Raw genomic sequence first — 52,953 nt, 5'->3', positions numbered from 1 at the left:
CCCCCCCCCCCCCCCGACCCACCCCCCGCCCCCCCCCCACCCCCCCCCCCCCCCCCCCCCCCCCCCCCCCCCCCCCCCCCCCCCCCCCCCCCCCCCCCCCGGCCCGGCTCGCCGTCGTCGCGCTCGTGCTGGCCGGACTGCTCACCGGGCTCGGCCTGCTGGTGACCGGCCTCCTGCCGACCACCTGGCTGGGCCGGGTCGACCGCGGTGTCGTCGCCTGGTTCGTGGAGATCCGCAGCAGCGGGCTGACCACCGCCATGGAGACGGTGAGCTCCCTGGCCGGCACCCGGATCGTGGTCGCCCTGGGCCTCGTCCTGGCCACGCTGGCCCTGGCCGTGGTCGCGTGCTGGCGACCGGTCGTGTTCGTCACCACCACACTGGCCGGCGAGGTCGTCCTGTACTGGATCACCGCGCAGGTCGTCGACCGGGTGCGCCCGGCCGTCGCCGACCTCACCTCGGGTCTCCCGACCGGCGCCAGCTGGCCCTCGGGTCACGCGGCCGCCGCCGCGGCCGCCTACGGCGCGGCCGCGGCACTCGTCCTCTCCTACGGGCGGGGACGCGGGGGCTGGGCGGTGCTCGCCCTACCCGTCGTCGTCGCGCTCACCGTCGGGACCAGCCGGGTGTACGTCGCCGCCCACCACCCGACGGACGTCGTCGCCGGTCTCCTGCTGGGGGGTCTGTGGGTGACCGCCTGCGCCCGCCTCCTGCTCCCCCCGCCGGGGCGCGGTACCCGGGCCGGGGCGGGCACGCGGACGGCAGCGGAGACCCGGCGATGAAGGGACGGGCGGCCCTCGCCGCGGCCTCGGCGGCGGTGACTCTCATCGTCCTCCGGCTCCGCGGAACCCGGCACCTCACGGGCCGGCGGCACGGCGACCCGCGCGGTGTGCGCACCGAGGACGGCGTGTCGCTGCACGTCGAGCGAACCGGCCGTGTCGACGCGCCGGTGACCGTCGTCCTGGTGCACGGCCTGGCCGCCGACTCGTCGGTGTTCGACCCGCTCCGCACCGCGCTGCGGAGCCCGGTCCGGCTGGTCTGCTACGACCAGCGCGGGCACGGCCGCAGCGGATGGGCCGGTCCCCGGTCGGCCACCGTGCGCCGGCTGGGACGGGACCTCGGCCGGATCCTCGACGCGTGCACGGACACCGCACCCGTCGTCCTGGCGGGGCACTCGCTGGGCGGGATGGCGGTGCTGGCGCTGCTGCGCGAGCGCCCGGAGCTCCTCGGCGGGCGGGTGGCCGGCGTGGCCCTGCTGTCCACACCGCGGATCCGATCGCCCGGGCCGGCGTGCTGCCCTCCGCGGTCCGCCTCGTCCTGCGAACCGGGCTCGGTCCGGTGGCCGCCCGGCTGCTGTGGCTGGGCGCTCCCGTGCTGCAGCGGGCCGGTCTGGTCCGCAGCCGGATCGGACGGCGGTGGCTGCGCAGGCGGCTGTTCGCCACCGGCCCGCCGGAACCCGCCGTCGCCGCGATGGTCGATCTCTGGGCGGCCACCCCGCTGGCGGTGGTGTCGGCGTTCCTGGCCGGCCTCGCGGCCTACGACGAGCACGCTGCCGTCCGCGTGCTGGGTCGGGTCCCCGTGCTGGTCCTCGCCGGTACCTCCGACGGCACCCTCGCGGCCAGGTCCGCCCGCCGGCTCGCCGACCGGGTCGGACCCGCGGCCCGGCTGGTGCTGGTTCCCGGCGCCGGCCACATGGTGCCCCTGACCCATCCCCGCGCGGTGGCCGCCGCGCTGCGCGCCCTGCTGGCCCGGGTCCGCGCCGGCACCGACGAACGGAGGGCATCGTGAGCCGCTGGCTCAAGCGGATCGGCGCCGCGCTCGGCATCCTGCTGACGCTGGTCCTCGCCTACGGGGTGTTCGTGGAGCCCCGCCTGGTCCTCGACGAGGTGCGCGCCGAGGTGCCGCTGCCCCGCGTCGGCGAGGAACTGGCGGGCACCGAGGTGGCGGTCGTCTCCGACCTCCAGCTGGGCATGTGGTTCGCCAACACCGGCATGGTCGAACGGGCGGTGGCCACCATCACCGCCGCCGAGCCCGACGTCGCCCTGCTCGGCGGGGACTTCGTCTACAGCACCGACCCCAGCATCGAGGCGCAGATCGACACCCTGCTCGAGCTGCTCGGCCCGCTGCTGGACTCCGGCATCCCGACCTTCGCCGTCCTCGGCAACCACGACCACGCCGTCGATGCGGCCGACGAGCTGACGACCGCGCTCGAGGGCGCCGGCGTGCCGGTCCTGCTCAACGAGGCCGCGCCGGTGCCCGGACCCGCGGGTGCGGACGGACCGGCGCTGCACGTCGTCGGTATCGGTCCCGACACCCCCGGCCTCGTCGACGTGGACCAGGCGCTGGCCGACGTGCCCGACGACGCCCCCCGCGTGGTGCTGGTGCACAACCCGACCGTCTTCCCGCAGCTGCCGCCGGGCAGCGCCCCGCTGACCCTCGCCGGACACACCCACTGCGGCCAGGTCGCCCTCCCCGGCACACCACGCTGGGCGTACCTGGCGCTGACCAGCGAGGAGCGGATCGTCGCCGACGGTTGGGCGCCGCAGGGCTACGGCGCGGCGGGCAACCGCATGTTCGTGACCTGCGGGATCGGCTTCAGCCTGGCCCCCATCCGGATCAACGCCCCGCCGCAGGTCGCCTTCTTCGAGCTGCGTCCCGGCGAGTGACCGGGCGCGCTCACCGTGGACCACCGCCCCCGAGAGATCCCTGCCCGCAGTCAGGTCCTCGGTCGGTCGTCGTGCCCCGGTGCCGCCGGACACCGGCAGGGAGCACCCGACACGAACGCCGAGACGCCCGTCGAGCTCTTCCTGCCTCCGCGGTTCTCCGCGTGATGCGCCCGCTGACCGCGGTGGCCCGTCCCGTGCTCTCCACGCCGGTCGGCGGCGCCGACCCCGCGATCGGCACGCGGTGAGAACGGCCGAGCCGGCGCTGCTCGCTCGTCGGGAGCGGGGTACGGGCTGCCTCCGCCACCGGGAGTCACCGCCGAGGACGATCGGACGGACGGCGGCACCGGCACGGCCGCGACCGAGGCCGCCCGTGGTCGGCCCGCAGCCCGGCTCTCCGGTTGACCCGATACCCGATCGGTGCCGCGGGCGGATCCGGCGACCAGGAGGACGCGGTCCCGGCGACCACGGAGGCACCCGACCGCACGCGGTCGGGTGCCTCCGTGCCGAGGAGGGATGAGGCCGCCTCAGCGCCTGCCCAGGTGACTCAACGACGACGCGAGACGTCCTCCGTGACGACCGTGGTGTCGTCGGATCGGTCGATCGGGTCCCGATCGACGACGTGGTTGTCTGTCACGGTCACCCCCGCGGCCGGGGCCGCTGCGGGCGCAACGGTCCGCGGCTCGGAGTTGCGGCTGTCGCGCTCGGCCTCCACGACCGGGCGCCGCAGCTTGCCGCCGAGGATGCCCCCCAGTGCGGCCAGCACCACGCCGGCCAGCAGGGACCAGAAGCTCACCCACAGCGCCGACTCGACGGTGAACCCGCCGCCGGCCGTCCCCAGTGGTCCACCCACCGTCGCCTGACCGTCCTGCACACCGGCGCCCAGTTGGTCGGTGAGGTCGAGCGCACCCGGGACGACGGCGGTCAGGGACAGGACGAACAGCAGGGCCCAGGCGGTGAGACCGTTGGTCACCCCGGCCGCGACACCTCGCGGCCCGGAGAGGAGACCGGCGAGGAAGCCCGCCAGCATCAGGGCCGCGGCCGCGGTCACGCCGATGAACCAGCCGAGGTTGCCGCTGATCCAGCCGTTCCCGTCACCGCCGTCGACGCTGTAGGCCAACGCCAGCCACAGGACGTTCATCAGGGCGAAGAAGCCCAGGGCGATGACCACCCCGGCGACCACCGGCCCCCACCGGACCAGGTCGGTGATCCGCCCGGGCGTCCGGACGTCCTGCTCGATGCTCGTGGCCATGCTGCTTCACTCCTCGGATCGTCGATCGGCGGAGCCGGCCGTCACGCCGGACCGGGCCCTCGGTGCGTGCGGGACATCCCGCCGGGCACCATCCATCGGCACCGACCCGTCCTCGTCGGGCGGCGCCGCGGCGGATTCGCCCGACGCCCCCCGTCGTCGACCGGCACTGCCTCACTGCAGGCGGCGAGGACAGCGGACACCGCCGCGGCGGCGACCCGGGCGGCACCCGGGCGCCTGCAGCTGCGAGGGGTGGGCGTCATGGCCTTCCTCCCGGGCTGCCGACCGTGGCAGGTGGACGGATCGGTGACACCGGTCCACCTGCCCGCCCTCGGAGCGGTCATCCGCTGTCCGGGAGGACCGTCACGCAGGCGTAACGCCAGTCAGCGCCGGCCCGACCAGCCGTCGCGCAATCGTCATCAACCCCGGCCCGGCACCCGGAGTCGTCGGGCCGATCACCTCGGCCAGGTGGGGCAGGTGCCGGACGGAGCCGACCACACCACCGCTCCGCTCAGGTCTCCGGGGTCAGCCGCAGCGGCGGTACCCCGACGACCTCGAAGGTCGCCGAGGCCAGGCCGATGCCGGCCTCCTCGAGCGCGGCGAGGACCTCCCGTGCCATCGTGTCCTTGACGTCGCGGACCCCGTACACCCCGGTCAGGAATCGGACGGTCAGTTCCAGCCAGTTGTCTGTCAACCGCCAGTACACCCGCGGTTCCAGGTCCGCCTCCCGGACGAAGTAGCGCTGCTGCATCGCGGCCAGCGCAGCCGCCGGCACGTCGTCGGCCGCGACGGTCTGCCGCCGGGCGGCGTCGAGCAGGACCTGCTCGGCGCGACCGCGGTCGTCGGTGTAGCGGATGGGGAGACTCAGCTCCTCCCACAGGTAGGGGAAGTCGCGGGTGTAGTTGTAGACCGCCTCGTCGAAGACCTTGTCGTTGGTGACCGTCACGACCCTGCCGGTGTACTGACGGCTCCGGACCCACTGCGCCGGGTCCGCGGGCTGCACGGCGGGGGGCTGCCCCATCTCCATGATGGTGGTGCGGATGAACCCCAGGGCGATCACGTCGCCCCGCACTCCGCCCATCGTGATCCGGTCACCGACGTTGAACGTCTCTCCCCGCAGGATCACCAGGTAGCCGGCGAGCGCGGTGATCACCTTCTGCAGCGCGAACGCCAGGCCGGCGGTGACCAGCCCGATCCCGGTGGCCAGGCGGGCCGGGTCGTCGAACCAGATCGACAGGCCCCCCAAGAGGAGGGCGAGCGCAACGGCCAGGTTGATCCCCTGCCGGGACCAGAACCGCGCCTGCTCGTTGTGCACGCCCCTGAGCAGCAGACGGGCCGCGGCGCGGGCGAGCCAGCGCAGCACCAGGAGGACGACCACCAGCCCGGCGGTCAGCAGGACCTTGGTGCCGTTCTCCTCCGTCAGGAACAGCAGCCGGATCTCCTGACCGAAGACCTCGATGGTCATGTCACCGGAGTCTGGACGCCCTCCGCCCCGGCTGCCGGTCCGGCGGCCGGGGCGGACGTGACGGTCGTGTGACATCCCGGCCGATCCCGCGTCCGGCAGGACGGCGCGGGCAGCAAGACGGTGTGACCGGCCCGCCGCCAGCGGGGCCCCGACCATGCGAGAGGGAACGGTCATGCCGGCGCCCGCAGCCACGACCGGCCAGCCGGACTGGCTCCGAGGTCGCCCGCGGGGGCGCCGGGGCCATCCCAGACGACGCCCGGAGGTATCGATGACCCATCGAGCGATGCGCGCGGCCCGCGCCCGCGCGTCCGTCCTGGCCGCCTGTGCGCTGCTGGCGGTGACCGCCTGCGGTGACCGCCTGGACGAGGACGCACCCCTCGAGGAGCCCGGCCAGGAGGTCGACGGCGGCGCGGTCGGGCCCGACGTCCGGGTCGGCGACGACCTCGCCCTGGCCCAGGTGCAGCTGGAGTACCCGCTCGATGGCGTGTACGAGGAGGGCGAGGACGCCCGCCTGTTCCTGGCGATCACCAACTCCGGCGGCGAGCCGGCCTCGCTCGTCGACGTCAGCGGACCGGACTTCGGCGGGGTCCGGGTCGAGACCGAGGACGGCACCGGCCTGCCGCTGCAGGTGGACGCCAACGACGACCTCTACATCGGCGTCGAGGGCCCACCCGACATGACCCTGCTCGACCTCGACCGGTCGCTGCGCTCCTCGCAGTCCATTCCCGTCACCTTCACCTTCGCCGAGGCCGGCGAGGTCACCGTCGACGTGATGGTCTCCGCGGAGGGACAGAACCCCCAGCCGCCCTACGACTTCCCCAACGACGACCCCGACCAGGACCCCACCGAGGACGACGCGCCGGCGGCCCGTGACCCATCAGGACCTGGGCCGTCGGCTCCGGCCTGACGAGCGCCACGGTCGAGCCGTCCGACCACCGGAGAGCGAGGAGCCACGTGACCTCGGTGCTGGGTGCCGTCGACCGATCCCGGCTACGGCTGCTCGACGGGCTGGTGCTCTGCTGGGTCGTCCTCTGGGTCGTCCTCGGCGCATGGACCGGCCACGAGGTCGGCCGGCTGACCTCGCTGAGCGACTCGGCCGAGGCCTCCGCCCGCGCCGCCGACCGGGCCGGTGAGGCACTGCAGTCCCTGCGGGGCCTTCCCTTCGTCGGCGCCGACACCGGAGCGCTGGGTGACGAGGTGCGGGCCGCGGCACAGGAGGTGTCGGCCGGCGCGGCGGACCTGGAGGTCACGGTGCAGCGGCTGGGCGTGCTGCTCGGCGTCGCGATCGCGCTGCTCCCGCTGACCCCGGTGCTGTGGTCCTACCTCCCGGCCCGCCTCGCCCATCGGGCCGACGTCGGTGCCCTGCGACTCAGGTTGGCCTCGTCACCCCCGGACGAGGGTCTGCGGGCGTATCTGGCCCACCGTGCCGTCGACCGGCTGCCCTACCGGCACCTGCGGACGCTGACCGACGACCCCGTCGGCGATCTGGAGGCCGGTCGTCACGACGTCCTCGCCCGCGCGGAACTCGACCGGCTCGGGCTGACGGCCCATCTGCGGGAGGCCCCGGCGGCCGCGCGGAGCTGACCCCGGCGTGAGGTCACCGCGGCAGCGGCCGGCGCGCTCGTCCCGCCGGCCAGTGGCACCGCTCACCTCCGCGGACCCGGCAGGTACACGCTCCGTGGCTGGTCCATCCGTGAACCCGTCAGGAGCCTGCGAAGGAGCGGTAGCCGTCGTCAGGGGCCAGCGGCGGGTCGTACCCGGCAGCGCCCCTACGACCGGGCGTGCTGGCACTGCGGCGCAGCCGCCGGTCAGCGGCGCAGCGGTTCGACGTAGCGGCCGTCGAGGTGCAAGGCGCTGCGAGCGCTGAGGCCGAGCTGCGCGTAGGCCACGGAGACGACCGCCACGTGGTCACCGACGGCGAAGTCGACCGCCTTGTCGCGGGCGACCATGCGGTCCTCACCGACTTCACTCCCGTCGAGGGTCACCACGATCTCGCCCGTCAGCGTGTCGTGGCGGACCTCGATGTCGCGCTGGCGCCCGTCCAGGGTCACTCGCCAGGCGTTGTCGGCCTCGCTCATCGCTCTCCGTCCTCTGCAGGGTGTCCTCGGGGGCTGTGGCGTACGGACCGCGCTCCGGCGGAGGTCGGCTGCGGCACGAGCCCCGACCTCGGTCTCCCCTGCGCGCCGCGGCGGCAGCCGGCGGGTCCCGACGTCGCGTCCTCGACGGCGCGCCGACCGGGGAACCGACGGGGACCGCGCGGTACCCGTCGGACTGGTTGTCCGCGTCCCCGCCTACCGGTGGGTCCACACCGGCGGCGTCGTCGCTGCCGGTGTGGACTGCTCGCGATGGTGTCCCGTCCGGTCCGCCGCGGTGGGGAACCGGTGGGGTTTGTCACGCACCTGACACGCGCGGACCACCGCGGAGGACCGCGGATGACGACCGGATGACGCAGCAGACCACTGTCCAGACCTGGCATTCCGTGTCCGGCCGGCGGATCGCCTCCGTTCGTGGAGCCGTGTGCCCGCGACGGTCGGCCCTTCGGGGAGCTGGAGCCGCCCTGCGGTGCGACGCCTCGCCGCCGGTCGCGCCGTGCTGCGGTCGTCGGACCGGTCGGCTCCTCCCCGACGGACGGCGGCGGCGTCCGGGGGCGCCACCTGAGGATCAGGACGGTGGGGACTCGCCCGGCGAGAGGAGCGGCGCGTAGTCCGCCGGAGTGAGCGCCTCGGTGGTCAGCGCACCGGAGGGCAGCGGCGCCTCGACGGGTTGGCCATCGATGGTCAACAGGACGTCGTCCACGCCGGGAACGCTCGTGGCGGTCAGCACGAGTTGTGCCACCGCGAGGCGGCTGGCCCACCCGGACGGTGCGTCGGTGGTGCCGCTGATGTCGACGGTGGCCGTCCCCCCGGCGACGTCGGCGACCGACAGCTCGACGTCCGGCGGCAGCGCCGTCGACAACTGCTGGTCCTGCTCGAGGGCCGTCGGCCCGTCCGCGAGGTCGTCGAGCAGGCGCTCGAGTCGGTTCTCCCGCGTGGACCCCGCGACCGCCCGGGCTCGGGGTACGAGGGCGTCGTCGGCGCCGAGCAGGTAGACCCGGGCGGGATCGGCCACCGGCGCCGGGGGCGGCGTCGGGGGCGGCACCGGAACCGAGGTGGCCGCTGGTGAGCTCAGCCCCGCAGGCACCTCCGAGCCCGGGATGGCCTCGGCCGGCGCGCCCATGGGAACCCCGCACCCGGCGAGCCCCGCCAGCAGGACCGCCCCGATGAACGGCCTGGCTCGCCTCACTGCTGCACCCGGGGCAGGGAGAGGACGAACCGGGCACCGCCGGACGGAGCAGTGGTGACCCACGCCGCTCCCCCGTGCCGAGCGGCGGTCTCGGCGACGATGGCGAGACCGAGTCCGACCCCGGGCAGGGAGCGGCGGGCGGCGCGGGACCCCCGGGAGAAGCGCTCGAAGATCCGCTCACGGTCTTCCGGTGGAACGCCGGGGCCGTCGTCGTCCACGCTCACGACGACCGCGCCGTCCCGTCGGTGCACCGACACGCGGCGGGCACCACCGGCGTGCCGGTCGGCGTTCTGCAGCAGGTTGCCGACGGCGCGCTCCAGCGCGGTCTTGTCCCCGAGCACGGCGGTCTCGCCGTCGGCATCGGCGGTCAGCAGGTCCGCGGCACGCCCGCTGGCAGCGAGTACCTCCCGCACCAGCGCGGTCAGCGACACCGGCCGATCGAACTGCGGTGCGGAGGCACCGTCGATGCGGGCCAGTTCCAGCAGGTCGTCGAGCATCCGCCGGAAGCGACCGAGTTCGCGTTCGACCAGGGCCAGCGCCTGCCCGGACCGAGGGGACAGTTCCCCCCGGCGGGTGGCCAGCACCTCCACGCTGGTGACGAGGCTGGTCAGCGGGCTGCGCAGTTCGTGGCTGACGTCCCCGACGAAGCGGGCATCACGGTCGATCCGCGCGGCCAGCGCGTCCACCATGCTGTTGAAGGCGGCCACGATCGCGACCAGGTCGGGGTCGTCAGTGGCCGGCAGCCGGGTGGTCAGCTCCCCGCCGGTGATCCGGATCGCCGCACCGGCCACCTGCTCCAGCGGCGAGATGGCGCGCCGGCTGGCCCACGCACCGAACGCACCACCCGCGACGGTGGCGGTCAGCGCCCCGGCGCCGAGGACGACGGCGAGCGTGCGCAGCACCATCTGCAGCTCGGTCAACGGGGACAGCTCGTAGAACTGCACGCCCGGGACGGGAAGCGGGACTCCGACCAGCAGCGCAGGGCCGGAGGGCGAGTCGACGCGGACGCGTCCGGGCTCGCCCGACTCGACGATCCGCCGCAGGTCCTCGGGCACGTCCCGCGCACCGACGTCCAGGCTGGAGGAGTACCAGGAGCCCCCGCTGCGGACGACGACCTGCGAGCCACCCGAGGGCACCATCTCCCCCAGCAGGTCACCCACCTCGGTCCCCGCCGTCTCCAGACGGCTGCCCAGCACGGTGGCATCGACGAACGCCTGCCGGACCAGGGAGCGTTCCCGCTGGTCGAGCAGGTAGCCGCGGGCCAGGAACCACGTGGTGGCCACCAGGACCGCGGACACGAGCAGCGTGCCCGCGGCGAAGCCGACGACGATCCGCGCCCGCAGCCCCCGTCCCCCGAGGGCACGCCTCACTGCGGGTCCAGCCGATAGCCCAGTCCCCGGACGGTGACCACGATCCGCGGTGCGCCCGGGTCCAGCTCGACCTTGGTGCGCAGCCGCCGGATGTGGACGTCGACGATGCGCTCGTCGCCGAAGAAGCCGTGCTCCCAGACCCGCTCGAGCAGGGTCTGCCGGCTGAAGACCCGGCCGGGCGCCGACGCCAGCTCGCACAGGAGCCGGAACTCGGTGAGGGTCAGCGGCAGTTGCTGCTCGCCGCGGTGGACGGTGCCCCGCATCGCCTTGAGCACCAGCGGCGCGTCGGGATCCTGGTCGAGGACCACCTCGGCCGGACCGGCGTCCGGTGTTCCCTGGCCGCCGGTGGATGCCGCGCGCCGCCGCAACGCCCGCAGCCGGGCGGTGATCTCCTTCACCTGGAAGGGCTTGGTGACGTAGTCGTCGGCGCCGGCCTCCAGCGCGGCCACGATGTCGTGGGTGTCGGCCCGGGCACTGACGACGGTGATCGGCAGGTCGTGGTCGCGGCGGACCTCCCGGATCACGGCGAACCCGTCCATCGAGCCGAGCATCAGGTCGACGAGCATCAGGTCCGGCGCCGCCGCCGACACCTGCCGCACGGCCTCCTCGCCGCTGGCCGCCTCGGCCACCTCGTAGCCCTCGTCCTCCAACGCCCACCGCAGGGCGGTGCGGATCGGGTCGTCGTCCTCGACGAGGAGAAGACGGAGGGCCGGCACGCTGGCGATGCTCCCACCCGGGCGGGTCGATGCCCCCACGCGCACCCGGTCGTCATGAGATCGCAAAGCGGTGAGCGGCCGGATCGCAAAGTCCGCGGACCAACCTGCTGCTGACGACCCGGCCATCCACCGATACGAGGAGACTCCATGACCCACGCCCTCGCGACGAGGACCCCGCACACGTCATCGCGGGGGGACGTGGTGACCGTCCGGCTCGATGACGCCCTGCTCGCCGACGGCCTCGCCGACGCCCGTTGGCTCCTGCACGACGCCCTGCTCGCCGGAGCCCGGCTGCTCGTCGTCGACCTGACGGCGGTGCACTCCCTGTCCAGCTCCGCCGTGGCCAGCCTCCTGTCGGCGCACCGCACCTGCCGGGCCCGGGGCGGCGCCGTCGTCCTGCGGGGAGCCAACCGTCGCGTCGAGGCCCTGCTGTTCCGGACCGGTCTCTGGCGCGTGATCCGCTTGGAGCCTCTCGATGACTGAGCGCCGCCCGTCGGTCTCCGCGACCAGACGACGAGCGCGGCCCCCGACAGTCGGCCCCAGGACCCGGTGGATGCCGTGGAGTGGGGCGCCGGTCACGACCACACCTTCTCGCAGGTCGTCGACCAGGAACGCCGGACGATCCACGCCGGTGGACACCTCACGGTCCAAGGCGCCGACCTGGTCCGGGGCACCGTCCTCCTCCTCCAGCGAGACCACCGTGGCCGGGTCACGCTCGACCTGGAGGACATCCGCACCGCCGACGACGCCGGCCTGCAGGACCTGGAGGGCCTCCGGAGGTCCGTGACCGAGGAGGGTGGCGAACTCGTCCTCCTGCACGTCCCGGTACCCGGGATGCAGCGGGTGCCCGCCGGACACGTCGCTCCACCGCCGGGTCGGCCCGGAACGTGACGATCCCGTGGCGGATGCCGATGACGGTGGCCCCGATGACGACGCGCGGTCAGGCTGGAAGAGGCACCCACGTCCCCTGCTGGACCGGCTCGCGGGACGACGACCTGTGGCGCTCCTCAGGCGATGTCGCCGGTGCCTCAGGCAGAGGATCGACAGGAGAGGTCGGAACAAGCCGTGTTGATCGACAGGTGGCACGTCATCCAGACCCTGCGTGCTGGCGGCAAGCCCGAGGAGGCCGGCCGGGCCGAGCGGATCCTGGACGTGGAGGTCGACACCGTCCGGGACGCCGACCTGCTCCGAGACCTCGGGATCGACCCCGACAGGCGCGCCATGGGCGGTGGCCTGGCCCTCAGCTGAGCCGTCGCGACTGCCACCGCCCGACGCCCAGGCGACGAGGATCGGACAGAGCCACCGCCATGCGTCGCAGGCCGCGGGAAGGTGTGATCCGCCGGCCGAGGCGCCGACGCCCCTCGGCGGAGCCGACACGTCCTCCGCCCTGCGCCACGGGTGCACGAGTCACGCTGCCGCCTCGTCGACCTGCACGGTGTAGCCCGACACCCCGAGTCGCCAGACAGCGGGCCCCTGCTCTCGGACCAGGCCCGAGTCCCCAGCTGGTCGCCGGACCCGATCCGCCGGCCTCGTGCCGTCCGCCTGCGCGAGCGCCTGTCCCCGGTGTCCGCGCCGCGCCCGCGACTCCCGGCAGGACGGATGCCTGCTCGGCAGCCCGAGGACCGTCATCGGACCGTCACGGCCTCGACATCGCTCCGTGCCGGTCCACTGGGCATCCAGAGAGCAGGGATCGCGGGCCGGTCGAGCAGCGGCCCCGGCCCCCCGATCCCGCCGAGAGGGCGCCGTCCCGCGGCGCCGACACCGACGTGGAGGAGACGACGTGGACCTGCGCAGGCACGGACGACGGAGTGCGATCGTGGGCGCCGGGGCGGCGACCCTGACAGCAGCGGCCCTGGTCCTCGGCCCGGGCTCGGCGGTCGGTGCACCACCCGACCCGGTCGACGAGGTGGCCGAGGCGGCCCAGGCAGCGATCGACGCGGCGCAACGGGCGGCCGAGGAGGCGGCCCGGGCGGCCCAGGAAGCGGCACAGGAGGCGCAGGAGGCGGCGGACCAGGCGACCCAGGCGGCTCAGGACGCAGCTGACGAGGCGAGCCAGGCCGCCCAGGACGCCGCGGAGGCGGCCGGCGGCGCAGCACAGGGGTCTGCCGACGCCGTGGACGACGAGGATGGCGACGCCGCGCCGGACGAGGTCGACTGGTTGCCCCAGGATCTCCAGGACGACCTGGCGGACCTGCAGGACCTGCCTGCCGACCAGCGTGCCGAAGAGGTCGAGCAGGTCCTCCGTGACGCGGTGGCCGGCGAGTACGGCGAACGTGTCGAGGACTGGGCCGAGCGGACGGTCGACCTCATGGACGACTTTCCCCCGGACCTGCGCAGCGACCTGCAGGACCTCTTGAGCATGCGGCCCGACGCCGCCCAGGAGCGGTTGCGGCAGGTCTGGCAGGGCGTGCAGGACGGCGACTACGGCCAGGACGTCGAGATGTGGGGTCGGTGGCTGCAGCAGACCTCCCAGCGGTGGGACCTCGGTCAGCTGTTGGAGAGCACGACTGACACCGGCGCGACGAACGCCAACTGACTCGAGGAGTGTCCGCGGGCCGGTCCCCGTGCGTGACTCCTGATCGGTGCGGTGCGGTCATGGCATCCCGCGGCGGGACGCCGGACCGGTCGCTGACGCACGAGCGCTTCCCGCGGCCCGTCGTCTCACTGTGAGCGCACGGCGGGGTGGCGCTGTGTCGCGCCGCGAGATCTCCACAGTCTTGAGAGGTGTCGCCGTCTGCACACCGGCGGGCCATCGACCTCTCTCCGCGAGCCCTCCCGCCCTCGTACGTCGTCGGCGACCACGGTCCTGACCGGCTGCCGGGACCGAACGGCACCTGGCTGCGTCCCGGTGTGGATGCCCGTGCGACCACCAGGAGCCGACTCCTCACTTCCGGCTCCCGGCAACCTCCGGGCCCGATGACGTGCCGGGAGCGTTCCTGAACGCCCTCCGGCCTCAGCCGTACGGTCGGTCACGGACCCGCCGCAGGTCCGTCAGGAGGTCGGATGCCGTCGCGTTCAGCGCTCGAGCGTCGGGCGGTGCACCGCTCGACGGAGGGCCCGGCGGGCGACCCGGACGACCTGCTCGGTACTCCCGACGGGGACAGCAGCCCGGAGGCCGGACGGGCCCTCTGCGGCGCCCGCCCGGGACCACGTCGGGGGAAGCCACGGCACTCCACGGGGCACCCGACGTGTCACAGGGCGAGGACTGCTCCGCACCACAGGACACGGCGTTGCCCGCAGCCGAGCGGAAGGGGCCACTCGCGTGGGGTCGGCGGCAGTGCCGGTGGGGGCCGCTAGCCGGGCGGACGGGCACCGTGGCCGGGGCTCCGGCAACCTGACCTCCTGCGCTGGGACCGCGCGCCCGGGAGTCCGTGCGTGTCCGTCCTGACCCAGTCCACGGTCCGTGGCGTCCCCGAGGCCGGCCGGAGCCGGCGACGGACGGAGCTCGACGGCCTGCGCGCCCTCGCGGTGACCCTGGTCGTGGCCTACCACGTCTCCAGCGGGAGGGTCTCCGGCGGCGTCGACGTCTTCCTGGTCCTCAGCGGCTTCTTCCTCGTCCAGGCGATGAGCGCACACGTGCACCGCGAGGGCCGTGTCCCGGTCCTGCGGGCGGTCACGCGGACCCTGTCCCGGTTGCTGCCCACCGCCGTGCTCGTCCTCCTGGCGACCGTGGTCGCGAGCGTGTGGGTGATGCCGCAGAGCCGGTGGCGCGAGCTGGCGCTGCACCTGCTGTCCTCGGTCACCTTCACCGAGAACGCACGGCTGGTGGACGACGCGGTCGACTACAGCGCGAGCAACGCCGCCGCCAGCCCCATGCAGCAGTTCTGGTCCCTGTCGATTCAGGTCCAGGTGCTGGTGCTGGCGCCGGTCGCCGTCGCCGCGGGAGCCGCCGTCCTCCGGTGGGCCGGCTGCACACGCCACGCCCGGCAGGCAGTCGTGGGCTCGGTGGCGCTGGTGACCGCGGCGTCGTTGGCCTGGTCGGTCGCGGCGACCGCCGCCGACCAGCAGCAGGCGTACTTCTCCTCCCTGCCCCGGCTGTGGGAGCTGGGTGCCGGTGCTCTGGTGGCCCTCCTGCTGCGCGACGTCCGCCCGGGACCGAACTCGGCAGCGGCGCTCGGCTGGGGCGGTGTGGTCGCGCTCGTCGCCTGCGGCGCCGTCCTCGACGGAGCTCACGAGTTCCCCGGCTGGCAGGCGAGCTGGCCGGTGCTGTGTGCCGTGGCCGTGCTCGTCGCCGCCGACCACGGGGGCCCGCGGGGAGTCCACCGGGTCCTCGGTGCCGCCCCGGTGCGCTGGCTGGGCGCCCGCTCCTACCCCCTCTACCTGTGGCATTGGCCCGTGCTGGTCCTCTACCTGGTCCACACGCAGCGGGAGACTCCCTCGCCGCGGGGCGCGGCCGCCGTCGTCGCCCTGTCCCTCGTCCTCGCCGCGGTGACCCATCGGCTGGTCGAGCGGCCGGCGGCAGACCGGCTCAAGGCACGTCGCCCCGTCGGGGCCCTGGCCCTCGTCGCGGTCGCGGCCCTGCCGCTGGCCGCGACGGGCGGGCTCGTGCTGACGTGGTTGGACCGGGGCGCATCCCGCGTCGCGACGGCAGCCGACGATCCCGCGTACCCGGGGGCGGCCGCGCTGGGCAGTCCCCTGATCCACACCGGCGGCGTCGAGGGCGTGGAGCCGCTCCCGTCGATGTCGGTGATCCGCGACGACTGGCCGAGGCTCCCCGGTGCGACGTGCCGGAGCGAGGACGAGTTCGGGTGGCAGTCCACAGAGGCCGAGGTCTGCGTCCTCGGCTCCGACGACCGCCCGCGCCGCGTGGTCGTCGTCGGCGACTCACACGTCGCCCAGTGGCTGCCTCCGCTGGCGGCGATGGCCGAGACGCACTCGTGGCAGGTCGTGGCGATGGTGCGCGGCGGCTGCAACCTGTCCACGGAGTCGGAGTTCATCCAGGAGGGCTGGCCCGGGTACGAGGAGTGCGCGACCTGGCGGGCCCACCTGGTCGACCGCATCGTGTCCCTGGAACCGGATCTCGTCGTCTCGCTCGGGACGCGGACCGGATCCGGGCCGGGCGAGGAGTTCGTCCCGCCGGGCTTCCTGGCGGCCTGGACCCAGCTGTCGGATGCGGGCCTGCGCGTGATCGCCCTGCGGGACAGCCCGCGGCACGTGGACGACGTTCCCGACTGCATGGCGCGGTGGGGTGACGCCTCAGCGGCCTGCGAGGTGCCGCGCTCCTCGGTCTACACCGGGTCTCTGCTCGCGGAGGCCGAGCCGTCGTTGCCCCCGGGGGTGAGCGTCCTGGACACCAGTCCCTACTTCTGCACGGACACCACGTGCCCCGCGCTGATCGGCAACGTGCGGGTCTACATGGACGACGGGCACGTCACCGCGACCTACATGAGCACCGTCCGGGCGGTGCTGGAGGACGACTTCCTCGCCCTCGCGGGCTGCGCGTTGGCGCCGTGCTGACCGGCGTCCGGGCGTCCGGGCGTCCGGGCGTCCGGGCGTCGATCGGGCACGGCCATCTGGCCGGACCGCCCGCCGGCTGCCGTCACTCGACCGGCCGGCCCCGCCGAGCCAGCCGGGTACTCCTGCAGCGGCACCTCACCGGCGCCCCACGCCGCGAGGACCGGTGCGACGGCGACCGCGCACAGCGCGACCGAGTAGGTGAACGGCCGCCCTGGGGTGCGGACCTCCCAGATGCCGTGGTCCGGAGTCGTCCAGTTCTCGATGGTGGCCTCGGTGAGGTCGCACAACGCTGCCCACAGGTGGTCGTCGACCGACCCACCGGAGCCGACCCACCCCCAGGCGACGTCGAGCAGCTCCCCGTAGACGTCGTGCTGCGTCTGCCCGCCCGCGGATGCTGATCGATGCCGCCCTCGTCGTGCTGGCCCTCGCTCTGGCGGTGGCGACGGCGCGGTTGACGGCCGGGCCGACCGATGCCGACCGGGCTCTCGCCGTGGACTTCGGCTTCGCGGTGGTGCTCGCCGCCATCGCGCTGCTGGCCGTGCGACTGGACGCACCGGCCCTGCTGGACCTGGTCCTCGTCGGCACCCTGGTCGGCTTCCTGTCCACGGTCGCGTTCGCCCGGCTGGTCGCCACGAGGTCGTCGTCGTGACCGCCCAGACGGTGCTCGGGGACGTGTTCGTCGGGCTCGGGGTCGTCCTGATCGGCGTCGCCGCGGTCGGTCTGGTGCGTCTGCCCGACGTCTACAACCGCGCCAACGCCGTGGCCAAGGCCGCCGGCCTCGGCCTGGTGTCGGTACTGCTCGGCGTCGCGGTGCTCACCCCCGGCGTGACGGCGGTGACGGTCCTCGTGATCGCCATCGTCCTGCAACTGTTCACCGTGCCCATCGCCGGCCACAAGATCGGCGAGGCCGCCTACCGCTCCGGGGCGCCGCTCGTTCCCGGCACCCAGGACGAGACGACGGCAGCCGACGGGGCGCCCTCGCCGTGAGTCGTCACCAGTTCCCCGAGGTCCCGCCGCGCTGCTGAAACAGCGCACGACGGGCCCGTCGGCCGGCTCCTGGATCAACGCCGTGCCAGCGGGTCCTCAGACGGTGCCGTCGGGTTCTCGGCCGATGCCGACGGGCCTCACACCGGCTGCGGGCACGGCTCCTGCAGGAGCTCGAGGATCCGCCGGACCTGCGGCGAGGCACCGACGACGGTCGTCCGCCCATCGAGCACGGGGGCCAGTCCGTGGCTGTCGGCGTAGTCCACGCCGGTGAGGTCCACCTCGGCAGGTCGACCCTGCACCTCCCCGACGTGCTCGAGCATGGCCGACAGGAGCGCGGCGCCGGAGGCGTCGAGGGCGCCGCTCACGGTGACGAGCGGCCGGCGGCCCCCGCGGGTGACCTGGACGGTCAGCTCCGCCGGTCGATCGAGGAGGGACCCGGCCGACCCTGGACGCGGTCCCCGCCTCGCGAGACCCGACCCGACCGATCGCTGCGTCTGGACTGGCATGTCCCGGACGCTAGGACCGGGTCCGCGAGAGGGCGACGGTCCGACTGGGACGACTCCCGGCCGGTGGACTGCCGTCTGCAGGCAAGGACGCCGGTCGTCACTCGCTCACCAGCTGGCGCCGTGGCCAGTCGAGCAGCCGGGCACCGGTCACGGCGACGAGCAGGGTCAGGTGCTGTGACGGCCTCCCGGCGCTGTACCCGGTCAGCTCCTGCACCCGCTGCAGCCGGTAGGTGACGGCGCGGACGCTCAGGTGCAGTCGACGAGCCGCCTCGGCGGCGTTGCTGCCGGCGGCGAAGTAGGCCTGCAGGGTCTCGACCAACGGCTCGGCTCCTCCGCGGGCGGCGGTCAGCGGTTCCAGGACCGTCCGGACGAGGTCGGCCAGGGCCGCCTCGTCCCGCCCGAGGACGCGGTACACCAAGAGGTCGGCGGCGTGGACGACCCGGTGGGGCAGGCGGAGACGGGTCGCCGTCTCCAGCGCCTCCATCGCCTCCTGGAACGAGCGCTGCACTCCCCGCGGCCCGGCGTAGGGACGGCCGATCCCCGCCCGCCAGCACCCCCGCCGCACCGAGGCGGACACGGCCCGGCCGGCGAGCTCGGCCACCTGGTCGCCGACGTCGCCGGCCCTGTCGCCCCCCGGAGGGGAGGACACGACGCACACCAGCCGACCGTCCTTGGCCTCGACGAGCAGGCCCCTGGTGGCGAAGCGGGCGCCCAGGGTCTCCTCGACAGATCCCCGGACAGCACTGCCCGAGTCGATGGGCTGCCCACCCTCCACCACCACCACGAGGTGACCGCCGCTCAGCTGCAGCCCGAACAGCTCCGCGCGCTCGATCAGCGGACCGATCGGGGACCGACCGGTCAACAGATCGTCGACGAACTCGCGCCGGAACTCCTCCTCGCGGCGGACCACGAGCCGTTGGGCCTCGACGTACCCAGCGGTCAGCGCGGCCAGCGCGGCATCCGCGGCCCGCCACACCGCCTCTCCCACACCCACCAGTTCCGTCGGACGCAGCGGGCGCTCCCGCACCGCGCCCAGCAGCTCAGGCAGCCGGGACCACAACCGGCGCGACGCGTGCATGTGGACCGCGACGAGCGCGGGCAGGCCGACACCCATCGCCACCGCCTGACCGCCCAGGCGGCGGCAACTGTCCTCCTCCTCGGCGCTGAGTCCGCGCCCGGTCCGCGCCACCGTCAGCAGGGCGTGGGGGTACCCGTCCAGGAGCGCGACCGGGACGCCGCTGCGCGCAGTGGCCGCCTCCGCCAGCTCGGACAGCACCCCGGCGACCTCCCCGCCGCTGCCGCGCGCCGTGCGCACGGCCTGCTCGTCGGCGACGGTCATGGCTCGATCAGCCCCGTTCTGATGGCATAGCGGGTGAGCTGCGTGCGGTCTCGCATGCCGAGCTTCTGCAGGATGTTGGCCCGGTGCCGCTCGACCGTCTTGACGCTGATGACCAGGAGCGCGGCGATCTCCCTCGACGAGCAGCCCTCGGCGATGAGCTTGACGACCTCGGCCTCCCGACCGGTCAGGACGCTGTCGGGGAGACGCTCCCCGCGACCTGCCCGTTGGACGTACTCCCGCATGAGCGAGGTGAACGCGTCGGGGTAGATGAACGGCTCGTCCCGCACCGCGGCCCGGCAGGCCGCGACGAGGTCACGGTCGGCGACGGACTTCAGGACGTACCCGGACGCCCCGGCCCTGAGCGCCTCGAAGAAGTACTGGTCGTTGTCGTACATCGACAACATGAGGATGCGCAGCCCCGGCGACCTCCTGGACATCTCGCGGGCCGCCTGCAGGCCGGTCAACCGCGGCATGGCGACGTCGAGGACGGCCAGGTCGACGTCCACGTCACGCGCGCGAGCGACGGCCTCGGTCCCGTCGGCGGCCTCCGCCACGACCCGGAAGTCGGGCTCCCGGTCGAGGATCAGGCGGACACCGCGACGGACGAGCGCGTGGTCGTCCGCGAGGAGGATCCGCGTCGGCTGGCCGTTCCTCACGTCCTGTCCTCTCGTGCTGGGCGCAGCGGGACGCAGAGGCGGACGTCCGTACCTCCGGACTCGTGGGGACCGACGGTCAGGGTCGCGCCGACGAGGAGAGCCCGTTCCCGCATCCCCCGCACGCCGGCGCCCTCCGCGCTGCCGTCCAGCCCCCGCCCGTCGTCGAGGACGCGCAGCAACACCGCATCCCCCGAAGCGGTCTCGGTGAGCTCGACCACGACCCGGCGGGCGCCCGCGTGCCTGGCCGCGTTGGTCAGTGCCTCCTGTGCGACCCGGTAGACGACGAGTTCGCTCTGCGGATCGAGAGGAGGAAGCGAGGAGCTGAAGCGACGCTGCACGTCCGCCCCGGTCAGCCAGGCGTGCTCGTTGACCAGGGAGGTCAGAGCGCTGCACAGTCCCAGGTCGTCCAGCACACCGGGGCGGAGCCGGCGGACCACCTGGCGCACCTCGTCCAGGCTGCTGCGGGCTGCCTCCTGCACCATGACGACCTCCTCGGCCAGGTCGGCGGGAGCCCGGTCAGCCACCCCACGCAACCCGAGGAGCACCGCGGTCAGGCTCTGCCCCACCTCGTCGTGCAACTCCCGGGCCACGCGACGCCGCTCTCCCTCCTGGGCCGCGAGCGCGCGACCACTGCTCAGGGCACGCTCGGCCTCCAGCCGGGCGAGCATCGCGTTGAAGGTGCGGATGACGTCGGCGACCGCGCCGTTGCCCTGCTCGGGGAGGCGCTGCCCGGGCTGGAGGAGGTCGACGTCCTCCATCAGGCTCCGCAGGCGGTCGAGTGGCCCCAGGACGGCGCGCAGCAGCACCGCGTTCGCGAGCAGGATCACCGCCAGACCCACGAGGAGCACGACGAACTCCCCTGGCGCGACCGGTGAGGACACCGTGGCCGGGGACGCCGCCAGGACGGCCACCCCCGCCGCGAAGACCGCGGCGTTGACCAGGCAGACCCGCCAGAACAGCGAGGCACCGATCCGCTGCAGCCCGCGACTGCGGTCTTCCATCACCCACTCCGCCCGGTCGGGATCGGCACGTCCCCGACGAACACGAGCGTGATCCACGGCCGACGGCCGGTCCAGCGATCCGCGTGAAGATGGGGCCGGGACCCCATCCGGCCGGCTCACCTGCGACCGCGAGGGGTGCAGTCCCGCTGCCGGGCGCCCTGCGATCCCCTCGCGCCCGTACCCGGTGGGGTGCCCGGCCACGGGCGCGACCCGGGTCCCCTGGAGAGCCCGGCTGCAGGGATCCGGCAACGAGGAGCCGCACCGCTCGTCCCGCCCCGGGCGTATCCCCGTGCCGGGGTCGTCCCTACCGTCCGGCTCGTGGACCGGTCAGGACGTCGGCCCCGCGCCAGGCGGGAGCCGGACACGCGGGGTGGTGATGCCGAGGTGACACGACACGCACGACGTTCGATGGCGGTGGCGGTGGCGGTGGCGGTGGCGCGACGCGAGCCCCGCTGCCCGGGTGGCCGGGACCACTCACCGCTCACGGAGGCACGGGCGCCCGGTCGTGTCCGGGCTCTGCGATCCGCGGCCGCCGTCCTCCTGGTCCTGTCGCCGCTGGTGCTCGCCGGCTGCAGCGCCGGTCAGGTCGCCCAGACCGCGACGCAGGTGCGGGACAGGACCGGTGGGACCGGCCAGGTGGGAGACCTCACCATCCGTGCCGTGCAACTCGCCCACCCGATCGGCGGTGCCCACGAGGCTGGTGACGAGGTGGAGCTGACGATGGCGATCGTGAACAGCGGGACCGTCGACGACCGGCTGGTCGAGGTCACCGGGCCCGACTTCGGCGTCGCCACGCTCGGCGATCCCCCCACGGTCGCGGAGCCGGGCTCCTCCCCCGACCCCGTCGACGCCCGGGCACACCGCACGCAGTCGGCGACGGACAGGGCCGCCGTGGACGTCCTCCTCCCGGCGCGCGAGGCCGTCCTCATCGGCACCGACGCACCGGTCGTCGTGCTGTCCGGGCTGGACCGCCGCATCGACGCGGCGCAGTCGGTGGCACTGACCCTGACCTTCGCCCGGGCCGGTGAGACGACCGTGCGGGCCGTCGTCGCACCGCCGTCCGACGTCCTGCCCCGCGGCCCCGTCCACGACTTCCACGGTCACGACTCCTGAGGCGACGAGCCGCTCCGGTGCCAGGGCCGGCCCGGGCGGTGAACCGCAGCACGAGCGCCATCCACAGCAGGCCCTGCCGACAAGCACCGGCCGGCAGGCCGAACACCTGGGCGCGGGCGACCGGCGACCGACCGCACGGCCCGGCCGGTGGGGACTGCCGGACCGCGCACCGAGCCCCTGCCGCGGCCGCGCAGCGCGGCGGCCCGACGACCGGACACCGGCCGCGGGGCACCACGGCACTGCGCACCGTCGGCAAGCTGGCCGGGGGTTGTTCGCCGACCGCTGTCCTGCCGGGGCGCCCGTGCCCGTCCCTAGCGTCCGGTCCACCGCCGTGGGAGGGCGGGACCGGCCGCGGCACGACGACGTCCGACCCCTCAGGAGGCCAGGATGACCACCTTCACGACGAGATCCCCGGACCACGCGACCCGACCGCCTGCTCCGTGGCAGCCGACGACCCAGGTGCACGAGCTGGCGTACCCAGGGCCGGTGGCATCCGTCTACCTCCGGGGGCGCACCGGCATCCGTGACGGCGCCGAGCACGTGCGGACGCGGTGGCCCGTCATCCGCCGTCGGCTTCGGGACGAGGGTGCACCGGAGCCGATACTGGCCGCGCTCGACGAGTGCACGCACCAGGCGCCGTTGCGCGGACAGGCGATGGCCGCGTTCGCCGACGCCGACGGCCGCAGCCACGTCGAGCACCTGCCGCGCTCGGTGGAGGAGGGGGCCACCCTCGGTCCGTTCCCACACCTGTCACCCCTGCTCGCCGCTCGGCACCGGGAGGTCCCGGTGGTCGTCGTGGTCACCGACCGACGGGGCGCGGACCTGCTCCTCGTCGAACCCGGAGCCCCGGACCTCGTCTGCCAGGTCGTCGGCGAGGACCTCCTGGTCGGAGGCTCAGCCCCCGTCAGCCCGCACCGGCGGCTGGCCCGCGCCGAGCAGCAGTGGACGGCCGACGCCCGGGCCGTCAGCGAGGCGCTGACCTGGCTGGTGGGCTGCAGCCGGGCCCGGCTCGTCGTCACCGGCGGCCAGGCCGGGACGCTGGACCTCCTCCGCACACGGCTCGAACCCCGCATCCGGGCCCTGCTCGTCGGCGTCCGGGGCCCCTCCGACCCCGGCTCGCTGGCCGCCCGGGCACGGCTCATGGCCGCGGACGTCGCCGCGCTGGAGGAGGCCGCCGTCGTCGAGGAGCTGCTCGCCGCGCTTCCCGGTGGCCGCGCCTGCGTCGGGGCGACGGCGACGCTACGGGCCGTCGTGCACGGACAGGCCGAGGAGGTGCTCGTCGCACCGGAGCAGGCGGACCGCCACGGGATCCAACGGCTGGTGCTCGACAGCGTCGGAGCGGCCGGGCGCCCCGTCCGCCTGTCCGACGTCCTCGTGCACGCCGCGTGCGCCACGTCCACGACCGTGCGGACCGTCCGTGACGGTCGGCGACTCCCGGCGGGCGTGGGCGCCCTGCTGCGCGACTCCCTCGACGTCCCCCGGACCCTGAGGAAGCGAGTCCTGTCATGAGCTCCCCCGACCCGGCCCGGCCGGCCCGCGCGGACGCCCGGATCACGTGCACCGAGCCGGCCACCGTCGCCGGCTCGCTGCGCCTCGCCGCCGGCCTCACCCAGCAGGAGCGCCACGTCCTCGTCCGCATGCTGGTGCGCCTGGACGCACAGTTGGCCCGCTATCCAGCGGAACGCGTCGAGCTGGAGGTCTCCCTCAAGGACCGCGGCACCCCGGGCCAGCGCCTCACCCTCGAGTGCTGGATCCGCGGGCGACCGCGCCTCGTGGCCAGCTCGGCGCAGCGCCACCTCGACGACGCGGTCAGGAGGGTGTGCGAGGGGCTGCGCCGGCAGCTGGACGACACCGCCACGCGCCGGGAGCCGCGCAACAACCGGCGGCTGCGGAGCAGGCTGCCCCGACCCACCGACGCCCCAGCCGCCACCGCCGGCGCGAGCGGATCCCCGGTCCCCACGGTGGACAGGAGCGTCCGGTGATCGCTGCGGTGGCCGGCGCCCAGGTCCGACGGGTGGCGCGGTGCCTCCTCCGCGTGGGCACGCTGGCGCTCGCGACGTCGTCGGTGGGCGTGGCGCTGGTCGGCGCGGTGTTCACCAGCCCACAGGGCCTCCTCGTCGCCCTCGTCTTCGGTGCCGTCGGCTGGGCCGTGGCCGTGTCGATCGGGCGCCTGGCCGACTCGCTGGACGATCGGGGTGGCCGGGCCGCTCGTCCTCTGTCCAGCGGGCTGCCGGTGGCGACCGGAGCCGCCCTGTTCGTCCCGTTCTGCACCGGCGTCCGCGAACTGGGCGCCGTGGGCGCCTACCTCGTGCTCGCGCTCGTGGGGCTGCTCTCGGTCCGGGGCACGCTGTGGATCCACCGGCTGGGCACGGGGGTGGGACCGGCCGCCCCGGGCGCTCGCGAGCCGCTCGAGGAGGACACGGCAACTGCCTGTCCGCCGCGCGAGCTGCTCCGGACGCTCTCCCTCGACGACCTGGTCGCCGAGTGGCGTGCCACGGGCGCGAACGTCGACCGGTCGTCGACCGGCCACCGTCACGCCGTCGTGCGGTGGCGGGAGGCCGTCCTCGAGGAGATCCGACGGCGCGATCCCGCGGGCTTCGACGCCTGGCTGTTCGCCGGAGCGGCGGACCCACCCGAAGACCACCTCCGTACCGTCGCGGACGACCCGGCACCGCGACCGGACGAGTCGACCCGCTGACCGTCCACGGCAGGCCCCACCACGCCGGAAGGGGTGGATGCCGGTCCTCGCGCCACCCGAGCCAGGGTCCCCGTGGCGCCGGGCGGCTTCCGGCGCCCGGCAACGTCCGCGGCCGGCGGAGTTCCGCACGCGTCCCTGACCGCGGCCCGGCCACGGACCTACGGTCGGCGCCTGCCCCGCCGCCGTCAGGAGGTCCGATGCCCTCGCGATCCCGGCACTCGCCGCAACGCCGTGCTCGCCATGCCGATCCCCTCGACCGGCCGCCGGAGTGAGCAGTCCGCAGGGACGGCACGGGCGTCGGACCGGTGGAGCGCACGGCTCCTCGGGACCCCTGCTGGCCCTGAACCGCGTGGCCATCCGGGTCCTGGCCACGGTCTTCGTGCTGGTCGCGCTGCTCGGCGTGCTGGTCTCCGCGACACCACTGGTGCTGGTCACGGTGCTCGTCGGCGGGGCGGTGGGCGCGTGGTTCGCCCAGTTCGCGCACTGGGCCGTCGAGCCGGGAGACAGGGCCCCGCTGCTGACCCGCCTGACCGTGGGAGCCGCCACCGGCCTGTTCTTCCCGTTCATCCGTGGGACGGAGGCCCTGGGTGAGCGCGGGAGCCACCTGTCAGTGGTCGTCATCCTGCTGACGACCCTGATCGGCATCAACTGGATCGCCCAGGTCTCTCGCCAGCCCGTTCCTGCGGTCGCGCCACGACGGGAGGCACTGGATCCCGGGCAGTCCTCGCTGCGAGCACTGCTCGAGCGGCTGCCGCTGCACGACCTGCTGGACGAGTGGCGGTGCACCGGCGCGGGGCCGGCCGTCGCCGGATCCCCCTCGGTCCCGGCGCGCGAGCTGGTGCTCGAGGAGATCCAGCGCCGGGATCCCGGGGGTTTCCGGCGCTGGCTGGACGCGGGTCTCGGCACGGACCCGAGGCACTTCATCCGGGGCGAGGACTCGCCGCTGCCGACGGCGGAGCCACCCGACGAGCCGACCCCTGGACGATGAGGACCACCCGTTCCCCGAGGACCGTTCCCCGAGGAAGTCGACCCCGAACGGTGTGAACTCGGCGGTCCGGCCGTCCGACGCCGTGCGGACTCCACCACGGCTCGCCGCGAGACCGCCCCACCCGTCGAGCGCGCCCGGGCAGCGCCAGGCGACCCGATCGACGTCCCCTCCGGCGGTCCGGAGTCCCGTTCCTGCCGTGGGGCCGCCCACGGTGTGCCGGGGGCTCCGGAGGGGCGCGCCACGGCACCAGGTGCCGAGGGAGGGGACGACGGCGACCGCGCTCTCGGCGCCGATCGCCGCTGACCGAGGAAGCAGGAGGACACGTCGGACGGCTCCTGACGCACGCCACGTCCGCCGAGCGGGCGGCCTCGCGGCCCGTGCCGGGGTAGACGGACACGCCATGGGCCGGCCGGTCGCGTGGTGGTCGGTCGACGCGTGGCCGCACATACCGTTGAGGCGTGCCCACCTGGCCTCCTAATCGTCACATGCCGTACGCGCGCATCCCGGAGCGGGCCTGGCGGGCGATCGCGGGGACCAGCCCGCCGACCGCGCCGATCGGCCTGCGGGCCCAGGCCAGCCGGATGGACGACCTCACCGCGCACGCCGCGCTGGGGCTCGCCCTGCGCATCGGGGCGTCGATGCTGGCCGTCGGGGCATCGGCGGCTGACGCGACCGCGACGGTGCTGCGGGTTGCTGCGGCCTACGGGCTCACCAGCTGCCAGGTCGACATCACCTTCGGGTCGATCACGGTCAGCTACGACCGGGAGAACGCGGTGCCGCTCACCGCGATGCGGATCGTGCACACCAGCCGGCTGGACTACACCCGCCTGCAGGGCATCACCGACCTGGCCCGTGCGGTCGGCGCCGGCGACCTCGACGTCGAGGAAGCGCACCGCCGGCTGGATCGGGTGGTCTCGGCGCCCGCCACCTACCGCCGGAGCGTGACCGCGCTGGGGTGGGCGGGCGTCGCCGGGTGCTTCGGGCTGGTCCTCGGCGGCGGCTGGCGGGAGGCCCTCCTCGCGGCGCTGACCACCGCCGTGGTCGAGCAGGTGATGCGCGCGCTCAACCGCCGGAGCCTGCCGCTGTTCTTCCAGCAGGTGGCCGGGGCTGCGCTGGCCACCGGGGTCGCCGTCCTCCTGCTCGCCTGGGACGTCGACGTACAGACCTCCCTGGTCGTCGCTGCCGGCATCGTCGTGCTGCTCGCCGGCTTGTCCCTGGTCGGTGCGGCCCAGGACGCCATCAGCGGGTTCCCGGTGACCGCCGGGGCGCGGGCCTTCGAGGTGGTGACCCTGACCGCCGGCATCGTCGTGGGCATCGCCGGCGTCCTCGACCTGGCCCAGCGCGCACAGCTCCCACTGACCGTCATCGACACCTCCCCCGCTCCCGTGCCGTTCGCCGTCGCGCTGGCCGCGTCGGCCGGGATCGCCGGGTTCTGGGCCCTGGCCACCCATGCCCGTCCGCGCGCCGTCGGCCTGGCCACGGTGGCCGGCGGGCTGGCCTGGACGACGTTCTGGACAGCCGGTGGACTGGGTGCCGGTCCCGCGCTGGCCGCCGGGGCCGCCGCCGTCGTCCTCGGGTCGTGCGGCGAGGTGCTGACCGAGCGGCTCCGGGTCCCACCGCAGCTGGTCGCCGTCTGCGGCATCGTCCCGCTGCTGCCCGGGCTGGCCGTCTACCACGGCCTGTTCACCATCGTCGTCGAGGCACGGATCGACGACGGGCTCGGCGCCCTCGTCGGGGCCGGCGCCGTCGGGCTCGCCCTCGCTGCCGGCGTCACGCTGGGCGAGTACCTCGGCAGGCCCCTCAGCGGCGAGCGCGACCGCTACGACGAGCGCGTCCGCCGGCGCGCGATGACCACCGACTGAGCTGGGTGCGCGACCACGCCAACGGCCGATGGTGGACGGCTCCCACGTCGCGGCGCCGGTGTTCCCGCAGGCCAGGAGGCCCGGGGCGCTTCCCCTCGAGGCCTCCGGGGCCCTGGTGACACCACGTCGACACCCTGCGGCCCGGGCCCACCACCCGGACGGCCGCGTCGAGGACGCGGGCGGCCGCGGGCACGATCTCCGGACCGACCCACCTGCCGGACGATCGAGGCGGGGTACCCATGCGGGCGCCGGGTCGGCGAAGACGCCGTGGCCGCCGTCGTCCCCGCACGGCGGGGCAGCACGGCCGTCCCGGGCGAGTTCAGATCGCGATGCCGACGAGCTTGGTGTCGAGGTACTCGTCGATGCCCTCGTACCCGCCCTCGCGTCCCAGCCCGCTGGCCTTGACCCCGCCGAAGGGTGCGGCGGCGGAGGTGGGGTTGATGTCGTTGACCCCGACCATCCCGAAACGCAGCTTCTCGGTCACCCGGATCGCCGTCGACAGGTCGTTGGTGTAGACGTAGGCGGCCAGGCCGTACTCGGTGTCGTTGGCCCGGGCGATGACCTCGTCCTCGTCGTCGAACGGGGTCACCGCGGCGATGGGCCCGAACGTCTCCTCCCGGGAGACGAGCATGTCCGGCGTCACGTCGGCCAGCAGGGTGGGCGAGAAGAAGGTCGTGCCGCCGAGTCCGTCGACCTGCACCCGCCCACCACCGGCCACGACCCGGGCGCCCCGGGTGCGTGCGTCGTCGACCTGCGCCTCCATCTTCGCCACGGCCCGGTCGTCGATCAGCGGGCCGATGGAGATCCCCTCCTGGTCGCCCCTGCCCACGCGCAGCGCGGCGATGCGCTGCTCGAGGGTGGCGACGAAGGTGTCGTAGAGGGAGCGGTGGACGTAGATGCGGTTCGGGCTGATGCACGCCTGACCGGTGTTGAGGAACTTGACCAGCGCGGCCCCCTTGGCCGCCCGCACCGGGTCCGCGTCACCGAAGACGATGAACGGCGCATGGCCGCCCAGCTCGACCGAGACGCGCTTGAGGGTGGCGGCGGCCTTCGCCACCAGCATCTTCCCGACGGCGGTGGAGCCGGTGAAGGTCAGCTTCCGGACCACCGGGGAGTCCAGCAGCGCGTCGCCGACCTCGGCAGCGCGGGTGGTGGTGACCATGTTGACCACGCCGGCGGGCAGCCCGGCGTCGGCGAGCACCTGCACCGTCGCCACCGCGCAGAGCGGGGTCTGGTCGGCGGGCTTGAGCACCGAGGTGCAGCCGGCGGCGATGGCCGGCGCGAGCTTGCGGGTCAGCATCGAGATCGGGTAGTTCCACGGCGTGATGGCCGCGACCACGCCGACCGGCTGACGCATCGTCACGAACCGCTGGTCGGCCCGCGCGGAGGGGATCGTGACCCCGCTGATGCGCTTGGCCTCCTCGGCGAACCACGCGAGGAAGTCCGCGGCGTAGGCCACCTCGTTCATCGCGGCCTTCAGCGGCTTGCCCTGCTCGCGGGTCATCAGCGCGGCCAGCTCCCTCCGGCGCTCGCGCATCAGCGTGTCGGCCTTCGCGAGAACGGCCGCGCGCTGGTACGCGGTCGTGCCCGACCAGGCCGGCAGGGCGCCTTCGGCGGCGGCGATCGCTGCCGCCGTGTCGACCCGGCCACCGTCCGCCGCCTCCCCGATGACCTCCCCCGTGGCCGGATCGGTGACGGCGAAGGTGGCCTGCGTGTCGGCTGCACGCCACTGCCCGCCGATGTAGATGGTGTGTCCGCGTTCGGCGGTCATGGCGTCGTCCTCCCTGCATCGGGGTCCGGTCCGGTCGGTCCGGCATGACGGGAGCGCCGCGGCCCCATGAGCGCTCCTCGTCGCCAGGAGTCTGACGCCAGGAGGGCGGCCTCGGTCCCCACCCCCGCAGCGACACCTCGATCGGCGCGCGACACGGTCGCAGGCGGGACGCAGTCGCCGGGCTCGGCGGGAACCCGACGAGCTGAGTCGACGCAACCGCCGGCCGGTACCCCCGCGCGCTCGAGAAGTGCACCGGCCGAGGCCACCTGCCCTGCGGGTCTGCGGTCCCCTCGTCGCCGGCCGGCCGGGCATCTGCGCAGGCAGCCGGCCTGCTCAGGCGTCCCGAGTCCCACCAGGACCTCGACGAGGACCTCGGCATCGCGTCCGGCCGGCTGCTCCGGGCACTCAGGCTCCGGACCCGGCAGCGAGCCGCGCGGCTTGTGCTCGGACGGCGGCCAGGACGGCACCGAGCGCGGGAGCCGTGGGCTGGTCCCGGGTGAGGATCACCAACCGGCGGCCGATGGCGGCTTCGGCGACGTCACGGACAGCCAGGGTCGGATCCGCCGGCGGGAGGGTGAGGGGCGGCATGAGCGCGACGGCTCCCGCGGCGCGCACGAGTTCGAGTTGGACGTCGGCGTCGTTGGACCGGTGCCGCAGGTCGGGGTCGTAGCCGCCCAGGGAACGGCACGTGCCCACGACCAGGGCGTGGTGGCCGGTGCCGGCGGCGGCAGCGACCCAGACCTCCTCGCGCAGAGCGGCCACCGCGACCGGCCCGCCGTGCCGGGCGGCCGGGTGCGCGGCCGGCAGCACCAGCTTCAGCGGCTCCTGGTGCAGCAGCTCGAACCGGAGTCCGGCCGGCCGCGGCCGGGGGTGGCCGTCGTACTCGTCACTGACCACCAGGTCGAGAGTGCCCAGCCGCAACTCCGGCATCGCCGGCTCGAGTTCGAGCTCGGAGATGTCGACCCGGACCGAGGGGTGCGCGACCTGCAGGTGCGTCACGGCCGGGATCAACAGGCGGCGGGTCGCCGACTGCAGGCCGCCGGCCCGCACCGTTCCCCGAACCTCCCCGGTGAGCGACGCCAGGTCCGCCCGGGCGGCCTCGGCCGCGGCGAGCAGGACCCCGGCGTGCTGGGCGAGCAGCCGACCCGCGTCGGTGAGCCGCACGCCGCGCCCGGCCTTCTCCAGGAGCCGCACCCCGGCCTGCTTCTCCAGGACGGCGAGTTGCTGCGACACCGCGGACGGCGTGTAGCCCAGCGCGGCCGCGACGGCAGCGAGGGTGCCGCGCTCCTCCAGCTCCCGCAACACCCGGAGCCGGCGCAGGTCCAGGTCGACCATGCAGACATGCTAACGAGTCGGCTCCACGAACGGTCACTGGACCTCACCGGAGCAGACGTCGACGCTGGTGGCGTGGGTCCTGCACTGTGCCTGTTGTCCGCGGCGTGCTTCGGGGCCATGGGCGTGTTCGGCAAACTCGCCTACGCCTCCGGGGTCGCACCCGATGCGCTGCTGCTGCTCCGTTTCACGATCGCCGCCCTCCTGCTGGGGCTGGTCCTGGGGCTGCGGCCGGAGCTGCGGTCCGGCCGTCCCGTCACCGCGCAGCGGCCGGAGCCGGGCGGGCTCGCCCGGCGCGTCGTGCTGACCGGACTCGGGCTGGGTGCGGTCGGGTACGCCACCCAGGCCACCCTGTACTTCTCCGCCCTCGAGCGGATCGACGCGTCGCTCGTGGCACTGGTGCTCTACACCTACCCGGCGCTGGTCACCCTCGCCGCCGCGGCCCTCGGGCGGGACCGGCTGACGCCGGTACGAGGAGTCGCCGTGCTCGTCGCGTCGGTGGGAACGCTGCTGGTCCTCCTGGGCGCCGGTGCGCTGCGGTTCGACCCGCTCGGAGTCGCCCTGGCCTTCGGCGCCGCGCTCACCTACACCGTCTACATCCTCGTCGCCGACACCGCGGTGCACCGGACGCCTCCGGTGGTGCTCTCGGCACTGGTGATGACCGGGGCCGCGGTCACGCTCGCCGTCCGCGCCGCAGTGGACGGCGGCATCAGCCTCGGCTTCGGACCGGCCGGATGGCTGTGGGTCGCCTGCATCGCCGTGGTGTCCACCGTCGTGGCGATGCTCGCGTTCTTCGCCGGCCTGCGCAGGACCGGCCCGTCCGTCGCGTCGATCCTCTCGACGTTCGAGCCCGTGGTCACCACGGTGCTGGCCGCGCTCGCGCTCGGCGAGCTCCTCACCCCGGTCCAGCTCGCCGGCGGCCTGCTGGTGCTGGCCTCCGTGGCTGCCGTCCAGCTGCGGAGCCGATCCGGTCAGGCGGCACCGGCCGACGACCGCACGCACCCCGCAACGACCCCGGCGATCAGCGGTGGGGCGGGCCGACGAGCCGGGGACTGACACTCGTTGCCCGCGCGATCGAGAACGGCGAGCTGCCAGCTGTCCGCCTGGGACGGTGGGTCCTCGTCCCCTGCCTGCCTCTGCTGGCCCTTCTCGGAGTGACCGCGGGCGACGCCGTGGCCGAAGGCCACGACGCCGGCGTCGCCGACCGGTGGTCAGCGCGACACGGCGGCACGAACCGTCCGGTCCGCGTCGCCCGTCCGTGCCCCGTGGGATGGCATCTCCCTCGGGCGAGGTGGTCCCGCCCAAGTCCCCCCTCCTGCCGTCACCCGACTCGTGATGCTCGACGTGATGCTGGTGGCGGCGTACCTCGGTGCATCTCGGTGCATCTCGGAGGTCGTCGACGGCCGGCCGTATCCCGAGAGCCCAGGTCAGGGCACCACGAGGCATCCAGATGCTCAGCCTGGGCCAGGAGTTCACGTCCCCCTCGGACACAGCACCACCCCGGTGTTCGGGCAGGTCAGGACCCCGGGGCACTCCACGTTCGGGCCTCCGGGGCCCTCGTGGTGCCTGTTCGATGCTCATCGCCTCGTCTCAGCCCGCCAGCAGGCGGCGAAGCGGTCGGCGGCCTCGCGGCCCGTGCCGTGGTGCACATGCCGGTAGACGGTGAGCGTGACGGTTGCGCTCGCGGGCCCCACGCGATGGCAGACGACCTCCACCGGGACGCCGTCGGCCGGCAGCAGCGTGGCGTGGGTGTGGCGCAGGTCGTGCAGCCGGATCACCGGCAACTCGTCCTCCCCCAGCGCCTCGCGGGCCCGGGGCACCTGCGCGGTGGAGCGCCGGGAGAACCGTTCGGGTGCCGGTGACTGCTGTCGAGGTTGCTCAGCACCACCGCTGTGTCCCGCACCCGGTACTGGTCCACCCGCCCGCGAGCCGCCGGGTAGGCGCGGAGCAGCAGCGACAGGGGTCCAGCACGTGGCGGTGCTTGCCCGGGCACCGCCTGCGCTGTCGACTCTCGACCCGAGAAGGCCCTCGAGGTGTCCCGAGGCCGCGCCATCGGCCAACCGACCACCTCGAGTGCTGCTGGACGACCGCGGGGCTCGCGGTGACGAGACGGTGACGCCGGCGTGACGGGCGCAGAGCTAGTCTCGCCGGGTTGCACAGATAGGACCCGGGTGGTTGATCTGATGCCGCCGAGTGGTGATGCTCCATGGCCTTGACCCTCCCTCGGAGGCCCACCGTGGCCGGCGTGGCCGCCGTCCTCTTCGGAGCGGTCGGCGTGTTCGCCTCCTGGGTGGGCGTGCTGGACTTCCTGTCGGCCGCAGACTTCCAGTACAAGCTGATCGGGCTCGCGTACACGGTGGCCGGGCTGGTGCTGCTCGCGGGCAGTTCGGTCCTCGCTCGGGAGGGCTGGCGGCGGAAGCGGGGTCGGGTCGCGGCCGTGGCCGCAGGCGTCGCCGGGGTGTTCGTCGGCGGCTACCTGCTCCTCATGCAGTACCGGGCGCCTGGTCTCTCGCCCCGTCGCCTGCCGCCGTTCCCGTCGTGGGTGCCGTGGGCCGCCATCGTGGTGGTGTCGGTGGGGGCGGCCGTCCTCGGCTGGTGGAGCACCAGGGCGGACGCCGCCGGGCAGCTGGCCTGGGGAGTAATCGGTGGACGGCTGCTCACCGGAGGGCTGTCCATCACGGTGCTTTTCGGCGGCGTGCAGTGGTGGTACACCCACCAGTACCAGCCGGGCACGATCGCGGCGGCCCTGACCGTCACCACCGAGCTGAGGCCGGCCCCGGCAACGGCGGGGGAGAACGCAGGCGAGCCGTCGGATGGGCACATGTTCGAGGGCACGATCACCGTGAAGAACGTCAGCTCCACCAAGGTGCTGATCGTCAGCTCCCTCTACGAGGTCACGGCGGTCACCCATGACCTCCGTGACCAGATCGACGGCATCAACGACGTCGACCGAGAGCGGCAACAGGTGGCCTGCTTCCTCGAGGAACTCGCGCCCGTGACCGATCCGGAGTGCGACCTGCCCCACATCTACCAGTACGGACAGTTCAGCGCCGGGGACCCGAGGGCCCAGGACGTCTACCCCATCTCCCGCACCAGCCAGCCGAGCGCGTTCCGGACCCTCCAGCTCGGACACATCGTCGTCGACGGATCCTGGCTGGAGCCCGAGGAGGCGTTCCAGCACAACCTGGTGGTCCACGTCCCGGAGCACGAGGCATCGAGCGAGTCCCCCGGCCTGGAGGAGTTGCAACTGTCGGCACGGTTGGCCGTCGCCCAGGGATCGCGACTGGTCCTCGAGCGGGTCCCGAGCCACGGGCCGGAGATGGTGCCGCACGCGCTCATGAGCAACGAGGAGTACCGGGACTACAAGGAGGCCGAGGACGCCGTCCGCCGCGACGGGTCGCAGGACGACAGGGCTGATGGCTCCACCAACGGACCTGACAGCACCGTCGAGGTGGACATCGGACGCCGGGACTCGTACTACGAGGAACTCACCATGCCGAGCAGTTCGGACGAGGCGCCTGTGCCGGTGACCGTCGAGCAGGCGAGGTCGCCGCGCCCCTATCCCCACCGCTACACCGTGGTCGAGTGGCCGATCGAGGACCTGAGCACCCTCCATCGACTCGTCTGGGGCTCCCACGTCGTCAACACGGTGCAGGTGCTCAGCATGCGGCTGTACGACCCCGCGGAGAGGCTGCCCCTCACGGAGGTCGAGCAGTCCGGGATGGCCACGTGCATCAGTCCTGCCGGCACGTTGGAGGGCAAGGCCGAGGACGCCGAGATCCGACGGGACCCGACCGCCGTGTGCCCCGGGGCGTGGTACTCCCTCGCCGACGAGGAGGGCCGCGTGGCGAACTCCTACGAGGGCCTGTACCAGGAGAAGGCCGAGTACGGGGAGGACTTGGCAGACTTCTACGGGCTCGTCCAGACCGGGTCGCTGGACGTGGTGTCACTGACGACCGAGGCCGAGGCAGCGGCGGCTGCGACCACGATGCCCCCCTCGGCGGATTTCCACCCCCTTCCCAGCCATGTCTTCCAGCAGTGCGAGCCAGCGCTGCAGGACGCGAAGACGCTCACGGACTTCTACGCGACCCACATCCAGCGCGCCTTCGACCGGCGTGTCGCCGAGCTGCGTGGAGACTCTCCCGACGGGTCGGGTGGAGCGCCGACGCTCGAGCAGGGTGTCGAGTCAGCCGATGTCCTCGACGCGTACGTCGATATGGCGAACAGCGATCTCTTGGCCTGCAGTGAGCTGGAGGCACCGGAGGACACCCCTGCGGCCTCGTGCCCTCAGGCCGCCGCCGCCAAGATCGATGCACTGCGGTACGCCCAGGACGTCGGTCGTGCGCTGCGGGAGGCCGAGGCGACCGATGCCTGGGTCCAGCGCGGGACGGAGGCCGTGCAGGCCTACCAACGCGCCGAGGGGGTGGTCGACGAGTGGCTCGTGACATGCCGTTGAGAGCGGGACACCGTCCGGGGGCGGACGGCACACTGCCCGGCCGCCACCGGGCGAGGCCGCACGACGCCCGGGCTCGGTGCAGAGCGAACCGACACGCTGCAGATGCGTGGTACCGACACGTGCGGCTCCGGTGCTCGCTGGGGCTCCGGATCCGCCCCTTCCGAACCTGCGCTCACCGGACACGGTGGCCGCTCCGACCGGCAACGACCCCTGGGGGTCGGCGATCGTCAGCCACGCTCATCCGCCGCCTCGGCCTCCCCGCCCTGGTCCTCCTCGTGTGCGTCGCCCTGGTACCGACGGCTCAGGCTGCTCCGGCCGGTGACGAGCCCGCCTCGGTGGACACCGAGCTGGCGGGTGCGCGGGCCGCGCTCGTCCGCATCGACGTGATCGCGGACGTGACCATCGCCCATGTCAACCACTCCACCGGCGACGTGGTCATCCACCAGGGGACCTACGAGGTGCACCAAGCCACGGCGACCGGGGTGCTCGTGACTGGGGACGGTGTCATCGCGACGCTGTACAGGTTGCTCCGGGAGGACCTGGACGCGGTGACCGTTCCGGCGGCCAATCGCCTCTTCGTGGAGCAGATCGGCGCGCAACTGGTGGACGGGAACGACACGACCGATCCCACACACGCGACGGATCCCGCGATCGACGAGCATCTCCAGCACTGCTACCGACGGGTCGAGCACTGCATCGTCGTCCCCAACGAACGCTATGAGGTCGTGTTGCTCAGCGCGGGTGAGCAGGAGCCCGTGCCGGCCACGCTCGTCAACGAGCCCTCAGGCCCGACTGACGTGGCGCTCCTACGCATCGGTGCAGGAGGCCTGCCGACCGCCAGTCTGTCTCCGACCCCGGAACCCGTCGACGATGCGATGGTCGCCGGACTGGAGTGGGAGGTGTCGCAGTCAGCTCCGTCCACGCGCCGCCTGCGGCCCGCAGACGAACCCGTGCGGCTGGACGGCAGCAGACTGACGGGGGGCCCGACACTGACGAGTTCGCTGGCCGGTGGGCTGAACGGTGGACCCGTCATCGACCGGGCCACTGGCGGTGTGCTCGCCGTGGCCGACTGCGACCCGTCCTTCGTCGTCTCCGCGGTCGGGGCCGCCAGCATCCAGTCCGCGCTGGTCGGTGCTGGCATCACGCCCGCGCGATCCGGTTTCGACATCGCGTTCGCGGACGGGCTCGCACAGCTCAACCGGGGGGAGTACGCGATCGCTGCCGAGCGGCTGCGGACGGCGACGACCTACTTCGATTCAGCGCTCGCCCGCGATTACCTGACGGTCGCTCAGGACCGCGCCGCCGCCCAGGAGGACGCTGCCGGCAACGCCGCGCCGGACGACAGGGGTATCGCATGGTGGATGTGGGGGGTGGTGGCGCTGCTCGTGCCGGGGGCACTGGCCACGGGGCTGCTCATCGGACGACGTCGCCGCCCTGCCGGCTCGCACGACAGGCCCGCGGCTTCCTCGGAGATCGGCCACGGCTCCGGCGACCCCGATCACCATGTCGTCGGGAGGGCCGACCCCACGGATGGGGCAGCGCCCACGGCGGACAGCTCGTCCGCCGGCCCGCGAGATGCTGACCGGTGAACCACCCTCGGTCCAGGACCGGGAATCCCCGCTCCTGTGGCTGGACACGGACGTCGCTCCGCTGCCGAGGACGGGGACCCGGCGACACCACCCCGGCTCGCCCGTCGTGGTGTCGGTCAGCGGGGAGCCGGGATCGGCGGACCAGCAGCAGGCGTCATGCGGTGACTGGTCGTGGAGGTGGCCGCGGCCGTGAGCGAAGACGAGGATCCGTCCGCGGAGGTACATCCGCTCGCGCAGGACAGAGCTCTCCACCAGGGGGCCTCGAGTTCACCTGGTGCGGACGCTGCTCGGGGTGGCACGCCGTCCGCCTCCTCTCAGTCGTTGGGGGAGCCGGTGGGACCCGCCCGACAGCGACGCCGTCGGCCACTGCGGGTCGTCTTCGGGGCGGTCGTGCTGGCGGCGGCCGTGGTGCTCCTCGTGCTGTGGCGACCGTGGGAGCGTGGGTCCGACCGGGTCACGCGGCAGCTGGGGGTCGGCGGGTACTCCGCGGACGTTCCGCGCGACTGGGAACCATGGCGCCGGCCGGGGATCGAGGGTCAGGCCGTGCTGGCACCGGTCGACTGGTCCGGGATCTTCCTCGGGGAGCCGAACGCACGGCAACAGGCGGCCAGCATGGCTCAACGGGAGCCCGAGTCGGTGGTCGGCCTGTACGTCGCCGAGACGCCTCTGCTGAACGCGCGCGAGCCCCTGGAGCAGCGGGAGCAGATCCAGGCGTCTCTGCCCTCCAGCACGATCTCCCCACCCGGTGACCAGATCGAGATGGCCGGCCGCGCCGTCAACACCTTCGACGGGAGTCTGCGACTGACCCCGGGCGAGGTGCTGCACCTGCACCTGTACCTGATGGAGGGACCTGCTCCAGTCCTCCTCGTGTTCTTCGCTCCAGTTCAGGTGGACCCCGCATGGTTGCCGACGTTCCACCAGGTCACCCTGTCCATACGGGACTAGGGCCGCTCCGGACAGCACCGCCTCAGCAGCACGCCCATCCCTGGCTGACCGACGTCGAGGACAGCGGACGTTCGGGGGACCCAGCGCTGGACTGCTCCGTCGTCCAGAGCCTGGCTCCTCGCCCTGCAGACCAGGGACGGTGGTCGCGTCTCGCGGCGGCCGCCGCCCCTGGTCGCCTCCCGCGGATCCGGGTCCCCCTCACTCGTAGTAGAGCTTCTGCGGCCCCGGGTACACCCAGGACAGCGCGTCGCGCAGCCGGTCCCGCCAGTTCTCCCACGAGTGCCCGTCCCGGGCCTCGGTGTAGCGGACCTGCATGCCCGCGTTCTCGAACACGTGCACCATCGACCGGTTGGGCACGATCAGCTGCTCGTAGACGCCGCAGGACATGAAGACCCGGTCGGCGACGCTCCGCGGCTTGGTCCGGAACCGGTTCACGAACTTCACGACCGGGTCGAAGACCGGCCCGCCGCCGTGGTCCGTGCCGATGTCGGTGAACACGAACGACCCCGACAGGAGCACGAGCGATCCGTACGTGTCCGGCGACCGGTAGGCGGCCGACAGCGCGGCTACCCCGCCGAAGGACGAGCCGAGCAGGCACCGCCCGGCCGGCTGCCCGACCAGCGGCAGCGAGGACTCCAGCTCCGGCAGCAGCTCCTGGGTGAGGAACCGCGAGTGGGCCGGCGAGTTCGCGTACTCGGTCAGCCGCTCGCCCGGGTGGGTGAAGGCGACGACCGTCTCCGCGACGTCCAGCCGGTGGATCAGGTTGTCCAGCACCGTCTTCATCGAGGCGTACTGCAGGAAGTCGCCGCCGTCATGCACCACCAGCAGCGGGTACGGAGTGGTCGGCCGGAACCGCGCCGGGAGGTAGAGCGTCACGTGCGCGTCCCGGCCGAGCGCCCGGCTGCGCAGCACGAGGTCCTTCAGCTCGCCCTGACGGGCGTCGGGGTCCGGGAGCACCCAGTCGGGCGTCTCGTAGCCGGCGCCGAAGGCCAGGGACGACGAGCCGACCGGCCCGTGCGACCGCTTCTCGTTGAGCGGGTCGTTGAAGCGGTCGTAGTGGTCGCCGCGCCGGATCTCGACCTGGTACTCGACGCGCGAGCCCTCCGGCAGCTCCAGCACCAGGTACCACAGGTCGGTGCCGCGCAGCCGGCGCATCGGGATCCGGTCGGGCAGACCGACGATCCGCTGGCAGATCCACGCCTCGTCCGCCTCGCCGCGCCACAGGAACGTGCACCGGTCCCCCTCGACCACCGGGATCTCGTGGCGCGCGATGAACCGGTCCACCGCGTCGCCGTCGAGCGGCTTCGCCGACTTGAGCCGGTTGATCGCCAGCCGGCCGGACCCCGTCCGCGGCCGGGCCGCGGTCACGCGGCGGCTCCCTCGACGATGCGCCCCTCCTCGTCGACCACCCGGGCATCGGACGGCAGAGCACCTCCCGGGCCGAGGTCCACCCGGACGCCGTCGTCCAGGACGACGCACCGGGACGGCGCGAACCGCCGGGCCAGCACGGACATGCGCAGGGGGTCCTCGGTCCGCAGCCGCCGGCGCGCGTGCGGCAGCAGCACCAGCCCGGGGATCACGCCGATCCCCGCGTCGAAGACCTCGGTGAGCGACGCGCCCTGCGCCGCCCGGTCGTGGAAGAGCACCACCCGCGGGGTCAGCGCCATCGCCCCCGCCGACCACGCGACCACCCGCGGGGGCAGGTGCGGCGCCAGGTGGAACAGGTGCACGACGCGCACCAGCTCGCCGACGTGCCCGCCGGCGACGACCAGGCAGGCCGCCGCCGACAGCAGGCCGCGCACCTCCTCGCGGTGCCCGGCGATCGCGCCCCGGGACTCCAGCCGCCACGTGCCGTAGAAGTCGTCGTGCAGCTGCTGCACCCGGGCCACGTGCGTCGCGTCGAGCAGCCGCACCGCCGCGAGCGCGTCCTCCACCGCGGTCGCCTGGACGGTCGGGTGGCCGACGCTGCGGCCGGCCACCGCGTACACGGCCTGCAGGGCGTGGTCCAACCGGACCAGGTAGAGCTGCTGCAGCTCGTCGAGCACGAGCCGGTGCGCGCGCTCGGCCTCGGCGTACTCCGGGTCGGCCCGCAGCACGTCCATCCAGCGGGCGAACAACCGCAGGTTCCTCGCCTGCCCACCGGCCAGCGCGAGGATCTCGGCGTCGTCGGACTCCCGCTCCTGCCAGCCGGCGTTGACGACGGCCACCGGGCCGGCGATCCCCAGGGAGGACAGCACCCGGTCCAGGGTCGGCCGCCGCTGCGGGCCGAGCAGCGTGATCGACGGGGTCACGGGCGTCAGTTCGCGTGGACGTGCACGGTGCGCCCGACGTCGTCGAGCATCCCGCGCAGCGTGTCGAAGTCCGGGTGCCGCATCCGCACGTAGGCGTTGGCCATGTAGCCGGCGGTCTCCGGCTGGGTCGGCGTCCCCGGCGGCGGCAGGTGCGCGTCGAGCACCCACTGCCCGTGGCGCGCCTGGATCTCGTCGACGCCCGAGTAGCCGGAGATGGTGCCGTCCCGGTCGGGCCGCAGCGCCACGATGCCGGCCGAGTACTGCCGGGACGGCTGCCCCCAGATCTGCCCGTGCACGATCGAGTCGGCCCACTGCCGGTAGACGTCGAGGTCGTTGGCGGCCGAGTAGAGGTCCCAGGCACCGACGCCGGGCGGGCGGCAGCCGATCTCGCTGAACCTCAGCCCCTTCGGACCGAAGAACCACTCCATGTGCGTGGCGCTGGTACCGATGCCGAGCGCCTCGTTGACCCGCCGCCCCAGGTCGCGCAGCTCCTGGTAGTCGGCCACCGAGTCGATCCGGTTGGTGGCGACGAACTGCGGCGAGATCCAGCGGGTGCGCATCGCCTCGAGCACGTTCGGGAAGTAGTGCGACACGAAGTCCAGCGCCGGGACGCCGTCGACCGAGACGGTGTCGTAGAAGCCCTCGTGCCCCTCGACGAACTCCTCGACGGCGATCGAGTCGACCTGCTGCGCGCCGAACCTGCCGAGCGCGGCCTCGAGCTCGCCGTCGCCGTCGACCCGGGTGGTGTCCAGGGCCCCCGCGCCCGTCCGCGGCTTGAGGACCAGCGGGTAGCCGATCTCCCTCGCGAACGACCACACCTCGCCGGCGGTGGAGGCCGCGGTCGACGCCGCCGTCGGCACGCCGGCCGCGCGGAGGACCTCCTTCATCGACGGCTTGTCCCGGCACAGCCACGCCGTCCGCACCGAGGTCCCGGGGATCGTGCAGTTCTCCCGCACCCGCGCGGCGGCCAGCGTGTGCGACTCGATGGTGGCCTCGAGCCGGTCGACCCAGACCCGGTCCTGGATCCACCGGACGGCGTCGGTCATCACGCCGACGTCGGTGACGTCCGGGACCTGGTGGTAGTGCACCATCCACGACCGCAGCTCGTCGTCCAGCCACTCCCCCGGGCGGTCGCCGACGCCGTAGACCGACGCCCCCACCTCGGCCAGGGCGCGCACGAAGTGGCGTTGCGTCGACGGGAAGGCCGGATCGACGAACACCACGTTCATCCCGAGAACTCTAGAAGGCCTCTCGGCCCCCCGCAGGGTCCCGCCGCGAGCGTGCGAGCGGTGGGGGGCGGGGGGTCCTTTCGGTAGCGTCCGCCCATGGTCGTCGCCGCCTTCGTCGCGCCGTACCTGATGGAGGCCACGACCCGGTTCGTCTCCGTCGCCGCGGAGCTGCCCGGCGTCCGGCTCGGGCTGGTCACCTGCGAGCCCGTGGAGCGGATCCCGCCGCGGCTGCGCGAGCGGCTCGACGGCCACTGGCGAGTCGACGACGCGCTCGACCCGCGGCAGCTGGCGTGGGCGGTGAGCGGCCTGGCCGGGCAGATCGGCCGGGTGGAGAAGCTGGTCGGCGCCCTCGAGCAGTTGCAGGTGCCACTGGCGCAGGTGCGCGAGTCCCTCGGCATCGAGGGCATGGACGTGCGGACGGCCCTCAACGTGCGGGACAAGTCGCGGATGAAGGAGACGCTCCAGGCGGCCGGCATCCCGTGCGCGCGGCACGCGCTCGTGCGCTCCCCCGGCGAGGCGCTGGCCTTCGCCGACGGGGTCGGGTTCCCGCTGGTCGCCAAGCCACCCGCCGGCGCGGGCGCGCAGTCGACGTTCCGGCTCGACGACGGCGGCATGCTGCAGGGCTGGCTGGCCGCCGTGCCGATGGGCAGCGACTCGCCCGCGCTGCTCGAGGAGTTCCTCACCGGCGAGGAGCACACCTTCGACAGCGTCACCCTCGGCGGCTCGACCGTGTGGTCGTCGATCGCGGACTACCGGCCGCCGCCGCTGGAGGTCCTGCGCACCCCGTGGATCCAGTGGACGGTCGTGCTGCCCCGCGACATCGGCGGCCCGCGGTACGAGGGCATCCACCGCTGGGGGCCGGCGGCGCTGGCGGCGCTGGGCGTCACCGACGGGCTGACGCACATGGAGTGGTTCGCCCGGCCCGACGGCTCGGTCGCGGTCTCGGAGGTGGCCGCCCGGCCCCCCGGGGCGCAGCTGACCTCGATGCACGGCTACGCGCACGACGTCGACCTCTACCGCGCCTGGGCGGAGCTGGTGGTCCTCGGCCGGTTCGACGTGCCCGAGCGCCGGTACGCGGCCGGGACGGCCTACCTGCGCGGCATGGGGCGCGGCCGCGTGCGCGCGGTGCACGGTGTCGACGCCGTCCAGGAGCAGATCGGGCACCTCGTGGTGGAGGCGCGGCTCCCCCGGCCCGGGCAGCCCGCCGCCGGCGACTACCTGGGTGAGGGGTACGCGATGGTGCGCGACCCCGACACCGCCGTGGTGGAGGACGCGCTGCACCGGATCGTCAGCGGGGTGCGCGTGGAACTGGCCGAGGCCTGACACGAGGGGCCTGACACGACCCGGAGGTGCGATGGACGTCGTGATGCTCTCCCCCGGCTACCCGGCGGAGATGGCGTACTTCACCCGGGCGCTGGCCGGCGTCGGCGCCCGGGTCATCGGGGTGGGTGACCAGCCGCCGGACGCCCTGCCCGAGGCCGCCCGCTCGTCGCTGGCCCACTACGAGCACGTGGACCTCGCCGACGAGGGTGCGGTGCTCGGCGCGCTGCGCGGGCTGTCGCAGCACGTCGCGATCGACCGGGTGGAGTGCCTCTGGGAGCCGTACATGCTCCTGGCCGCGCGCATCCGGGAGACCTTCGGGCTGCCCGGCATGACCGTCGAGCAGACCGTGCCCTTCCGCGACAAGGAGCGGATGAAGCGCGTCCTCGACGCCGCCGGCATCCGGACGCCGTGGCACGTCAGCGCGCGCACCGTCGCCGAGGTGTGGGCGGCCGCCGAGAAGGTGGGCTACCCGCTCATCGTGAAGCCGATCGCGGGCGCCGGCTCGGCGGACACCTACCGGGTCGACTCGCCGCAGGAGCTGACCGAGGTCCTGCCCCTGCTGCGGCACGTGCCCGAGGTCAGCGTCGAGGAGTTCGTCGACGGCGAGGAGTTCACCTTCGACACCATCTGCGCCGACGGCCGGATCCTGTTCGAGCACGTCCTCTGGTACCGCCCGCGACCGCTGCAGATGCGCATGCACGAGTGGGTCAGCCCGGTGTCGATCTCGCTGCGCGACCTGTCCGTGCCGCACCTCGCCGGCGGACGGCGGATGGGCGAGGCCGTGCTCGCGGCGCTCGGGTTCCGCACCGGCTTCACGCACATGGAGTGGTACCTCAAGCACGACGGCGAGGCCGTGTTCGGCGAGATCGGGGCCCGCCCGCCCGGTGCCCGCGTGGTCGACGTCATGAACTACGCCACCGACGGCGACACCTACGTCGGCTGGGCGCAGGCCGTCGTCCACGGGTCCATGCAGCCCCTGGAGCGCCGCTACAACGCCGGCGCGGTCTTCAAGCGCGCCCGCGGCTCCGGGCGGATCACGCACTCGGAGGGCCTCGACGCGCTGCTGGGCCGGTACGGCGACCACGTGGCGCTGGTCGACCTGCTCCCGGTGGGGGCACCGCGCCGCGACTGGCGCTCGACGGTCACCGGCGACGGCATGGTCGTCGTCCGGCACCCGGAGCTGCAGCAGGTCATCGAGATGACCGAGGCGTTCGCCCGCGACTTCCAGCTGTACGCCTCGTAGCTGGGCCCTCAGCAGAGCTCGTCGAGGTACTGCGGCAGCATCCGCCGCCAGGTCTCCCAGTCGTGCGGCCACTCCGGGCCCCAGACGTCGACCCGGTTCGGCACGCCCTTGCTGCCGAGCACGTCGCCGGCGTCCCAGGACGCGCCGACGTCCTCCCACGCTCCCTGGCCGGTGGCGATGACCGCGAACCGGGTGCGCAGCAGGTCGAGCTGCTCACCCTCCAGCCCGGGGAGGAAGTCCAGCGGCGAGGCGAAGAAGAGGTCCGGCGAGGACCGGTGGTCGAGGAACTTCTGGATCCGGTACGTGCCGCTCATGCCCACGGCGGCGCGGAACACGTCGGGGAACCGGCACAGGACGGCGAGGGAGTTGAACGCCCCGATCGAGGCGCCGGTGACGACGACCGGCGTCTCGTCCCCGCCCATGTCGGTGCGGATGGCCGGGACGACCTCGTGCCGGATCGCGTGGTGGAACTGGTTGAACAGCCACATCCGGTACTCCGGCGGGCCCGCCTTCGCCACCATGGCCTGCCCGGGCACGCTGTCGCAGGAGTAGAGCTTGACCCGGCCGCTCTCGATCAGCGGCCAGCAGGCGCCGACCACGCCGTTGCGCTCGATCTCCTCGGCGTCGCCGCCCGCCGTGGGGAAGACCAGGACGGGGGTCCCGTAGTGGCCCCATCGGGCCAGACCGATCGGCTGGTCCATCCGCTCGGAGTGCCAGCGGTCGGTCACCTTCACGCCGGTGACCCTCGCACGGCCCCCCACCGGCGACAAACGCGGCAGCGCACCGGGTTCTGTGCCAACCTGGCCGCACGTCGGCACCGATGGGAGGCGACCATCGTGGGGCAAGAGGTCGAGGCCCGGACGTTCTCGCGCGCGGACCGCCTGCGCTACCGGGAGAAGCTGCGCCGCTGCCTGGACGTGTTCGGCCGGATGCTCAACGAGTCGAAGTTCGACTTCGAGCGGCCGCTGACCGGCACGGAGATCGAGTTCAACCTGGTCGACGCCCGGCAGGACCCGGCGATGCGCAACGAGGAGGTCCTCGCCGCGATCGCCGACGAGGTCTTCCAGGCCGAGATGGGCCAGTTCAACATCGAGATGAACGTGCGGCCGACGTCGCTGGCCGGCACGGCCGCCGCGGAGCTCGAGACGGAGCTGCGGGCCAGCCTCAACGCCGCCGAGGAGCGCGCCCGCGCCATCGGGGCGCACATCCTCATGATCGGCACGCTGCCGACCCTCGGGCCCGAGCACGTCACCGGCGAGGCGATCACCGCGCACCCGCGCTACGCGCTGATCAACGAGCAGATCTTCGCCGCGCGGGGCGAGGACCTGCACATCGCCATCTCCGGGCCCGAGCGGCTGGACGTGCACGCCGACACGATCGCGCCGGAGGCCGCCTGCACCAGCACCCAGTTCCACCTGCAGGTCAGCCCCCAGGACTACGCGGCCCACTGGAACGCCGCGCAGTGCATCGCCGGCGTCCAGGTGGCGCTCGGTGCCAACTCGCCGTTCCTGTTCGGCAAGGAGCTGTGGCGCGAGACCCGGATCGCGCTCTTCGAGCAGGCCACCGACACCCGCCCACTGGAGCTCAAGGAGCAGGGCGTCCGGCCCCGGGTCTGGTTCGGCGAGCGCTTCATCACCTCCGTGTTCGACCACTTCGAGGAGAACGTCCGCTACTTCCCCGCGCTGCTGCCGGTCTGCGACGAGGAGGACCCGGTCGCCGTCCTCGACCGCGGCGACACCCCGCAGCTGGCCGAACTGCGGATGCACAACGGGACCGTCTACCGCTGGAACCGTCCCGTCTACGACATCCACCGGGGCCGGCCGCACCTGCGGGTCGAGAACCGGGTGCTGCCCGCCGGGCCGACCATCGTCGACGTGTTCGCCAACGGCGCCTTCTACTACGGGCTGCTGCGCACCCTGGCGGCGCAGGACCGGCCGGTGTGGTCGCAGATGTCCTTCGCCACCGCCGAGGAGAACTTCAACGAAGGCGCCCGCAACGGCATCAACGCCCAGCTGTACTGGCCCGGCCTCGGCACGGTGCCGGTGACCGAGCTGGTGCTGCGCCGGCTGCTGCCCATGGCCCAGCAGGGCCTGGCCGAGTGGGACGTCGACACCTCGGTCAGCGACCGGCTCCTGGGCGCGATCGAGCGCCGCTGCACCGCCTACCGCAACGGCGCGGAGTGGCAGGCGGAGGTGTTCCACCGGATCGACGAGCAGCGGCAGCCGCTGGACCGCCGTGACGCGCTGCGGGAGATGCTGCGCCGCTACAGCGAGCTCATGCACGCCAACGAGCCGGTCGCGGACTGGCCGCTCGACTAGGGCCTGTCCCGCGGATCTGGTGCGCCGCCCACGTCCCTCGAGGCGGCCGATGGGACACCGGCTGACCGGCGCAGTGTCAGCCCGGCAGGATCGTTGCTGCAGATGGCGTCTGCCGTTGGGCAGCGACAGGGGTCCTCCCTGCGTGACGTGCGCAGTCGGTTGCCGTACGCCCTCGTGTCGGGGCTGCTCGTCCTGGTCCCGGTGCGGTGGCTGGACGACCTCCGGTCAGCGATCGGCCTCGCCCCCGCCGGTGTCGTCGCCAGTGCACTCGCGTTGCCGTTCAGCCTGCCGCGAGGTGATCGCCGCCAGCGGGGCTGTCCCCGAGTAAGCCGCTCGAGGACACCGCCAGGCCGGCCCAAGGGGCGGCTCCAGGGACAGCGGCAGGAGCCGGGGCGTGGCACACCTCTGGTTGCCGCGTGCCGCTGCCCCCGTCACCGAGAATCCGAGGCCCTCGACGCCAAGGCCGAGAGAGTGCCTGATGGAATCAGAGGCAGTAGGGACAGCCCGTGCCGTCGGCGGCCACCGTGCGCAGGCAGTGGAGCAGCGGACCGAGACGAGTGCCCTTCGGCACCACGGCGCGAGCACCGGCTACCCCGGCCTGGGAGCGCGCCTCGGAGCCTTCACCACTCAACACGATGACCCGGGTCGGGGATCGGGCGGCACGCAGCGCCTCCGTCGCCGCGAACCCGCCCATCACCGGCATGGGCAGGTCCATGAAACACGACGTCGGGGCAGAGCCTCTCAGCGGCCTCCACGACCTGTGACCCGTCCTCGCACTCGCCGACGACGGTGAGGTCGTCCTCGTCGGACAGGGCTTCCGCCAGAGCCCTGCGCACGTGTGGATGGTCATCGACGACGAGCACGCGGATCTCGGCGGGGGCACCGTTGCCACTGCGGTCTCCGGTCACCCACGCACTCCTCTCGGCACGAGTACCTGCCGAGATCCGCTCGCCTGGCAGGTCGGACACCTCCAGTATCGGCACCGCGAGACAGCGGCGGCCACAGCGCGCCGGACGGCACCCCCGGCGATGCGTATCCCTCAGTGGGCCCACAGGGACAGGGCCGGATCGCTCGAAGGGCGCGACTTCGGGACGCTGGAGGCGGCTGGACGTCCGGGGAACCAGGCGCGCCAGCAACCGTCACGGGCCCGGCGGAACGTGCCGACGGCGACGTCGAAGGGGCCGACGCCCACGTCGCTCCCTGCGCCGCGACGTCCTCGAGGTGGCTACTGCCCGCCGCTCACCAGGAGCACGACACCCGCGACGATGGCAACAGCGCCGGCAAACAGGGCCTGACCCTCGTTGTAGCCCGTCCAGACGGGGGCGGACCTCTCGCTCTTGCCGACAGACCGCAGGCCGAACAGCAGGACGAGTCCGGCGACGATGCACAGGACGCCCATGACGCGCACGCGGACCGATCCATCCCTCCCTCGACAGCGAGGCGAGTGGATCACGGGGACGGCGGGCGTTGCGCAGCGATTCACCTACACGTGTCCCGAAGAGGGCCGCTTGGGGACATCCGAGCGACTGGCGGACTCGGCTGCGAGGGCAGCAGCCTGACAAACCAACGTCGAGTCAGCGCCACGGCCTGTGGAGGACCACCCAGTACAGATACACGACACAGGCGAGGGCCAGCACTGAACCGACGATCGAGAAGGCGTCATCCCGGGTCCTGTGGCTGCGGTGTGCGGCAGCCGGCCGGTGCGGGCGCTCACGGCGCAAGTGCCGTCAGACGGCCCGCCACTCCGCCGTCCTGCGGACGAACTGCTCGAGCGCGAGCACGTCGAAGCCGTGCCAGAGCAGGCGGTATCCCCTTCCGAGGAGCGCCTGCGTCTGCTCGGGCGTCAGCGCCGCGCCGCCGAGCGGGATGCCGGCCTCGGCGGCCACTTGCTCCACGTGGGTGATCGCCTCGACCAGCTCCGGTGCGTCGAGGCGTCCCGAGACGCCCATCTCGGTGGAGAGGTCGAACGGCGCGATGGTCAGGCAGTCGATGCCATCGACCCGGCAGATCTCCTCGATGTTCTCGACGGCGCTGAGGGTCTCGATCAGCAGCGTGCAGACCGTCTCGCCGCCGCGCCGGCCGAGGTACTCGAACAGGCCGACGCCCCACCGCGCGTGGGCCACGAACGGTCCCCATCCCCGCCGCCCCTCGGGCGGGTACCTGGTGAGGGCCACACACTCGGCGGCCGACTCGGCGGTGGTGACGAGCGGGAAGACGATCCCCTCCGCGCCGGCATCCAGAGCGGTCTTCACGGCGGCCGCGTCACAGCCGGGCACCCGGACCCACGGGGAGCACCCGGTCCCTGCGGTGCTCGCGATCATGGCGTGCAGGCTCTCGGGTCCGATCGGGCCGTGCTCCTGGTCGATCATGACGACGTCGGCGCCGGCCGCGGCCAGGGCCTGCGTGACGACGGCGGACGGGACGATGTTGATGAACGCCGCCAGAGGGACCTCGCCCTGCAGGCGCTCTCGGACGCCCGGCATGACCCCTCCCGCACACCCATCCGCCCGCCAGGGAGCACGGACGGCCCGTCGTGACGGGCCCACGGTCCCAGAACCTCCGTCACAGCGTCCATCACCTCCCACGGCTCCGCGGGACCGCAGGCGCTTCGCATTCCCGATCCATTCGTCGGCCGGCTGGAGCCCGCGCCGGCGTCCGCCGGCATGCCAGCGTCGAGCAAGCAGCCGCGGTCCCGACCCCGCTCAGTGGATGTCTCGGTGGAGACGGGCCGATCTCTCGGCGTGACCAGCCGGACCACCTGGGCAGTGCTTACTGGCGTGCCGATGATCGGTTGGGCCGTGGCTGTCGGGCTGCTCGTGGCCTTCCTCACGGACTGGCCAGGCGACACGAAGGTCCTCGTCGCGGCTGTCATCTCGGGTCCGGGAGCTGGAGCTGTCCTCTGGCCATCCCGTCGAGCACGGCCCCACGCGCGAGGTGATGGCATCGGACCGGGATGCTCGCGGTCTGCTACCCGCTCACGACGAAGGCCGGGCGCCTGGGCACGGAAGGCTCCCGGGACGGGTCAGCGAGGCGTAACGTGCCGCCGTGACACCGTCGTCAGTGTCGCCGTTCGCCGTCCCCCGCGACGGTGGTGAACGGTTCAGCTTCAGTGGGACCACCCTGATCCTGCGAGCGGCAGCAGACGCGACTGGCGGCTCCTGCACCGTCCTGGAGGAAGCGACTCCGCTGCTCGACACCCCGACCCACGTGCACTCTCGCGAGGACGAGATGTACTACGTGGTCGAGGGCGACCACGTCTTCGTCTGTGGCGGGCGGGAGTTCCAGGCAGGGCCGGGCGGCCTCGTGTTCCTCCCCAGGGGGATCCCGCACGCCCACCGGCGGCTCGTGCCGGGCTTCGGGCGACTCGTCTGCATCCTGACGCCCGGGGGCTTGGAGGGGTTCTTCCGGATCCTGGCCGAGGCGACGCAGACCGGTGGGCCGATGGACGAGGCCTACGCGCGGGCGTCCCGGGAGTACGGGATCACCTGGCTGCCCTGACCATCCCGCCCGTCCCGTGTGCCGCCGCTGGAGGACGCCGGCCGGCTCGCCGGCCAGGTGGCTCAGGCCTGGGCGTCCACGTGGGCCCGGTCGACGTGGCCCCTGGAGGACCCAGCCTCTCCCACTGTCCGGGCTCGTTCTCCCAGAAGAGGACGACGTACTCGTAGTCGCCGTCGACGAACAGGTCCACTGCCACCCGCTCGGTGGAGACGATCACCGAGTCGACTCCGGCGTCGGCTGCCCGCGGCCGGTCGGACAGGGCGAGGAGCGCCGGCCGCTGCCGCTCGGCACCATCGAGGTCGCCCATGGTGCCCACCTCCGGAGGCTGTGGCGATCGTCGTCCGTGAGCCGAGCGGACCCGTCCCGTGGCGGGCCGATCCGGGACACCGGCAGCGACGCACGTATTTCCGCAGGCCAGGCCCTAGCTGCGGCCGAGCCGGCTCTCCTCGTCGCGCATCCACATGCCGAGCAGCCCCCGGTAGTGCGCGATGAAGTGGTCGTGCTCGTGCGGCGGGAACGTTGAGCGCACGGTGTCGACGAGGAGCCGGTCGAAGTCGGCGCTGCGCACCCAGTCGAGCACGACCTCGTCGAGGTGGGCGAGCCGGCTGGCGCAGAAGTCGGAGTAGGCCTCGACCTGGAAGTACTCGTCGGCCAGGCCGCGGTAGGCCTTGAGCTTCTCCCCGTAGCCCAGGTCCTCGCGGTCGGCGATGTCGAAGTACCGGCGGGTGTCGAGGTCGTACCGCGGCCGGCGACCGGTGGCGGTGCAGTACACCGACCACCGGACCAGCGCCTTCAGCGCCCACGGGAAGTAGTAGTGCAGGCTGGTCAGCGCGATGTCCGGGCAGGCGTTGGCGTAGTCGATGGGGTGGACGACGCCGTCCCTGATCAGGGTCTCGCAGGAGTTGAACTCCCAGCGGAAGAAGGCGTTGACCAGCCGGCCGATGGTGACCGTCTCCTCGCCGGTGGCGGCGTCCAGGAAACCGTGGGCGACCGAGTACCGGCCGTGCATCGGCTGGTCGGGGTCGAACTTCATGACCATGGTCTCGGGGCCGATGGACAGGCTCCGCGCGAAGACGTCGTACCCGGCGACGGCCTTCTGCAGGTGCATCAGCCGCTGACCGGAGGCGTCGTACGCCCGCTGCAGCTCCTCGGCGTTGCGGATCATCGTGACGCCGACCCAGGCGCCCCCGTCGTAGGGCTTCATGAACAGCGGGTAGCCCATCCGCTCGGCGATCGCCGTCAGGTCGAAGGGCCGGTTGTACTTCTCCGCCGTGTAGGCGTACTTGGCGTGGTCCGGCGGGTTCTTGTACGGGATGAGCACCGTGTCGGGAACCCGCAGCCCCAGCCGCAGCATGGCGCAGTACGCCGCGTGCTTCTCCATGCTCTGGAAGGTGAAGGGGCTGTTGAGCAGGTAGACGTCGTCCATGAGGGCGGCCTTCTTCAGCCACTCACGGGGGTGGTAGTACCAGTAGGCCAGGCGGTCGATGACCAGGTCGTAACGGGGCTTGGCACACAGGTCGAACGGCTCGACCGTGATCCGCTCGACGTCGTACTCGTGGGCGGCACCGGTGCCGTCGTGCACGGTGCCGAGGCGGCGCACGATCGACTCGAAGGCGGTGGGCCAGTCCTCCTCGGTCCCGAGCAGCAGGCCGATGAGGTGCCGGTGGTCGGACATCGACGCTCCTCCAGCGGTGGCAGGGCCTCCCGCGTCGCTCCGGTGACCAGGGCGGACGCGGACGCAGCCTATGACCGGCCGGGGATCACTGCGAGTTCGCGCCAGAGGTGCGCGGCCGCCTCGGCCCCGCGGTACAGCATGGGCAGCAGCACCCGCTCGTTCGGTGAGTGGATCCGGTCGGTGGGCAGCATCGCGCCCAGGAACAGCAGCGGAGCACCGAGCCTCTCGACCAGAGCGGCCTCCGGTCCGCTGCCGCCCTCGCGCAGGTAGAGCACCTCGTCGGGATCACCGTCCCAGGCCCGGGCGACGGCCCGCCGCAGGGCGCCCATGTGCGGGGAGTCGAGGTCGCTGGCGCACGGGGCGACGCCGGCCTTCTCGGCCCGCACGTCGGCGGTGATCCCCGCCGGCAGCCGCTGGTCGACCCAGGCGCGGACCTGGTCGGCGACGTCCGCCGGTGCCTGGTCGGCCACCAGCCGGAAGCTGATCTTCGCGTGCGCCTCGGCCGGGACGATCGTCTTGTGGCCGGGGCCGGTGTAGCCGCCCCACATGCCGTTGACCTCGGCGGTGGGCCGGGCGCCGATCCGCTCCAGGGTGCTGAACCCGGCCTCGCCGCCCGCCGCGGAGCCCGCCGCCGGCCCGGCCAGCCAGGCCTCCTCGTCGAAGGGCAGCCGGGTCATCAGCTCGCGCTCGCGGTCGCCGAGCGGGCGCACCCGGTCGTAGAAGCCGGGCAGCGTGACCCGGCCCTGCTCGTCGTGCAGGCCCGCCAGCAGCTCGGCCATGGCGTGCAGCGGGTTGGGGACCGCGCCCCCGAACGACCCCGAGTGCAGGTCCACCTCGGGGCCGCGCAGCGTGATCTCCGCACCGGCCAGCCCGCGCAGCGAGACGACCGCGCCGGGGACGTCGGGAGCGGCCATGCCGGTGTCGCTGACGACGACGACGTCGCAGTCCAGCCGGTCCCGCCGCTCCTGCAGCAGTGCGGCGAGGTGCGGCGACCCGGACTCCTCCTCGCCCTCCACGAGCAGCTTCAGGGTCACGGCCGGGGTGTCCCGGCCGCTCGCGGCGAGGTGGGCGCGCACGCCGAGCAGGTGCATGGCGACGTTGCCCTTGTCGTCGCTCGCACCGCGGGCGTGCAGCTCTGGGCCCTGCGGGCCCTCGACGACCGTCGGCTCGAACGGCGGGTGGACCCACAGCTCCAGCGGGTCCACCGGCTGCACGTCGTGGTGTCCGTACACGAGCGCGACCGGGGCGTCGGCGTCGTCCGACGGCCACTCGGCGAAGACCGCGGGCGCGCCGGGCGTCGGCCAGATCTCGACCGTCGGGAAGCCGGCCCGGCGCAGCGCCTCGGCCAGCCACCCGGCGCTGCGGGCGACGTCGGAGGCGTGCGCGGGATCGGCGGAGATCGACGGGATCCGCACCCAGGCGTCGAGATCGGCCCGCAGGTCGTCGAGGTGCGCGGTCACGAACTGGCGCTCGGGGCTGGTCACGACCCCCGACCGTAGCCCGCCGGCGAGGACGTCCCGCTGCCGTCCACCGCACACGGGCGACACGCGCTCCAGGGCGACGTCGGCGCCGGGCGGTGCAGGCAGGATGTCCGCGGCCCGGCCGGGCCCCCTAGCGACGCCACCGGATCGAGGAGTGGCCGCCCCGGCGGCCGGCACCGAGGAGGGAGCTGACGATGAGCCGATCGCGGTACGAGATGGACCCCGGCCTGCAGAGGGTGGGCCGGCTGCTCGGCCGCCTGACACCCAGCACCTCAGCGGGTTACGGGCGGCAGGTCCGGGTCCTGAACGCCCTCGCCCGGCGCCGCCACCGCCCCGGGCAGGAGACCAGCCGGGTCCGCGGCGACATCGAGGTGGGGCCGCGCTGGGGGGCCCCCCGCGCCGGCGCCCCGCTGCGCCGGGTGGGGGTGGGGCCCGGCGGCCCGCCCCCGCCGGGGC

Annotated in this window: 51 protein-coding genes and 2 pseudogenes; 28 read left to right on the top strand and 25 right to left on the bottom strand. The window is 73.7% G+C overall.

The annotated features are described in order from the left end of the window. Positions 1-125: 125 nt before the first annotated feature. From ACI79O_RS17555 to ACI79O_RS17540, 4 genes and pseudogenes are all read left to right on the top strand, one after another. Positions 126-776 (top strand): phosphatase PAP2 family protein, encoded by a 651-nt coding sequence (locus tag ACI79O_RS17555; RefSeq protein WP_456914785.1) that lies wholly within the window; start codon positions 126-128, stop codon positions 774-776. Further along, positions 773-1,519 (top strand): annotated as a pseudogene (locus tag ACI79O_RS17550) (alpha/beta fold hydrolase); the annotation flags it as partial. The gene ACI79O_RS17555 and the pseudogene ACI79O_RS17550, both read left to right, overlap by 4 nt. After that, positions 1,465-1,782, top strand: a complete 318-nt coding sequence (locus ACI79O_RS17545; RefSeq protein WP_456914787.1) for an alpha/beta fold hydrolase — start codon at positions 1,465-1,467, stop codon at positions 1,780-1,782. The pseudogene ACI79O_RS17550 and the gene ACI79O_RS17545, both read left to right, overlap by 55 nt. Next, positions 1,779-2,660 carry a metallophosphoesterase gene (locus ACI79O_RS17540; RefSeq protein ID WP_456914784.1) on the top strand — a complete coding sequence of 294 codons (882 nt, stop codon included), beginning with the start codon at positions 1,779-1,781 and terminating at the stop codon, positions 2,658-2,660. The genes ACI79O_RS17545 and ACI79O_RS17540 overlap by 4 nt, the downstream gene beginning before the upstream one ends. A 544-nt stretch (positions 2,661-3,204) precedes the next feature. Here ACI79O_RS17540 and ACI79O_RS17535 read toward each other — a convergent pair. Both ACI79O_RS17535 and ACI79O_RS17530 read right to left on the bottom strand, forming a co-directional pair. Continuing rightward, on the bottom strand, positions 3,205-3,909 hold the full coding sequence (locus ACI79O_RS17535; protein WP_456914783.1) for a hypothetical protein: 705 nt from the start codon (positions 3,907-3,909) through the stop codon (positions 3,205-3,207). 508 nt (positions 3,910-4,417) lie between these two features. Then, entirely contained in the window at positions 4,418-5,371 is a 954-nt protein-coding gene (locus ACI79O_RS17530) for a mechanosensitive ion channel family protein (RefSeq protein ID WP_456914782.1), read from the bottom strand. Positions 5,372-5,639: 268 nt separating this feature from the next. Between ACI79O_RS17530 and ACI79O_RS17525 the strand changes: the two genes are divergently transcribed. Further along, entirely contained in the window at positions 5,640-6,278 is a 639-nt protein-coding gene (locus ACI79O_RS17525) for a hypothetical protein (protein ID WP_456914781.1), read from the top strand. A gap of 47 nt (positions 6,279-6,325) precedes the next feature. Then, a complete protein-coding gene (locus tag ACI79O_RS17520; protein WP_456914780.1) occupies positions 6,326-6,955 on the top strand; it encodes a hypothetical protein in 630 nt (209 codons plus the stop codon). 224 nt (positions 6,956-7,179) lie between these two features. On the opposite strand, the gene ACI79O_RS17515 is transcribed toward ACI79O_RS17520, so the two are convergent. The 4 genes from ACI79O_RS17515 to ACI79O_RS17500 form a co-directional block, all read right to left on the bottom strand. Further along, the gene (locus tag ACI79O_RS17515; protein WP_456891711.1) at positions 7,180-7,449 is read right to left on the bottom strand and encodes a hypothetical protein; all 270 of its coding nucleotides are present in this window, start codon (positions 7,447-7,449) and stop codon (positions 7,180-7,182) included. Between the two features lie 583 nt (positions 7,450-8,032). After that, positions 8,033-8,653, bottom strand: coding sequence for a GerMN domain-containing protein (locus tag ACI79O_RS17510; RefSeq protein WP_456914779.1), 621 nt, complete (start codon positions 8,651-8,653; stop codon positions 8,033-8,035). Beyond that, positions 8,650-10,023 (bottom strand): sensor histidine kinase, encoded by a 1,374-nt coding sequence (locus ACI79O_RS17505; RefSeq protein WP_456914778.1) that lies wholly within the window; start codon positions 10,021-10,023, stop codon positions 8,650-8,652. Before ACI79O_RS17505 ends, ACI79O_RS17510 begins: the two co-directional genes overlap by 4 nt. Beyond that, positions 10,020-10,739, bottom strand: a complete 720-nt coding sequence (locus ACI79O_RS17500; protein WP_456891706.1) for a response regulator — start codon at positions 10,737-10,739, stop codon at positions 10,020-10,022. Before ACI79O_RS17500 ends, ACI79O_RS17505 begins: the two co-directional genes overlap by 4 nt. A gap of 147 nt (positions 10,740-10,886) precedes the next feature. On the opposite strand from ACI79O_RS17500, the gene ACI79O_RS17495 reads away from it, so the two are divergent. The 5 genes from ACI79O_RS17495 (at position 10,887) to ACI79O_RS17475 (ending at position 16,196) form a co-directional block, all read left to right on the top strand. Continuing rightward, positions 10,887-11,222 (top strand): STAS domain-containing protein, encoded by a 336-nt coding sequence (locus ACI79O_RS17495; RefSeq protein WP_456891704.1) that lies wholly within the window; start codon positions 10,887-10,889, stop codon positions 11,220-11,222. 66 nt (positions 11,223-11,288) lie between these two features. Next, complete coding sequence (locus ACI79O_RS17490) at positions 11,289-11,630, top strand: hypothetical protein (protein WP_456914777.1); 342 nt, start codon at positions 11,289-11,291, stop codon at positions 11,628-11,630. A 174-nt stretch (positions 11,631-11,804) separates the two neighbouring features. Then, entirely contained in the window at positions 11,805-11,987 is a 183-nt protein-coding gene (locus tag ACI79O_RS17485; RefSeq protein WP_456891700.1) for a hypothetical protein, read from the top strand. A 658-nt stretch (positions 11,988-12,645) separates the two neighbouring features. Next, on the top strand, positions 12,646-13,275 hold the full coding sequence (locus ACI79O_RS17480) for a hypothetical protein (RefSeq protein ID WP_456891698.1): 630 nt from the start codon (positions 12,646-12,648) through the stop codon (positions 13,273-13,275). A gap of 839 nt (positions 13,276-14,114) precedes the next feature. Then, positions 14,115-16,196, top strand: coding sequence for an acyltransferase family protein (locus tag ACI79O_RS17475; protein ID WP_456914776.1), 2,082 nt, complete (start codon positions 14,115-14,117; stop codon positions 16,194-16,196). Here ACI79O_RS17475 and ACI79O_RS17470 read toward each other — a convergent pair. Continuing rightward, positions 16,121-16,549 carry a glycoside hydrolase family 15 protein gene (locus ACI79O_RS17470; protein ID WP_456914786.1) on the bottom strand — a complete coding sequence of 143 codons (429 nt, stop codon included), beginning with the start codon at positions 16,547-16,549 and terminating at the stop codon, positions 16,121-16,123. The genes ACI79O_RS17475 and ACI79O_RS17470 overlap by 76 nt on opposite strands. Before the next feature lie 38 nt (positions 16,550-16,587). On the opposite strand from ACI79O_RS17470, the gene ACI79O_RS17465 reads away from it, so the two are divergent. Together ACI79O_RS17465 and mnhG are read left to right on the top strand one after the other, a co-directional pair. Further along, positions 16,588-16,845, top strand: a complete 258-nt coding sequence (locus tag ACI79O_RS17465; RefSeq protein WP_456914775.1) for a monovalent cation/H+ antiporter complex subunit F — start codon at positions 16,588-16,590, stop codon at positions 16,843-16,845. Beyond that, a complete protein-coding gene (gene mnhG, locus ACI79O_RS17460) occupies positions 16,842-17,183 on the top strand; it encodes a monovalent cation/H(+) antiporter subunit G (RefSeq protein WP_456914774.1) in 342 nt (113 codons plus the stop codon). Before ACI79O_RS17465 ends, mnhG begins: the two co-directional genes overlap by 4 nt. A 137-nt stretch (positions 17,184-17,320) precedes the next feature. On the opposite strand, the gene ACI79O_RS17455 is transcribed toward mnhG, so the two are convergent. The 4 genes from ACI79O_RS17455 to ACI79O_RS17440 all read right to left on the bottom strand — a co-directional run bounded on the left by ACI79O_RS17455 (position 17,321) and on the right by ACI79O_RS17440 (position 20,685). After that, positions 17,321-17,548 (bottom strand): STAS domain-containing protein, encoded by a 228-nt coding sequence (locus tag ACI79O_RS17455; protein WP_456914773.1) that lies wholly within the window; start codon positions 17,546-17,548, stop codon positions 17,321-17,323. Positions 17,549-17,786: 238 nt separating this feature from the next. After that, complete coding sequence (locus ACI79O_RS17450; RefSeq protein ID WP_456914772.1) at positions 17,787-19,028, bottom strand: PucR family transcriptional regulator; 1,242 nt, start codon at positions 19,026-19,028, stop codon at positions 17,787-17,789. Further along, complete coding sequence (locus ACI79O_RS17445) at positions 19,025-19,684, bottom strand: response regulator (protein WP_456891686.1); 660 nt, start codon at positions 19,682-19,684, stop codon at positions 19,025-19,027. The genes ACI79O_RS17450 and ACI79O_RS17445 overlap by 4 nt, the downstream gene beginning before the upstream one ends. Beyond that, positions 19,681-20,685: a HAMP domain-containing sensor histidine kinase gene (locus ACI79O_RS17440; protein WP_456914771.1), complete on the bottom strand. Its 1,005-nt coding sequence runs from the start codon at positions 20,683-20,685 to the stop codon at positions 19,681-19,683. The genes ACI79O_RS17445 and ACI79O_RS17440 overlap by 4 nt, the downstream gene beginning before the upstream one ends. A gap of 660 nt (positions 20,686-21,345) precedes the next feature. On the opposite strand from ACI79O_RS17440, the gene ACI79O_RS17435 reads away from it, so the two are divergent. From ACI79O_RS17435 to ACI79O_RS17410, 6 genes are all read left to right on the top strand, one after another. Then, positions 21,346-21,798, top strand: coding sequence for a hypothetical protein (locus tag ACI79O_RS17435; protein ID WP_456914770.1), 453 nt, complete (start codon positions 21,346-21,348; stop codon positions 21,796-21,798). A 486-nt stretch (positions 21,799-22,284) separates the two neighbouring features. Continuing rightward, the gene (locus ACI79O_RS17430) at positions 22,285-23,307 is read left to right on the top strand and encodes a baeRF2 domain-containing protein (protein ID WP_456914769.1); all 1,023 of its coding nucleotides are present in this window, start codon (positions 22,285-22,287) and stop codon (positions 23,305-23,307) included. Continuing rightward, positions 23,304-23,780 carry a hypothetical protein gene (locus tag ACI79O_RS17425; RefSeq protein WP_456914768.1) on the top strand — a complete coding sequence of 159 codons (477 nt, stop codon included), beginning with the start codon at positions 23,304-23,306 and terminating at the stop codon, positions 23,778-23,780. Before ACI79O_RS17430 ends, ACI79O_RS17425 begins: the two co-directional genes overlap by 4 nt. Then, a complete protein-coding gene (locus ACI79O_RS17420) occupies positions 23,777-24,496 on the top strand; it encodes a hypothetical protein (RefSeq protein ID WP_456914767.1) in 720 nt (239 codons plus the stop codon). The genes ACI79O_RS17425 and ACI79O_RS17420 overlap by 4 nt, the downstream gene beginning before the upstream one ends. A gap of 349 nt (positions 24,497-24,845) precedes the next feature. Further along, positions 24,846-25,484: a hypothetical protein gene (locus tag ACI79O_RS17415; RefSeq protein WP_456914766.1), complete on the top strand. Its 639-nt coding sequence runs from the start codon at positions 24,846-24,848 to the stop codon at positions 25,482-25,484. A gap of 485 nt (positions 25,485-25,969) precedes the next feature. Next, positions 25,970-27,346: a threonine/serine ThrE exporter family protein gene (locus tag ACI79O_RS17410; protein ID WP_456914765.1), complete on the top strand. Its 1,377-nt coding sequence runs from the start codon at positions 25,970-25,972 to the stop codon at positions 27,344-27,346. A 319-nt stretch (positions 27,347-27,665) separates the two neighbouring features. Here ACI79O_RS17410 and ACI79O_RS17405 read toward each other — a convergent pair whose 3' ends face one another. Together ACI79O_RS17405 and ACI79O_RS17400 are read right to left on the bottom strand one after the other, a co-directional pair. Continuing rightward, on the bottom strand, positions 27,666-29,117 hold the full coding sequence (locus ACI79O_RS17405) for an NAD-dependent succinate-semialdehyde dehydrogenase (protein ID WP_456914764.1): 1,452 nt from the start codon (positions 29,115-29,117) through the stop codon (positions 27,666-27,668). Positions 29,118-29,522: 405 nt separating this feature from the next. Then, positions 29,523-30,452, bottom strand: coding sequence for a LysR family transcriptional regulator (locus ACI79O_RS17400; RefSeq protein WP_456891670.1), 930 nt, complete (start codon positions 30,450-30,452; stop codon positions 29,523-29,525). A 72-nt stretch (positions 30,453-30,524) separates the two neighbouring features. Here ACI79O_RS17400 and ACI79O_RS17395 point away from each other — a divergent pair, with 72 nt between their 5' ends. Further along, positions 30,525-31,505, top strand: a complete 981-nt coding sequence (locus ACI79O_RS17395) for a DMT family transporter (RefSeq protein WP_456891668.1) — start codon at positions 30,525-30,527, stop codon at positions 31,503-31,505. A 521-nt stretch (positions 31,506-32,026) separates the two neighbouring features. Here ACI79O_RS17395 and ACI79O_RS17390 read toward each other — a convergent pair. Continuing rightward, a complete protein-coding gene (locus tag ACI79O_RS17390; RefSeq protein ID WP_456891665.1) occupies positions 32,027-32,269 on the bottom strand; it encodes a hypothetical protein in 243 nt (80 codons plus the stop codon). A 425-nt stretch (positions 32,270-32,694) separates the two neighbouring features. Between ACI79O_RS17390 and ACI79O_RS17385 the strand changes: the two genes are divergently transcribed. From ACI79O_RS17385 to ACI79O_RS17375, 3 genes are all read left to right on the top strand, one after another. Then, positions 32,695-34,905 (top strand): hypothetical protein, encoded by a 2,211-nt coding sequence (locus ACI79O_RS17385; protein WP_456891664.1) that lies wholly within the window; start codon positions 32,695-32,697, stop codon positions 34,903-34,905. A gap of 335 nt (positions 34,906-35,240) precedes the next feature. Next, a complete protein-coding gene (locus ACI79O_RS17380; RefSeq protein ID WP_456914763.1) occupies positions 35,241-36,494 on the top strand; it encodes a hypothetical protein in 1,254 nt (417 codons plus the stop codon). 333 nt (positions 36,495-36,827) lie between these two features. After that, positions 36,828-37,439 carry a hypothetical protein gene (locus tag ACI79O_RS17375; protein ID WP_456914762.1) on the top strand — a complete coding sequence of 204 codons (612 nt, stop codon included), beginning with the start codon at positions 36,828-36,830 and terminating at the stop codon, positions 37,437-37,439. A 198-nt stretch (positions 37,440-37,637) separates the two neighbouring features. Here the strand turns inward: ACI79O_RS17375 and ACI79O_RS17370 are convergent, their stop codons facing one another. The 3 genes from ACI79O_RS17370 to ACI79O_RS17360 are packed head-to-tail and all read right to left on the bottom strand — an operon-like array spanning position 37,638 to position 40,959. Beyond that, positions 37,638-38,807 carry an alpha/beta hydrolase-fold protein gene (locus tag ACI79O_RS17370; RefSeq protein ID WP_456891658.1) on the bottom strand — a complete coding sequence of 390 codons (1,170 nt, stop codon included), beginning with the start codon at positions 38,805-38,807 and terminating at the stop codon, positions 37,638-37,640. Continuing rightward, positions 38,804-39,730, bottom strand: a complete 927-nt coding sequence (locus ACI79O_RS17365) for a hypothetical protein (RefSeq protein WP_456891656.1) — start codon at positions 39,728-39,730, stop codon at positions 38,804-38,806. Before ACI79O_RS17365 ends, ACI79O_RS17370 begins: the two co-directional genes overlap by 4 nt. A 5-nt stretch (positions 39,731-39,735) precedes the next feature. Beyond that, positions 39,736-40,959, bottom strand: coding sequence for an ATP-grasp domain-containing protein (locus tag ACI79O_RS17360; protein WP_456891654.1), 1,224 nt, complete (start codon positions 40,957-40,959; stop codon positions 39,736-39,738). Positions 40,960-41,055: 96 nt separating this feature from the next. Here ACI79O_RS17360 and ACI79O_RS17355 point away from each other — a divergent pair, with 96 nt between their 5' ends. Both ACI79O_RS17355 and ACI79O_RS17350 read left to right on the top strand, forming a co-directional pair. Beyond that, positions 41,056-42,282, top strand: a complete 1,227-nt coding sequence (locus ACI79O_RS17355; protein WP_456914761.1) for a hypothetical protein — start codon at positions 41,056-41,058, stop codon at positions 42,280-42,282. A 31-nt stretch (positions 42,283-42,313) separates the two neighbouring features. Then, the gene (locus tag ACI79O_RS17350; protein ID WP_456914760.1) at positions 42,314-43,525 is read left to right on the top strand and encodes an ATP-grasp domain-containing protein; all 1,212 of its coding nucleotides are present in this window, start codon (positions 42,314-42,316) and stop codon (positions 43,523-43,525) included. An 8-nt stretch (positions 43,526-43,533) separates the two neighbouring features. On the opposite strand, the gene ACI79O_RS17345 is transcribed toward ACI79O_RS17350, so the two are convergent. Further along, positions 43,534-44,259, bottom strand: coding sequence for an esterase family protein (locus ACI79O_RS17345; RefSeq protein WP_456891647.1), 726 nt, complete (start codon positions 44,257-44,259; stop codon positions 43,534-43,536). Between the two features lie 102 nt (positions 44,260-44,361). Here ACI79O_RS17345 and ACI79O_RS17340 point away from each other — a divergent pair, with 102 nt between their 5' ends. Beyond that, complete coding sequence (locus ACI79O_RS17340; RefSeq protein ID WP_456914759.1) at positions 44,362-45,843, top strand: hypothetical protein; 1,482 nt, start codon at positions 44,362-44,364, stop codon at positions 45,841-45,843. 484 nt (positions 45,844-46,327) lie between these two features. On the opposite strand, the gene ACI79O_RS17335 is transcribed toward ACI79O_RS17340, so the two are convergent. The 4 genes and pseudogenes from ACI79O_RS17335 to ACI79O_RS17320 form a co-directional block, all read right to left on the bottom strand. Beyond that, positions 46,328-46,693: a response regulator gene (locus ACI79O_RS17335; RefSeq protein ID WP_456914758.1), complete on the bottom strand. Its 366-nt coding sequence runs from the start codon at positions 46,691-46,693 to the stop codon at positions 46,328-46,330. Continuing rightward, positions 46,638-46,751: pseudogene (locus ACI79O_RS17330) on the bottom strand (response regulator); the annotation flags it as partial. The gene ACI79O_RS17335 and the pseudogene ACI79O_RS17330, both read right to left, overlap by 56 nt. 317 nt (positions 46,752-47,068) lie before the next feature. After that, positions 47,069-47,251, bottom strand: coding sequence for a hypothetical protein (locus ACI79O_RS17325; RefSeq protein ID WP_456914757.1), 183 nt, complete (start codon positions 47,249-47,251; stop codon positions 47,069-47,071). Positions 47,252-47,570: 319 nt separating this feature from the next. Next, positions 47,571-48,326, bottom strand: a complete 756-nt coding sequence (locus tag ACI79O_RS17320; protein ID WP_456891639.1) for an HpcH/HpaI aldolase family protein — start codon at positions 48,324-48,326, stop codon at positions 47,571-47,573. Positions 48,327-48,888: 562 nt separating this feature from the next. On the opposite strand from ACI79O_RS17320, the gene ACI79O_RS17315 reads away from it, so the two are divergent. After that, complete coding sequence (locus tag ACI79O_RS17315) at positions 48,889-49,341, top strand: cupin domain-containing protein (RefSeq protein WP_456891635.1); 453 nt, start codon at positions 48,889-48,891, stop codon at positions 49,339-49,341. On the opposite strand, the gene ACI79O_RS17310 is transcribed toward ACI79O_RS17315, so the two are convergent. The 3 genes from ACI79O_RS17310 to ACI79O_RS17300 form a co-directional block, all read right to left on the bottom strand. Further along, positions 49,325-49,648, bottom strand: a complete 324-nt coding sequence (locus ACI79O_RS17310; protein WP_456914756.1) for a hypothetical protein — start codon at positions 49,646-49,648, stop codon at positions 49,325-49,327. The two genes, ACI79O_RS17315 and ACI79O_RS17310, sit on opposite strands and share 17 nt — an antisense overlap. Before the next feature lie 114 nt (positions 49,649-49,762). Then, a complete protein-coding gene (locus ACI79O_RS17305) occupies positions 49,763-51,016 on the bottom strand; it encodes an ATP-grasp domain-containing protein (RefSeq protein ID WP_456914755.1) in 1,254 nt (417 codons plus the stop codon). 68 nt (positions 51,017-51,084) lie between these two features. Then, positions 51,085-52,500 (bottom strand): M20/M25/M40 family metallo-hydrolase, encoded by a 1,416-nt coding sequence (locus ACI79O_RS17300; RefSeq protein ID WP_456914754.1) that lies wholly within the window; start codon positions 52,498-52,500, stop codon positions 51,085-51,087. Between the two features lie 191 nt (positions 52,501-52,691). Here ACI79O_RS17300 and ACI79O_RS17295 point away from each other — a divergent pair. Continuing rightward, the coding region (locus ACI79O_RS17295) for a hypothetical protein (protein WP_456914753.1) at positions 52,692-52,953 on the top strand (262 nt) is incomplete at its 3' end.

It is taken from the genome of Geodermatophilus sp. SYSU D00696, assembly GCF_054050235.1.
Note: the sequence above shows the minus strand (reverse complement) of the source record. Positions and strands in the feature narration are given on the sequence as shown.

Bases quoted from the DNA above. Each gene is read 5' to 3' on its own strand.
- ACI79O_RS17465 (WP_456914775.1), top strand. From the start codon at position 16,588: ATGCTGATCGATGCCGCCCTCGTCGTGCTGGCCCTCGCTCTGGCGGTG.
- ACI79O_RS17545 (WP_456914787.1), top strand. From the start codon at position 1,465: ATGGTCGATCTCTGGGCGGCCACCCCGCTGGCGGTGGTGTCGGCGTTC.
- ACI79O_RS17495 (WP_456891704.1), top strand. From the start codon at position 10,887: ATGACCCACGCCCTCGCGACGAGGACCCCGCACACGTCATCGCGGGGG.
- ACI79O_RS17310 (WP_456914756.1), bottom strand. From the start codon at position 49,648: ATGGGCGACCTCGATGGTGCCGAGCGGCAGCGGCCGGCGCTCCTCGCC.
- ACI79O_RS17355 (WP_456914761.1), top strand. From the start codon at position 41,056: ATGGTCGTCGCCGCCTTCGTCGCGCCGTACCTGATGGAGGCCACGACC.
- ACI79O_RS17450 (WP_456914772.1), bottom strand. From the start codon at position 19,028: ATGACCGTCGCCGACGAGCAGGCCGTGCGCACGGCGCGCGGCAGCGGC.
- ACI79O_RS17400 (WP_456891670.1), bottom strand. From the start codon at position 30,452: ATGGTCGACCTGGACCTGCGCCGGCTCCGGGTGTTGCGGGAGCTGGAG.
- ACI79O_RS17360 (WP_456891654.1), bottom strand. From the start codon at position 40,959: ATGAACGTGGTGTTCGTCGATCCGGCCTTCCCGTCGACGCAACGCCAC.
- ACI79O_RS17405 (WP_456914764.1), bottom strand. From the start codon at position 29,117: ATGACCGCCGAACGCGGACACACCATCTACATCGGCGGGCAGTGGCGT.
- ACI79O_RS17440 (WP_456914771.1), bottom strand. From the start codon at position 20,685: ATGGAAGACCGCAGTCGCGGGCTGCAGCGGATCGGTGCCTCGCTGTTC.
- ACI79O_RS17305 (WP_456914755.1), bottom strand. From the start codon at position 51,016: ATGTCCGACCACCGGCACCTCATCGGCCTGCTGCTCGGGACCGAGGAG.
- ACI79O_RS17320 (WP_456891639.1), bottom strand. From the start codon at position 48,326: ATGCCGGGCGTCCGAGAGCGCCTGCAGGGCGAGGTCCCTCTGGCGGCG.
- ACI79O_RS17535 (WP_456914783.1), bottom strand. From the start codon at position 3,909: ATGGCCACGAGCATCGAGCAGGACGTCCGGACGCCCGGGCGGATCACC.
- ACI79O_RS17425 (WP_456914768.1), top strand. From the start codon at position 23,304: ATGAGCTCCCCCGACCCGGCCCGGCCGGCCCGCGCGGACGCCCGGATC.
- ACI79O_RS17515 (WP_456891711.1), bottom strand. From the start codon at position 7,449: ATGAGCGAGGCCGACAACGCCTGGCGAGTGACCCTGGACGGGCGCCAG.
- ACI79O_RS17350 (WP_456914760.1), top strand. From the start codon at position 42,314: ATGGACGTCGTGATGCTCTCCCCCGGCTACCCGGCGGAGATGGCGTAC.
- ACI79O_RS17335 (WP_456914758.1), bottom strand. From the start codon at position 46,693: ATGACCATCCACACGTGCGCAGGGCTCTGGCGGAAGCCCTGTCCGACG.
- ACI79O_RS17525 (WP_456914781.1), top strand. From the start codon at position 5,640: ATGACCCATCGAGCGATGCGCGCGGCCCGCGCCCGCGCGTCCGTCCTG.
- ACI79O_RS17410 (WP_456914765.1), top strand. From the start codon at position 25,970: ATGCCGTACGCGCGCATCCCGGAGCGGGCCTGGCGGGCGATCGCGGGG.
- ACI79O_RS17530 (WP_456914782.1), bottom strand. From the start codon at position 5,371: ATGACCATCGAGGTCTTCGGTCAGGAGATCCGGCTGCTGTTCCTGACG.